Genomic DNA, 57,671 nt, shown 5'->3' with positions numbered 1-57,671 from the left:
ACTAAACCCCATTCCAGACTGATAGAGCTTACTGGTATGCTGGCTCTGGAAAGTCCCCCCAAACAATGCCTCTAATTTTCCCTTTGCTGTGGTTTTAGTCCAATTGATTTGTGGCTCTATGATCCAAGATGAACGCTCTGTATTATTGAAAACTATTAGCGAATTGGCCGTACTCGGATTAAAGGCGGGATTATTAATGGTGGACGGCGTAACTCTCGAATCACGGGTTCGCAAATCTGTTATGCCAAAAGTACTTTTAATATCAAGGCCAGGTAAGAGCTGATAGGAAAGTGTAGTATTAACAATCAGGGTTTTAGTCTTAGATTCAAATTTACCATTTAGGTTTCTCAAGGGATTTTGCCAAGTATTGTTTTCCCAATTTAAGTTACCTTGTGCATCGTAAAGTGCTGGGGCATTTGGAGCCAAACCGCGGGCCTCATTAATAAAATCAAGAGAAGGTTGATTATTTTTTTGCAGATTATAATTTAAAGAAAAGTCAGCCCTAAATTTTTGATCCTCTGAACGGTGATTAAAATTAGCTAATGCACCGCCTCTTTGAAAAAGAGAATTACCTTTTGCAACAGTGGACTCAGCATTATAATTTCCGCTAATTAAATATCGGCTATTTTGATTTCCTCCAGAAATGCTGCCAGTTATGAGATTATTTTTTGCTGTTCCACCTACGAGTTCCTCCAGCCAATCTGTATATCTGTTTTGATCCCAGACGCCGTTAATATCATAAGCGGTCGCGGGATAATTGCTAATACCATCATTGGTGTAGGCTTGCTTTCGCATGGCAAGATATTCCTCGGTATTCATCATTTCGATAAATCTAGTTGGTGTGGCAATTCCTGAGGAAACATTCAAATTGACTTTTGCCTTTCCAGCTACACCTTTTTTTGTTGTGATCAACACTACTCCATTTGCTCCTCTGGTACCATATATCGCCGTAGCATCAGCATCTTTTAAAACTTCAATGCTTTCCAGATTATCTGGAGAAATACTGTTTATGGGACTAGAGAGCACAGGAAATGTGCCTGAACCAGTTTGAAAAGCACCAATCGCATCAGCAGCATAAGGTACACCATCAACAATATATAATGGAATATTTCCATCCGTACGAATACTGTTTTGTCCACGAATTTTGATATCAAAACCGCCGCCTGGCGTTCCTGTTGTCTGCGTTACACTCACTCCAGCCATCCTACCTTGCATTGTGGCTAACACATTGCTCACGGGTTGTGTCTCGATATCCTTTGCAGTAATCCTAGCGATACTACCTGTAAGTTCACGCTCTTTCACTTTATAATACCCCGCATTCACAGTAACCTCATCTAACTTGCCGATTGCCAATTCCAATCGTATGCTACCTAAATCCTTACGCACTTTGACATCTCTAGCTTGAAAGCCTAAAAAAGAAATTTCTAGAACTGCATTCTCTTCAACATTCTTTAGGATAAAACTTCCTTGTTCGTTAGATATAGTTGTTATAGAAGTCCCTTTAATCCTTATAGTGGCTCCCGCAATTGGCTGTCCATTCTCATCTACAACTTTACCTGTAACATCAATATTTTGAAACCTTTCAATAATACGCTCAAGGAGTGATTGGTCCTTCACTTTAATTGTAATCACTTTTTTATTGAAAACATACTCCAGATCAGTGCCTTCAATCAGTTTGTTTAACACTAATTTGACGGGAACATTATTAAAAGAAACATCAATTCTTTTAAAGGTATTAAGTCTATCACTCTTTACCAGAACATCATAACCAGTCTGTTTACGGATTTCAAAAAGAATTTTAGAGATAGACACATTATCCTCCCTTAACGTTAAGTTCTGCCCGAAGGTAGCGGCACTAACCTGCATCAGCGCCATTAATATTATGACGCACGTGAGTTTCATAATCAATAGCAGTTTGGATATGTAGCCCTCGGGCATACACAAAAAATCAGTATAAATTTTATACATTTGAAATAAGTCTGTTAATGGTGTCGTGTCGCTTTTCGAAGAGACTGGCACTTCACCTGGTCAAAAAAATTGTTAAATCAATGTTTGAGATGCAGATTCAAAGGGCTTCGACTGGTATCGAAGTCCTTTTATTTTGTATCTCTTAAAATTACACCATCAGGGCCCGTTTCTCGTTTTTTGTTTTTTCATTACAGTTTGTTTAGTTTTTTCGATTTAGTTTATTGTTTTTTAAACGTTCTCAAGAGGGCTAAAGCCGTTGTTGATGAATTGTCGTTTAAAATACGGATGGTTAAGACCCGTTATTTTTTCTTGCTTATTGTCAGTATTCCATTACTTAATTTGAATTTTGCCAGGTCACTTTGCTCTAAAGCCTGAAGCACAGATGAAATATTGTTAAATTTGCTGACTGTTCCAGAGGCTTTCTCTTTCTTAAGGACCGCGTCTTCATATACTACCTTTACATTGTACCAGCGAGACACCCTATTCATGATACTTTCCAAAGTCTCATTATCGAACATGAAAAAGCCTTCCTTCCAATCGACAAAGAACTGCGCTTCCACATTATCCACTTTAATGTCCTTGCCCAAAACCGTAGATTGTTGATTAGGCTTCAAAATCTTTGAAACACTATTCGCATTCGTTACCTTAACCGATCCTTCTATCAGGGTAGTCTTAATGGCGTGTTCATCACTGTAACTATTGATATTGAACTGGGTACCCAACACTTCCACCTCCTGTGCACCTGTCTTCACAATAAATGGATGTTGCTTGTCCTTGCTTACATTAAAAAATCCCTCCCCCTCCAAAGAAACCATACGCTTGTCACTTTTTGTAAAGCTGGTCGGATACCTCAGCGTTGATTCTGAATTAAGGTATACAAGGGTGCCATCAGGCAAGCGCAGCTGTGTTTGTTCCCCCCGTGTAGTTGTAAGTGTATTATAGGCAAGTGTTCCATGCCCGGCACCGGTCACTTCATAGATAATCTGACCATCGGCAGTCTTGGAAATTTTCACCCCAGACTCCGAGGCTATATTTCCGGTCAGCGCGTCGTTAATCAATATCTTTTGCCCGTTGGCCAGCGTAAGCGTTGCCCCATTTTTGCCTGGCCCAATATCACTTACAAACTGGCCTGAGTTGTTTAATTCCGGTTTATTGCCAAAATACCATACCCCTGCCCCAAACACTACTGCAGCAATTGCAGCAGCTGCTACAATACGGGGCCATAGCTTAATTTGCTTTTTAGCATGCGTATGGTTCCGTATCGAAGATAAGATTCGGCTCCTGTGCTCTTCTTCAGAATACACAAAACCCTTGGGTATCTCAATTTCTTTATCCAGGTTTTGGCTATACCAATTGTTAAGTTCAATCTGCTCCTCAGGAGTGATTGTCCTATTCATTAGCTTGTTTGCCAAAAGTTCGGCACGGGTAATTTTGTCGGTCATTAACTAAAGTGTTTCCTATAGGTGCACTTTTAGTACCCTTTCCCTTAGTCCAATAGCAAATAAATTTTACAAGGTGATAAAAAAGCTCCTCAAGCCGGTTTTTAGAGATTTCAGGGCCTTTCCCAAATGAGCTTCAACAGTTTTCTCTGAAATATTCAGTTCTTCTGCAATCTGTTTTTGGGAATAACCTTTATCTCGGCTCAATTGATAAACAAGTTTACATTTTTCCGGTAATTCTGCAACAAGTTGCTCCAGTCTTTTCCTTATTTCCTGGAATTCCAGCCACTGCCGGGTAGAGTCATCAGAAATTTCCAGAACGGCGTTTGCCGCTTTTTCATCCTTAAAGTGTTTTTGCCTAAAGCTGCAATCCAGGCTTTTAAATACGTGATACTTAACCGAAACAGCCAGGTATGAAGCCAGCGAGGATTTAATTTCGATGACCGAACGCCTGTCCCAAATGGTAATGAAAATTTTCTGGACTATATCTTCAGCCTCGTTGAAATCAGGTACTTTATTTGCAGCCGCTGTAAAAAGTTTTTTCCAATAACGGTTATAGATTTCGGTAAAGGCAGCCTCGTCCTGCTGCTTTAGCAAGCCGATTAAGTCCAAGTCCGATAATTTAGCATATTTATCCATTACCTAGTCAAATTCGAGTTTTAAAGCGCGTTAACAGCAATTCCCTCTCCTAAATTTAAGAAAATCTAACCACAATATTAACTAATTCCCCTTAGAAACCGAATTATATTGTATGCCAGGAGCTACCTTAACCCATGGCAGGGTTTAATATTTTCATTAAGGATTGCGGATAGCGATCGATTTAAAAAGCACCATAAATTGCTCAACCAAATTTTCTTTGGAACAGCTAACTGCAATCACAGCCAAAACAAATTCCGTTTTCTTTTATCCCCCCATTTCCGGACAGTTTCCTGTTTTACACAGAGTTCTTCCAAATTAAAAAACACCACTGTAGGTTTGCTGCATCAAAACTAATCCAAAAGATGCCAGATATAAACAGCCGTAAACAAGGTAGCCGATACGACAAAATTTTGAGGGAAAATATGCCTTTGATTTTACCAGGTATTATGAAAAATGTGCTGAACCTTAACGTTAAGGACAGTTTGCCATTTAAGGATAAACTGCTAATCACCAGGCAAAAAGAAGTAGATTCATTAAACCTGGTAACAGATGCACATGGTAAATCCTTTCTGGTACAAATTGAGTTTGAATCGGCTGTTAAGAAAAAAATGAATTTTAGAATGGCTGAATATCGGGCAATGCTGCATCAAATTTATCCATATCCAGTAAAGCAATATGTAATATATATGGGAAGAGGCAAATCCAGCGTTCCTAATAAAATCAACCTGCCAAATTTTAAATATGAATACAGTTTAATCAACTTTAAAGAACTGCCTTGCGAATTGTTTTTGTCTTCAAACGAACCCGAAGAGCAGATACTTGCCGTTTTGGCGAACAAAGGCAGCAAAACCTCAGCAGAAATTGTTAAAGCAATATTACAAAAAATAACTGCTGCCAGCCCCAACGATACAACCGACAATAAATACTATCAACAATTGCGTGTAATTATGCAATTGCGTAAATTTGACAACGAAACCCAAGAAGCTATGCTAGACGTAAACTCATTTTGGAAATTAGAACGCGACCCTTTGTATAAAAGAGGAAGGCAAGAAGGCGAATCAAAAAGCCGTTATGAAATGGCCCGTGGAATGAAAAAGGAAGGTGTACATATTGATGTAATTGTCAAGGTTTCTAAGCTCTCAAAAAAAGAAATAGAAGCCCTTTAACCACCCTACCCAGCAGCTAAGCACAATACCCTGCCACTTCCGATATATAAGTTACGATTTTTTATTGAGATTAACCCTGAAAGGCTTAGTGACTAACCCAATTCGCTAAGCAACATTCTGTATAAAATCTCAACAAATTGAAATATTATTAATTAATTTGAGAATAAAATTTTCTATAAAGTTAATTTTAATTTGTAATTGTAAATTATGATCTTATATTTGCCTTCCGAAGTGATCTAGGCACATTAATGAAAGAAACAAGGAACTTCCGGTTCCTTTACCCAAACCGCAGGCCTGGTAAACAATGAGTTTGATGAAACTGCCATTTCCTATTTAAAAGAAAACGATACGCTAGCTGTAAAACTGTATCAGGTAGTGTGCAAAGCCAGGTAACAGCTTCACAAAATGTTCTGTGCACTTTTTGAACTCCTATAGGATGTCAGTATGCTCATTGCCGGGAGGTTAGCAACATCTGCGGCAAAAGCCAAATCAATTAACGTCCCGCATAAATAGAAGATCCCTTAGCTATAGCTAAATTTGAGTCATTAGCCTGTTCAACATCATTTAAAAATGTAATGTGAAACTTCTTAGATATGGGGTCACTAACATAATCTATTCGTGGGTCATTTAACGGGATGTTAAATAATCTTTCACCTATCATTATTACAATCTTTGTCTTTAGCATTAAATTAAAGGTAGAAGTCGGAGCTGTACGTGTTTGATTGATCAAAGTACAGGACAAGCTCCATTGGTTATTGTTGTTGATCAAATGGCCATCACTAAATGCATCCCAAATACCTATAAAATAATCTTGAGCTTTGGCTCGTATAGATATTTTACCTCCAAAAACAACAGGGGTATCAATTGTAATGATCCATGCAATATTTATCTGTTCTCATAACGTTAATTTATTCTCAAATAAAACTCTTGATTATTCCCTGAATTCAATATACAATAAAAATGTAAAACAACAATTGTAAAACATTAATTTTCAAGTTAAAATGCACTTTCTGTTGAGGTACATCAGATTGAATGAATGAACTCTCTTTACAAGGCCAGCAATTTTCTTTGTTTTACCCAGGCACAAACACCCCCATCAAATCTTTTCGAACTCATCCAAAAATTTGTAAAAACTCTCAAAATTCTACATAAACAAACACTAAATTAATTATATAGAAATATTTGGTTGTTGTAGTTATTTTAACCAACTTTGTTTGTAGTGATAACAATGAAAAACGGGTACTTGTAAAGGAAGCACAGCGTAAATTAAAAACATGGATATAAATAGTTCAAATAAAACTTACTCAGGTCTTGTGTCTCAGATTTCTGAGACCTACAAGTCTGGACAGAAGAAAGCGCTTCAGGTAGTAAACACTACTTTAGTAGAAACCTATTGGAAAATTGGACAGCACATTGTAGAGTTCGAGTTAAAAGGAGCAGATAGGGCTACCTACGGAAACAAATTGATTGAAACACTTGCTAAAGATCTTTTTCTTGAACATGGTAAGGGGTTTAGTCGTTCCAATTTAAACTATATGAGGCTAATATATACCTATTATCCAATTTACCAGACAGTGTCTGGCAAATTGGGCTGGTCGCATTATGTTGAGTTACTGAGCATTGACAATCCCGTAGAACGCCTCTTTTACGAAAAGAAATGCATCCAGGAAAACTGGAGCATTCGTGAACTAAAACGCCAAAAGAGTGCCTCTTTATACCTTCGCCTGGCTATGTCAAAGGATAAAGAAGCGATGTTAAAATCAATAGAACAAGAAAAAAGGGCCTTTCGTCCTGAAGACATAGTAAGAGATTCCTATGTGCTGGATTTTTTAAAAATTCCGGAACCCAATCAGTATACAGAAACAGAATTAGAACAACGCATTATTGATAATCTGCAGCAATTTCTTTTGGAGTTGGGCAAAGGGTTCGCATTTGTAGGACGGCAATACCGCATAAGCATAGGCAACAGACATTTTTATGTTGACCTGGTATTTTATCATAGAATACTTAAATGCTTTGTGCTGATAGATTTAAAAAAGGAACAGGCCGGGCATCAGGATATTGGCCAGATGAATATGTACCTGGGGTATTTTGAACTTGAAGAAAATACCGAAGGCGACAACCCTCCTATCGGAATTGTACTGGCAAAGGATAAAGATGATCTGTTGATCAAATACGCTACCCACAATATATCATCACAGCTTTTTGTAAGCAAATATCAATTATACTTACCAGATGAAGGGGAACTACGTTCCGTTGTTGAAGCACAATTAAATTTAATATGAACTATGAGCATCTAAAAAATGATTTTATCTTTTACGGCGGAACTAAAAATGCCAATGATGAAATCACTATGGAGCTGTACGCTTGCAACAAAACATACGACTCTGTGTTTGTAATGAAAAATAATCCCTAATTTTTTAATATGAGAACCAAGAAAATACAATCTGGTAAACTGATTAAAATCTCGGAAACGGCCTTATTATCTTTAATAGCAAATCGTTTACATGACCGCATGCTATTTCCGGAAAAAGTAGAAGAGGCCAAGCGATATATTAGATCGATCAAAGTAAGTACAATTTAGGTGTAAACCAACGTAGGTAACCACGGCACCAATCGATAAAATCAAATCTGCCACCGGCGTTTCAGCCTAACGATAGAAACCGGGCAGCCATCCAACTGCCCGGTATTAAACCTAAAGCCTTACTTCACCCCCATCAAAAAGGTAATTCCGCTTACTGTAAAACAGTGTGGTTTTACGTATGCCCAAAAAAGCGCAAAGGTCCTTTTCTCCTAACCTGTTCTTCAACACCGAAAACAGTTTGCGATAGCAGGCATACCTATCTCCTTCTTTTTTCATCAGCAACTGCAGCTGCAGGTTGCGGCTTTCCATTTGTGCGGCCCTTATCTTATCAATAGCGGCCATCATTTCAGGGTGCAATACACAAATTGAATCCAGCTGCGTTTTGCCCATGCTCAAAAACTCGCAGTCTTCCATGGCTACTATATGTACCAGGGTATTGCGCTGTATGGCAAAAAAATGTTCCCAAAGGGCCACCAGGTTGTCTTCCGGCCATAACTGAAATATCTGCTCTTCATTGTTTTCATCCAGCCAAAAGGCTTTACACATCCCCTTGGCCAGGTAGTGCATTTCCTCTACCTCCATTTTGGGCAGCAAAAGGCTGCTTCCTTTTTTAAGGCTGTGGTGCCTTAATACGCTGTTATTTTCAAGCACCATCTCCAACGTTTTGTTTATGGGGCAATAGCCACGTATATAGGTGCTAAACTTATACTTTATCATATAGCAATCAGAAATTTCTTATAGTAACCGTATGGCACGCAGCCTACCTTGTGCCACCAGTACTTCATTAAATTTAGGCGAATACTCATTCATGTATTCCATTAAAAAGGCCGCAGTGGCAATGGTAAAATTAATCCGGAAGCGGCTTCATTTCAGTTTTAGCCTGTAAGTAACCAGATACCTGTCGTACAGGGTAATCAGCAAATTGCCCCTAACGGCAAAGTCTGTCAACTGCATCTTCGGATGCCTGGGCACGTAAAGGCTATAGCTATACTGGCCAGTATCCAACCTGTATACATCAAATACCTCGTGCCGGTTAAAATCATCCTGGCTTTCGTTATCAGCAGCCAGTGCAGCATGGTTGTAAAAATAACCTCCATCTACATAGCCCTTTTTATTAACCACTAAAGCCGGTTTGGCCATGGTAAGTATGGTCTTGTTACTCCCAGCTTTATAGGCGCCCAGCTCTATTTTAGCAACACTATTGGTGTCAATCAACCTGCGGGTACTTAATACGTTAAAGCCGGTATCCAGGTATACAAAAGCATTACGGTAATAATAGGTGTAAACCATACGGCCGGTGCTTTCATCCAGGTTCACAAAACCGTCAGTCTTAAAAACATCTTCGCCCGGGTTCAGCTTTCGTATAATCTGCGCTTTCAGGGCATCCAGCCTAAGCCTGCTTCCATCCCTAAAGCTTAGCCTGCCATACAGGGTATCCTGCAAACTGTAGCTGCAGCTAAACAGCGCCAGCAAAGCTTTGTAATTGCTTAAATAAATACGGTTTTCGCCTTGCCAGGTGATGTACCAGCCGCCAAAGTTCAGTTCCAATGCGTCCAGCTTTTGCACAGCATACCTATGCCCGCGCTTAAAGCCGTTCTTTTGCGGCTTTGGTTGTATATAGTACAGTGTAATCACAGCTGCAATGCTGAGGGTTATCACCAGAGATAGGGTAATGTAAAGATTCTTCATAGCGTTCTTATATAGTGTGTTGAGCGTTTGGCTTTGTAAAATCAGGGGGCAGGCCTGAGCTGCCCCCTGAAAAATGATTACTGTGGCCTTTTGCCCAGCACATTAGCTACTTCGTGGCCACTTAAGCAGCTTGGCGAATCGTAAACGGTTATGCCGTCATACTCCACTGAACACGCAGTGCCATTGAACTCCGTATCACAAGTTACCGGCGTATTGCACTCGTCTTCCAGGTAATACGTGTAAGTTGTAGCTGTTTTTTTAGCCTCTACTGTTTGATTTTGGAATGCAAAGGCTCCCCCCGCCACGGTTAATAAAGCCATAGCAGCAAAAATTGATTTTTTCATGTTATAAAATTTAAAGATTATTGCCTACTCTCTTTTATACCGGGTTTTCAGCATCGCCCGGATTCATGCGCATTGAATATTGTTATACCACTGCCGGTGTTGGTTAAGAGCAAAATTGCCTTCTTCGAGCAGGCATAGGATTAACTCGTAGTTTTTATTGTTTTTGGTCTCGTTGCTCTCGTAAACTCGGGTCATTTGCTTTTTTCCGACAGGGAAAAAGTAATTTATTCCAGCCTGTGAGGAGAATGGCTGTTTTGCCTCTTACAAACCAACACAATCCCTACCGCTGCCATAACCAAAAACACTGTATTAAACACAAAGTGCCAAAACCATCCAAGTGCCTCAATTGCAGCGCCACACCCACATAATTCCTTTTCCATTACAAACAGCACTATAAAAATATAAGTGGTAAACATCGTCATCAGGCTTAAAGAACCATACAAACCAGCCAGCCTAAAACGGGAAAACATCAGCATCATGCCCAATAAAATCTCAACAACCGGCACCGCCCAGGCCAAAAAACCTGCATAAGGCGTCAACATCCCGCTTTGCCCCATAGTAACCACAAACTTGTCGTACTCAAAAAGCTTCGCAAAAGCCGCATAGGCAAACAACACAAAATAAGCCCAGCAAATTATTTCAAGGGTTATCTTGTAGATGCCCTTAGATCCCTCAGGGGCTAGGGATGACAAAACCTGTTTATTCAAAACCTTCATATAATGTTTCTAAAATTTCAATTAAAGCAGCCAGTACCATCAGCTCTTCTATATACCTATGGTTCTTATAACTGCCCAGCAAGCCAGCTTCCAATTCCTTGCAGCGCAAAATCAAAGCCTTGCACCATCCTTTATAACACCTGCCTGCACCCGCGCGCTTAATTTTTCTGGCCATAGCTTGCAGTTCATCCGTATTTACCGGCGTACAGATATCATAAGCACCCTGGTAAATCAGCTCTATTATGGCCTCGTAGTAGCGTAATTCAAACATGTTTCTTGTATAATTTTTTAAGCCGCACTTGCAAACCCTTCATTACCTGGCTGCTGTCTTTTTTCCCAGCGCTTGCGCTTTTTACCACCATCCTGCCAAACAAGTTCAATTAGGTAGGCAATGGTGTCTTTCACTTCCAGGTAATCGGCTTGCTTATTGATGTCTATTCCGCAAACCGTACTCTTGTTGTACTTTGCATGCAGCACCAGGTAATAAATACCACCAAGCAGCAAAGCCATTACCGCCCTAAAACTTACACCGCTACCCTTAAAATGTCCGTCTGCTATGGCCAGCAGTTCGGCACCCTGCCGTTCCCTTGCTTCCGATATTTCGCGCAGCACCTCACTTTCTACACTAATTTGCCCTAAAATGGCGTGCTGCATATCCTCGCTCATAAAAAACGAGTCGAAAAAGGCTTGCATCATTTGTATAAACATCATCATCTTTTTCCAGGCCTTGGCATAAGCGGGCAGTTTAAACTTTTCAAAAAACGGGGGCCAGCAGTCGCTTTCCTTAATGGTTTCTTTTACCACACCGGCAAGGCCGCCAATGGCCAGCCGGGTTATGGTGCTCAGGCTTACCCCAAGCAGGTCGGCAAGTACCGTGGCCGTAAGTTTTTTATACCCATGTGCTGCTACATATTCCCTTAAGGCGCGCTTTGCGCGTACGGCAGTCAGTTCCCGTTCAGTGTACAGTTTCTTTTTTCTTCCCATGTATTATTTTTTTACAATAGATTTTACTTTTTTGATTACCGCTGCCCAGGCATTCAATATCCTGTCCAGGTGTTCGCGGGTATGGCTGGCGGTAATGGCCATACGTATGCGCGCATAATTCATGCTTACGGCCGGGTAACCAATCTGGTTGGCATATATGCCCTCTAGCAGTAATAACCTGCATACTTCGGCATTAAGGCCGGCATCTTTGGTTATCACCGGTATAATGGCACTGGTAGTGTTGCCGGTATCCAGCCCCATGCCCTTTAGCCCGCTGTTCAGGTAATTCAGGTTTTCCCATAGCCTGTGCATGTGCTGGGGCTCGCGGTCTACCAGGGCTATGCTTTCCAAAACGCAGGCAATGGTGGGCGGCAGTGCTACCGAAAAGGTATGGTGGGCAGCATGAAACTGCAGGTACTCCACAATTTCTGGTTTGGCTACTACAAAGCCGCCCTGGTGGCCAAAGGTTTTGCTAAAGGTGCCGGTAATAAGGTCTACATCGTCCCAGGCATCATAATGCTCTATCACCCCCCGGCCTGTTTTGCCAATTACGCCTACGCCATGCGCATCATCAACCACTAAAAAAGCACCATACTTTTTACATAGCCATATAATATCCCGCAAGGGGGCAATATCACCCGGCTGGCTGTACACCCCATCAACTACCACGGCCACACTGCGGTACTTTCCGGCAATCAGTTTAAGCATGTTTTCCAGGTGTTCCATATCATTGTGGTTAAAGGTTTTTACCTGCGTGGTATACTTAATGCCCTCTCTCATGCTGGCGTGTATGCTGTCATCGGCCAGTACAAAATCTTCTTTTTTAAACAGGGCCTGCATGGCCGATACATTGGCCGCATAACCGCTGGGAAACAGGATGGCGCTTTGCTGCCGGTAAAAAGCGGCTATCTTTTGTTCTACCGCCTGGTGATAATCCATCTGCCCGCCAATGGCCGGGCTGGCCGTAGCACCCGCGCCGTATCGATCTATTGCAGTAATGGCGGCTGCTTTTACGTCGGGGTGCTGGCTCAGGCCCAGGTAGTCATTGCTCACTACACTTATCAATGTTTTGTTCGGGTTGCCTGGTAGCAGCAGCTCCACTTCGGGCAAGGCACCGCTAAGGCATACCTGCCTGTAGTTAAAATGCCCCTGGCTGGCCCAGGCTTTTTTATATTTGCCATAATAAGCTGCTTTTTCATACATATTCATCCCCTTGGGGTTTTCCGAATTTTTAGAGCTGTGTTTCAGGAAGTCTTCGTTGTTATCTTCGTTCATGTTATATTTTGGTTTTGTTGGTGATGCCAAGGTATGGCGGGTATTGTATTTTTCGGCTTGCGTTTATGCACCCTTATGGAATTTAATTAGTTGTATATCAACAGAATTGATGATGAAATCCGAACCAAAAGGACATAGGGGCCCCATCAAATTACAGCCATTATTTATCTGCGCTGGCGCGCAATCAGGGGCCATAAAATTGTAGGGGCTAGAGGCGTAAAAAAGAGAGGGAAGCGTTATGTCATTGTGTTATTTAGATTTTTTTAAGGGTTTATATTCGGTTTATTGGTTATTGTATGAATATTGGTTTTCGTTTTTTCGCAAAAAATGGAAAAGCCTGAGTTCAATTCTTCCTGTTTTGCCCAAAGCCGGGAATTTTATGGTTCAACTGGCATGGCCTTTAAAGCCGGCTGTTTTGGTAGCTGCAGTTTGCATATAAATTGCAGGCTGCGCTGCAGCAAACCACAGCATTGCAATTTGCAGTAATACCTGTTGGCATTGTAACCTGGCATATTTGGCAGGTGTATATAGCAGAGTGTTTTGATCCAGGCCTCATGACGCAAAAGACCATTCTTTACCCTATCCCCATCATAAGGCCTGCCCTGTTCTAATATCTGCAATACGGCTTCATGATACCTCAGTACAGTCATTATTCTTTAAACAGGTTATAACTAGCCTTGCCGCTCATCAATAATCTCATCAGCATATCCAGTTCTATTTCCAGCAGGTCTTCCAAAAGCTGTATCTCCATTTCGGCTATAAAGGCATCCAGGCTAAACTCTGCCTTAAGCTGCAGCGTATAAGGGTAATCCCCCACATTGCGAAATAAGACAGAAAGCACCACCAGCTCATCATTGTGCAGGTCTATTTCAATCCCATCAGCTGTTACCAGGTGATTGGCGTTAGCCCAGAAATGGGCCAGTATCATATTCTTGTCTATCATAGTTTGTGTTGATTATCTATTTATATTTCTGTATTAATTTGAAAAATTTTGATGGCCTGAGGCTTTAAAAAAACGGAGGAACTACACCAGGGTCCCTCCGTTAACTTCACTTATTAGAATCACTTTGAGCGCGCCAATATCTTGTCAGTCTTCGCCTGTGGCAATCACCTCATTATATGTCATCCCATAAAACTTACCCAGCCTGGTAATCTGGTTGTCATTAGGGTAAATAAAATCATCTTCGTGCTTCCTATACGTTTCAACATTCATTTTCAGGTAAGCAGCAAGCTCTGCTTCTGTTTTACCTGCTTGTTTCCTTAAAATTTCAAACTTCTGGCCTATAGTAGTTCTCATATCATTTCGAATTTATTTCCATCAACAAATCCCCGTAAAATGTATACAGCTCCATCATCCCCATTTCTACAAACACCATCTTATCAGCTTGCAAAGGCGTAAGCTGTACACCGTAAGGTCGGGTCAATATCCCAAACAGCAGCAGCTTGCCCTCCATCAGGTATTCCGCAGCAATTTCAGGGTACAGCAAAACATGGATCTGCGCATTCTGTTTCATGGCGCTAACCATTTCACAGAACAGGTACCCGGTCAATTCAGAATATAGCCCTACTTCAATACTGGCCACAATCTCGCGGAACACTTTGCAATCCTGTCCCAATTGCGCTATTACTTCTGCAACACTTGTCAGGTTATCGGAACTGCTCTTCGGTAGTTCGGGCATTTCAGGTTTTGATTTTTGTTTCATTTAAGATTGCGTTTTGATGGCGTTATTCCTGTTCTCTTTTATCACCTTATTGATGGCCTCTACTATTGCTTTTAGCTTTTTTGCCGGCATATGCCCGTAAATGCTCAGTACAGTTTGTTTATCCGGAAAGCCAACCTGCGCAAACAGGGGTTCTTTGGGTTTGTGTTTCATATTTGAGTTATGTTAATTTTCATTTCAGTTTTAAAGAAGCCGAAGCAGCACGCTCTTAAACTGCCTCGGACTTCTTTGATTTAACCAAACGATCTGAGAGCGGTATTGTCATTTTGTTGATGCGGGAGGCTGTAACTAACCCTGCCTCCCGATCAACAGATTTGGATGATGGAGCACTAATTAATAGGGTACTTGTTATTCCTTACAATGATTTAGTATATACCCAAATTGTGTTTCCATTAGAATCCGTAATCGGCGAACCATTCATTGGAAAAGAAGCATTCATAATATAATAATCATAAAGAATCCATCTTGCATCCGCAGGTGTAAGGTTCATATTTTCAAAACATATCGCACATAGCTTAGATCCACCAAAACAATAAGGGAATGGATTTCCAATTAAAGAATTCCAATTATTTTGCTCTAAAATATCAGTAGGAAATACTGGATTTTGAGGTCCGTTATACTTTATACATTCTTGAAAAACAGCATGCTTGCGGTAACTATCACTAGACAAAGCAAACACAGTAAGTGTACCTACTAGTAGGAGCACAAAAACCATTAAAAATTTAACTCTTTTCATAATTTAATCTTTTTATTTTCTTTTTCCGGTATTCAACACAGGTTACCGGTTCAACCTATCCACGCGCATGAATATCATTAGGCAAAAGCGCTATACCCGTTCCTGCCAATAATGTAAAACCAATTGTAAACCATAAATGCCCATTCCAAGACAAGCCAGGCACTACACCCGTACAAAAACAAGGTACATGATCAGCATAATGCAACATTACATACAGATATGTATCTAATGCGACAAGCAAGAAAAAAGTAGCATACAATCCCGTTAGCCTTAGCCTGCGGAACAGCAAACAGCCCGCTAACGCCAGTTGCATAACTATCAAGCCCCAAAACAACAGCTGATGATAATCTTTAACAAACGGAAAGAAATCAAAACCGGTTTTTGAATGCACATAACCCCAAAGTTTGAGGCCCGCCGTATAAACAAAGGTTAAAGCCAAAAGCAGGGATATGATAAAAGTTATCTTGGGTCTATTCATTTCGGTTTAATTATACTTTTAAAGCCCTTTGTATTTGGTCAAGGCAATCCAGCAAATGACACCTACTCATTTTGTCTTTAACTAAAGGAACACCAGTTTTAATTTCCTGTTGTAGTTGTCGCAATTGTATTTTAGCTAAACCCACTGCATCTTTGGGGAACCCTACTGCCATAAATCCTGAAGGAAGCGCAAGAGCAGGGCCAACTATCCTTCCCAAACCGGCCATCGTAATCAAATTGCTGATATGATTTTTCTGTAAATTGCGCCTATATACATTGACTGCAGTGCCAGATTTCAATTCCTTCCAAACAGCATGTTTAATGTCAGCCAGCAATTCAGCGGCCGTATAGGCAGATGCACCATCTTTGGCTTGAGCATTACACAGGTTCAAAAACACTACTGGCGAAAATAGCCTGCTCAAGGCAGATCCCTGAATCTTTTCCATAAGTCCAATAGGTTCAATTCCCGTTTTATTCAGTACATCTTTATCCATTAGCCAAACTGGTGTTGTAAACACATACCTATCCAGGTAGGTCATTGCACTTTTCTGCTTGGCTTTAGGTACGTTTACCACTACAACTCCTTTTTCCTCTACACTTTTTGGCGTAGTCATTATCCCGCCAATGTTTTTCAGCACATGGCCGGTATAACGGTTGAACTGACCGGCTACTTCGTCGAACATCATTTTCAGATTTGTATACCCTTCATTCTTTTCTCGAGTCCATTCCATCAGATGAGGAACAATTCTTTGCAGGTTTCTAACGCCATAAGCACCAGCCTTCATGGCATCATCACCAAGATCTTCATTTTGGCTCCTTGGATCGTTTTGATCTGTTTCTGTACCAAACCACAACCGCTTATTAGCAGAAGTTCTGGCAATAATCCAGTGGTTCAGTTTGCTTTCCTCTTCTTCTCTTGGCAATGCCGGCCACCATCGGTAACCCCACTCAATAGCCCATTTGTCGTAATCGCCAATCCTCGGAAAGATACCTTTTTCGGAAATCCCGTCTTCCGGCTGGGCAACATAGTTAAACCGCGCATAATCCATAATGCTTGGGGTATGCCCGTTGGCTTCTAACCATGCTTTGTCCCGCAGTTTCTCAACCGGAACTGTTGATGAAGACCCGAAATTGTGGCGCAGCCCCAAAGTATGCCCAACCTCATGACTGGAAACAAAGCGGATAAGTTGCCCCATCAATTCATCATCAAACTTCATTTTACGGGCTTTCGGGTCTACGGCACTAGCCTGCACAAAATACCAGTTGCGCAACAACTGCATTACATTATGGTACCAGTTTACGTGGGTTTCCAGTATTTCACCGGTGCGCGGGTCATGTACATGGGGGCCGCTGGCGTTTGCAATGGCCGATGGCTTGTAAACAATTACATTGTGCCTGGCACTTTCTACACTCCAGGTGCTATCCTGGGCATTTGTTGGCGCAGGTTTAGCTATGACGGCATTTTTAAAACCTGCAGCATCAAAAGCAACATTCCAATCGTTTACGCCTTGTATCAGGTAAGGCACCCATTTTTTAGGGGTACTTGGGTCGATATAAAATACAATCGGTTGCTTAGGCTCTACCAGTTCGCCTCTCAAATACCTAGCTTCGTCTTCCTTTTTTGGCTCCAGCCTCCAGCGCGTTATCAGCGCGTTAAATCCAACACCTTGAGGGTTACGATCAAAATCTACATATCCCGTTGCAAAATAACCAACCCTGTCATCATATGCTCTTGATGCCATCAAACGTTTGGGCAACCAGATAATAGAACTGTTCAATTCATAGGTAGCGTTTCCCCCCGCTGAAGGTGGAAGACCGGACATTGCTGCTCCACCGGTCCTGCCGTAAGTTTTAACAGTTCTGATTTCTACGTTTTCCGGATAAGCTTTTACAGCTTCAATATAACTTTTATCGGCTTGCAAGCCACCCAGCTTCAAGGCACTTTTAGCTCCGGAATTAAAAAACAGGATTTCATTATCTGCGTTCAGGTAATCCGTCACATCTATTACAACCGCAGCTGAATCTTTGCTTACGGCTTTGATATCAAAGGCAGCAACAATAGGTTGCAAACTTGAATTACGAACAGAACGGTACATGCCATTGTCACTGCTATCTGCAGAGCGTTCCGTATAAGACATGTTTTTAATGAACAGTCTGTAATGAGGCCCTTTAGCAAAACGTACTACATTTTCATTGATCTGATCACCACTATAGCCGCTCATAGCCTGGCTTGCACCGGTAGCTCCCTTCGCTATCCGGTTCACAATCAACAGGTCTGTTTCTAACAACGAGTCTGGTACTTCAAAGAAATACCTGTCTTCCACCTGGTGTACTTTAAACAAACCTGAGCTGGTAGCAGCCTTTTTTGTGATTACCTGGTCATAAGGTTTCAGTTTAGAAAACACTGCTTTCTTAGCCGTGTCAACTACATTTTTTGTAATCGGGCTGGCTAAAATCGCGTTTTTTTTTTGTTGCTTTTTAAAAACGCTGCAGGAAAACAGGGCAAGGGCTGCGCCATACAAAATGATAAATTTTGAATATTTCATTGGTGTTGTTATGTATTTTATAGATTTAGAAGCGATTCATTTGGCTTTGGTGTCACTAATCAGCAATAGATCTACTTCGGTGTTTCTTTTTATAATATCAAGTCCAAAAGGTTTTAAAGCTTGTTTAATGTTGACAATAGTAGCTTTGACAGGTAATTCAATATTAATTTTGGCTTTACCATCGATACCTGTTTCATTGATCAGTGGTGTCCTATCATTAAGTAAATGGATTTGCAAAACACCCCCGAGTGCCCCCTCAAAACTAATTCCTCTGTGCTGAACCCATTTTTGACCATTTTTTATAATCTCCTTTGAATACGGTTTAGTTTTCGAAAAGAGTCTTCTGCTTTTATTCCCTGAAGTTTTTACAATTACAAATGCAGGAACTATCCTTTTTTCCACTCTACCATATGTTCCATATAACTTTCCAAAATAGGCATTTAAATCCTCAGCCATCATATGTTGACTTTGTTCAATAGAAATGCTTTCAGGAACTATTTGCTCATAACAAAACATGCTTTTTGTGAATGTTGTGTCCACTGGGAATTGGCTATATCGATACGAATATCTTAAAGAATCCTTTACTTCGTCAAGTAAAGAAGAATCATACGGGTTAATAAAAATTTTCCTATTTAATGGATTTTGATACATTGATTCAAATGCATACCTATATAACTCCTCAATAGTCCAGTTTACAAATGTACTGCGTCTAGCATTATTCGTAGAGTCTATCTTATTCACTACAGAACTTCCAAGAGTACTACCTTTGGGGGCGTACTCATTATTAAAGAAAGTAAAAAATGAATTGTATGAAGTAGCTTTCGGTTTTATTCCAAGTAATTTTGCATACGATATTTCTTTATTAAAACTAGGTTTAGTGCATTCATCTTGCCAGGAAGAAATTTTCCTGCCCTTAACAAGGGCATCTATTTTTTTCTCATAGGTATTAAAATTTGAGCCTAACACTACAACTTCTCCTTTTTGATCAATCCAAACATGATAAGGCACCCATCTCATTGGGAAATACGGAAAAAGATATGTTGCCCCGAAGACTAATGGTAAATCAGGCATTTTCGTAATATTTTTACCGATTCGCGCTTTAACTTGTTCTTCTGTCTCGAAAGGGTTTACAAGAACAATTTGTATCTTATCACCAAACCTTTCTTGCAAGTGCTTCATCTTTGGAAATGATTCAATGCAACTACTGCAGAAGGTACTCCAGAAGTCTAAAATCAAAATTTTATTTCTGAAGTCTGAAAATCTTAATTTCCTAACGACTCCTTTTATACTCATTTTCAGCTCCAAATCCGGCACTGCATTACCAACTTTTAGAATCTTGCCCATCCAATCCTTTCCAAACAGTGAATCCGCATTTACATTGCGTGCATATTCCTTTCTCCAATCATTGACATAGAACAACGAATCGTAAATAGACTTAGGAGTTGGATTTAAGGATACATGAATTGCTCGATTCGACTCCTGTGCAAATAATAGTGTAGAGCTTAGGAAGTATAAACCCACTAGCAACAATAATTTCATAATTATTTTTTTATAATGATATAATTAGTACGGATTTTGTGTGATTCCAGAAATAGCAATTTCTTCTCGAGGAATAGGTACTACCCACCGAGCATCATTCGGAGGAAGGGTATAGATTTGGTCATTTAATTTTCTTTTTAAGGTAATATTGGCTCCTTCTAAATTAAATCGACGCAGATCAGTCCATCGTTGTCCTCTAAAAATTAATTCCTTCCTTCTTTCAGTTAGAATGGTATTTAATGCTTCAGTCGGAGTGCCAGCAGAAAAATCAATAAAGGCATTTCTTTTGTAACGCTTTTTTAATAGTGCATTTAAAGTTTTCATGGCTTCTATTGTGTTTCCTTTTCTAGCAAGGCATTCTGCTTTAATAAGATATAATTCACCTGTAGTTAACCCATTAAAGACACTAGAAATGGTAGAGGCTGTACGTACATAATAACTTCCTCTGAATCTATAAGTTCCAGCATTTGCTCCAGTATTTTGTATAAAAAAAACATTCTTCCTTATATCATCAGCGCCATAAGAACGATATAAGTTTGTGTCAATCTTTGCTGTATTTAAACTCGTAAGAATAGATGAGTTTAAGCTACTAAAAAAAATAATTTCTTCATTGTTAACGGACAACGGTAAAATTAATGAACTCCCAACGGGCAGATCATTGAAGTCTATTAGTTTATTATTTAATTCCAAAGCTAAATCAGCAAATTTCTGCGCATTCTCATATTCTCTCATACTTAAATGGACTCTTGCTAGCATAGCATAAGCAGCAACCTTACTAGGCCTAGTTCTATATTCGCTATATTCTGGCAGTAATTGTAGTGATCTATTTAAATCTGTTACAATTTTATGGTAGGTTTCAGCTAATGTGGATCGTATGGATTTTGCCTCTAAATCTACTGTTTCGCGTAATACAATGCCTAAATCTGCTCCAGCAGTTTCAGAATACGGTTTACAATAAACCTGGGCTAATTGATAAAATCCAAATGAGCGCAAAAATAAAGCAGAACCTTCAATTTGTTGACTCAATGAGATATCATTTTTTTTATCAATTTTTTGTAACTGATCTAAAATCACATTGCTACAAGAAATAGCATTTAGATAAGGTTGCTGCCAGTTAAGGAGATCAGATGTCTCCCCCGTCCAAACATAATGATTTCTTTGAACCAATTCGGCACTTTGCCAATTTGAGTAAGTTACATAATAATCGTCTGCCAGTACCTCTATCAAAGAATTACCGTAGCCGAAATTCATGTCAGCAGTATTGTCTATCAATGCTAGCAGTTCAGTGAGTTTAGTAGGAACATACAACGCTTGATTTGGCTTTTCATCTAGAAATTTTTTGCATGCTCCTAATGCCAGTACAAGAACAAGGGCTGCAATTTTAATACGTATTGATTTCATAACTTAAATTCTAAAAATTAGCTGATAATCCAAATGTTAGTGATTTCACAGGAGGAGTTAATAAATTGTTATTACTGCCCGCATAATCAGGATCTAAATTTGATTTATTTTTCCGCCAAACTATTACATTCAGATTGTTAGCATACATAAAGGCGCTCAAATTTTTAAAAACAGAATTATGTTTTAAAAGCGCATCAAAATTATATTGCACACGAATGTCCTGCAGCCTAATATGATCACCTCTCAGCACATTTACCTCTGATTTACTGTAAAACTCATCCCTGCCAGGGTCATTTGATGGATAAGTAAGGGAAGGTACACTAGTATATTTTTCATCTCCTGGCTTCTGCCATCGTTTATAATAATCAGAATGAAGAAAACTTTTAGAGGCTAAATCTAAATAATCAATAGTAGGTTTCCTAAAGTAAAACCCGAACTTATATCCTATATTAAAAGAGATTGAAAGTTTTCTCCATGAAAAATTATTGGTAACAAAACCTGAGTACAAAGGAATACTAGATCCATGAAAAACCTGATTATCTACTGAATCAGACATAATTCCCCAATAATCTTTACTTATTTCGCCATTCAAAACACCTCTAGGATCACCCGTTTCTGGGTCAAGTCCTGCCCACTTGTAACTACCTAGCCCAAAAGCAATTTTTCCGATTGATGGATTGATACCAGAGGAAACAAACTGTATTGCACCATAATTATTAAAGAGATACATTTTCTCTACTTTCATTTTTGCATGACTAAGCCCCACTTGGATTGACCAATGAATATCATTTTGTAAAACTTTCGCATTCAAATTCAAATCTAAACCACCTCCCTTTAGACTTGCTACGTTCATATTATTAAACGTAGCTCCCACTGACGGAGCCAAACCAATTGCAGTAATTAGATCTACCGAAGACTTCCTATAGTACTCTACATTACCGCTGATTCGGTTTTTAAACAATGAGAAATCTACGCCTGAATTAAATATTTTTACTTCCTCCCACCTTAAATTAGGGTTTGGAAGATTACCTCTAATTGCAGACTTTAATCCCGTTAAAAAATTCGGATTCGGCAAAATGGTTATAGTCAAGATACCGGGTATTGTGTTATTAACATTCCCTGAATAACCAAAGCTACTTCTTAACTTTAGTTGATCAATCCAAGATAGGTCAAAGAATTTCTCTTTATCAATCTGCCAAGCGACTCCTACTGACCACAAAGGTTTCCACTTATTGTTAGTACTTACACCAAAAAGATTAGATCCATCTCTTCGTGCACTGCCATAAATTGAATACTTGTTTCGAAACATGTAAGAAACATTTCCCGTTAGAGAAACAAAACGAGATATATTTTCAGCTACTAATTTATTTTCTGTTGGAATTTGATCGGTAGAACCAGTATTGAGAGGATAAACCAAATATCGATTTACATAATCCATGTAAAGACTATAACCCGCAAAATCTGGTTGATACCCATAGTACCGAGAACTATTAGAGCTCCCTCTAGCATCGGATAAATCTCCCGAAATCATTGCAGAAAACTGATGATTATTCCAGTTTTTATTAACAGAAATTCCACCTCGGAAATTATAGGAATTAGACTTAGAGCTATTTTTATCGAGAATTCCCCCAAGAGGTATCGGATATCTTCGCTGTAAATCAGTGAAAGTTAGATTCGTAAACCGGTTGATCAAATTCCGCGTTTCAAAACTTTCAATGCTTTTAAAAACACTGGCGTCAGTATTTTGAAAATTATATTGACCTAGAAATTCAAGAGTTAACCAAGAGACTGCAGCATACGATATTCCCGCATTTAGAATATTGTTTCTCGTAATATTGGATTGGTCAGCAAATTTAAGTTCATCCAATGGTCGAAAATGCCAATCAAGCAACTTACCCTTTCCAACAGTATCTACATAACTTATTCTGTATCTATTTACCACCGGAAGAGCATTTCCATTTTCATCAGCAAGTTGTAGGTATGGGTACATGGAAAAGGCTGGAAGAGCAGCTGTTCGCTGGGTGCCCTGACTTAAATTGATGCCTGTTGAAATATTTACCCTTTTTCCAACCTTAAAAGAAGCAGTTGAATTGATAGTATATTGATCGTTATTTTCACTGTTCTTGATATCAGGTTTTGTATTGTTATAGCCTAAGGAAATGGAGTAATTAATATTATTATTACCACCACCAATGTTTACCGAATGTTGTTGGCTTACTCCATTTTGGTAAACATATCTATTGAGTTGGTCTCGTGTGTCTACATTTCTAAGGTTATTAATTTTGATATTACCTTCACTTTCCGTCAAACTGCCATTCCTTACTTGATTTAGAACATCAACAACAGGAGATACCGGGCCCATTGATGGGTCAGCCAGTATAAAGTCATAGGCTCCTTCTGAAAACAACTCGCGCTCAAAATCTATAAAATCGGAGCTACTTACCTGCGAATTATAGTATAGATCAGGCTTATCTTGAATAGTCAAATTTGAATTCCAGGAAACATGTAAAGGCTGATTAAACTTACCTTTTTTAGTAGTGATCACAATTACACCATTCCCAGCCCTAGAACCCCATATAGAGGTGGCCGCTGCATCTTTCAACACAGTTATATCTTGTATATCATTTGGATTAAGAGTACTTAAGTCGAACGTATAAGGAAAATTATCAACAATAATCAAAGGGTTTTGATTACTTTCCAATGTACTTATCCCTCTGATTTGAATTGGACTAAAATTAGCTACTTGGTCGGGATTATTACCGAATACTTTCTTATTAAACAATACCCCTGTAACAGTTCCATCCAGCCTTTCCAAAATGCCCATGCCAGCCCTTCTATGAAAAGCCGCACTATCCAACTGACTATAGGAGCCAACAAATCTTTCCCTACTAATCTTCTGATATCCCGTATTAATTCCGACTTCTTCCAGTTGCACCAACCTCGCCTTTAAATTCAGGTCAATATTCTTATCATCCTTAACTGTATATTCAAAAGGCTCAATCGCAACCCCAGTAAACACCAGCACATCCCCTTTCTTCACGCCTTTCAGCAAAAACTCCCCTTTTTCATTAGTCCTTGTACCAGCCTTCGCACCCTTCACCATCACCGTAATCCCTTCCAGCGGCTCACCCCTTTCATTGCGCACCACACCACGTATATCAGCAAGGTTGCGGTCATCGTCAGCAAACAGATCCTTCGCTGCGCTCTGGATGACAGAAAGAAAGGAAGGCGTTTTAGGTTTAATGCTAATGTTCTTTTCATCTATAGCATATTCAAAGGCGCTTTTTTCAGCCAACACGTCTAATGCTTCTTTTAATTCTGTATCCTTAAAACTAACATCTATTTTTTTGCGCTTATCTATCTGTTGGTTAGCAAAAAAAATGCTATAGCCTGTTTGGGTTTCAATAGCCTGGAACACTTCGGCCAAAGTAGAGCCCCGCTTACTGTAAGTAAATTTCTGACCAAAGGATGCAGCACTTAGCTGCATTAAGGTTGCTAGTAATATAACGGTGGTTAGTCGCATAATCAGCAATAATTTATGGATAAAGCCACCTGGCCTATCCCATTTCTTCGTATAAATTTTATACATTAGTACTTCAGTTTGGTTATGCAATAGCCTTCGGGGTCCAATCTTAGGGCAATTGCAGTCAGTTGATAACTTGTTTGTTAATGAGAGCCAAACCTAAGCCAGATTCCGGACAAAACCGGGATTTGGCTTTTTTCTTTTCTGTCTATGTTGCTGCTCTGTATGTTCTCATTTTTTGGTTTTTTCGGGTTAGTATATGGTTAGTTCAAGAATGATTCTTTTTTACTCTGTTACAATTATCTTTTGCCCTTCTATTTTAAATTTCACCTTACCGGCAAACTCTATTGATTTCAATATCCGCGATACATTATCGTAACGGGACAGCGAGCCATCAAAAGTTATGTTTTTAAGCGCCTGCTTGTCAAAAATTACCGTTACGTTATACCATCGCGCTACCTTTTTCATTACAGATGCAAGAGGTTCGTTTTCAAAAGCAAACTTGCCGTTTTTCCAGGCAATGGCCTGGGCAGCGTTTACTTCGGTTACGGTTATGTTGTTGTTGGCTATAAGGGATTGTTCGTTAGGTTTTAAAACCACCTCTCTCCCTTCAGGCTTCTCTCCCCCAGAGGCGGAGAGAGATTGCATGGCGCCTACCTTAACACTGCCTTCGACTAGCGTGGTTTTAATGCCTACATCATCAGGGTAAGCGCTTATGTTAAAATGTGTTCCAAGCACTGTTATTTCCTGTCCGGCCGTTTGTACTTTAAACGGCCGTTTGGCATCTTTAGCTACTTCCAGGTAAGCTTCCCCTTTAATCAGTTTTACAATTCTTTGGAGTTTATTCCTATAGTTTGAGAAAAACTCCAATTTACTATCAGCGTTTAACCAAACTTTTGTGCCGTCTTGCAAAATAATGGAATAAGTTCCACCGCGTGGGGTAATCGCAGTTATAGGTCCCTCGTTTCCTCGGGATGACGAACCGTTGTTGTCCTGCTTGTCATCCCGAGTTTCGAGGGATCTATCTTTAGGTCCTTCGCTATCGCTCCGGATGACAAGTGTGTTATCATCATACGTCAATGCATCCCCAACTATTACTCCGCTCTTCTTATCACTCAGATTAATTGTTTTACCATTAGCTAAGGTTAAGGTGGCACGGTTGCCGCCAGGGGCAATGTCGTTCAGGTCCTTCGCATTCGTTCTTGATGACAAAAGGGATGTGTTATTGCTGGGAGCGGTAAAGAAATAAACACCAACAGCAAGGCCTATTACTGCGGCCGCAATACCCACCGCGCGAGGCCAAAGTTTAACTTTTTTAGCTTCTATAAGCGGAAGCCTCGTTTTTAAATGCTCTACGCTTTCTTCAAGCGCCTGGATGGATAGCTGAAACTTGCTTTGTGCAGCTTTCTGGATGTACCAGGTCTCCAGCAGGGCTTTATCTTCCGCGCTGATGGTACCATTTTCATATTTTTTTAACAGCTCTATGGCTTTTTCTGTATTCATAGCAATTGTGAAAAACAAGCCCCTTTAACCTAATGACAGTTGAACATAGCCAAAGTAATAGGCGGGCATAAAATATTTTTAAATTAAATTATTCCAGAAAGAATAAGTAAGGCAGTTAATTTGGATTTAAGGATTTTGGTTGCGTTATAAACCTGTTGTTTTGCGGTTTTATCGCTTATGCCCAGCTTCTCGGCAATCTCTTTATAATTGAGTTCTTCCCTTTTATGCAGCAAAAATACTGCCCTCATCTTTTCGGGCAATGCATTAATCTCATTTTCAATTACCGCAACAAACTCTTTTTCTCTTAGCACATCATCTGCCAGTGAAAACCCATTTTCCATAAACCGGATAATTTCATCTGCATATTTGGCCACATGCTTTAAATGCGCCAGCCGGTTAAATATGCGGTTGCGTATAGCCGTATACAAATAAGAAGAAAGCGAGGTTTTAAATTCCAGCTCTTCCCGCTTTTGCCATAAAGTTAGCATTACATCCTGTACTACATCGTTGGCCTCGTCCCTATCACCAAGCAACCTGTAGGCATGCGAAATAAGCAGGCGGCTGTAACGCGAAAAAATTTCTGTGTAGGCACGCCCATCCCCGCCCTTAATTAAAGCAGCCAGTTCTCCGTCGGTATATCCGCTGTAAGCAGCCATTGTGGTTTAATTATCCGTTAATAAAAATACTGAAATTTCTTTGTAAACTTATACAAGTTGAAGCGAAAAACCACACAACCTTAAATAACAAATATTCCATTTAGTATAAAAACAGGCCTGGATATGGTAAAAAGCTTTTTTTAGAAGAAAAAATTTCAGGTTAACCGGCTATCATATTCAAAGAAAAAGGAGGCCCTTGGCCCCCCTTAACTAAACACTCAACTTATAAAATCTTTGTGGACATTTGTCCTTTCTTTTATTTCAGCTTATTATAAAGGGCTTTTGCAGTTTGTTTTGCGCCGTCTGGCATTATCGACGTTCTTGTAAGCATTAACGTCATTCCGTCCTCGGCCAGCACATAAGTTTCAATTCTGGTAATATCGAAGGGGTCCTGGTCATTCGGTATCACATGAATTTTTGTGTTTACGGTCAATACTTTTTTGTTTTCCGAAAGGGCCAATGTCCTAACGATCTCTTGCCCTTCATCTTTAGATTCCTGTGGTTTTCCATCGAGTGTTAATGTTTGTTTGGTCGGCTCGGCCAAATCAACGAACTTTCTTTCAATTGTAAACGCATCCTTAGTTTGGGTGAGTGCCAAAAAGGTCGGCACATATTGCTTGGGTAAATCGCCAAAATCAGTTTTATCGGCATCAAGCTGCCATTTTGCATTAAAGTCTTTTACCGGCGTTTTTTCCTGCCCTAAAGAGACCTGATACATTACCACAACGGTTACCACCGTCATAAATATTTGATTGATTATTTTCATATGTTGTTTTAAAAATTTATAAACCGCTTAACAATTATTTAAGTACCTCCGCCAGCTTAGTGGCCAGGTCCTTTCCCCTCAAATTAACAGCAATGATCTTACCAGATGGGTCCAGTAACCAGTTTTGTGGTACAGCCTTAACCTGGTACTTCACAGCAATCTGGTTTTCCCATCCTCTAAGGTCGCTAACATGAATCCAAGGTAAACCATCCTTTTCAATCGCCCCAAGCCATGCTTCTTTTTTATTGTCAAGGGAAATCCCGACAATCTCAAAATTTCTGGTATGAAATTGCTCATATGCCCGCTTAACAATAGGGTTTTCTTCTCTGCAGGGGCCGCACCACGATGCCCAGAAATCTACCAGCACGTACTTGCCCCTTAACGATGATAAGCTAAATGACTTGCCATTCTGGTCCGTCTGTGAAAAATCGGGGGCTATCTGGCCCAGGCTAATTGCCGAACGCTGGTCCACCATTTTCTTCAACCGTTTGCCTTCCACGCTATTTTTAACCCTGTCCCCTAAATTATTATACAGTTCCAAAGCAAAGGCCGAGCTGCTTGGTCGGGAAATGTGCATTCTTACCAAAGCCAGGGCAACGTAAGAATTGGGATAGCTTTTAAAAAAATCCCTGTATATCTGGTATTTTTCAAGATAAAGCGCATTACTTTGCTTACGCAGTGCCATTGTTCTGGGCAGTTGCTCAAACGCTTCATCACTCAAAGCACTTTCTGCGTCAGCATGCTCCTTAAAGGTCCTTTCAAAAGCTTTATTTTTTGCTTCGTACGGATCAAATAACTTTTTCAGCAACTCTGCTTCCTGCTGGGTAGCAGAACCACTGATGACAGAAGTAGCCATTGTTTTCCCTTTGATGTTTATTTCTCCCTTGTCCAGGTAAAATTTCGCGCCATCCGGCCACAGAACTGAAAACTCGGATGTTTTAGGTTCCAGGTCTTCTTCATCTGTTTGTTTTATCAGGTAAGCTACGCAGCTTACCGGTTCAGTCACATTATTTGCATACCTGAATTTCCCCTTAACTACAACAACCGTATCGCTAACTTCAGTATACTTGCCGTTTTTCAGGGTTTTGTAGGCAAAAACAACAGAAGCAGGCAGCCCTACATCATCGATGCTGCCGTTCACCACAAATGAAATTGTATGATTGAGGGATTGATTTTGCACCACCTGTGATGCCCCTGCAGATCGAGCGGCCACCACTTGTGCCCTCAATAGCAATGGAGTGAGCAGCGAGGCCAAAACATAGCATATTACTTTCATCATCTTACAGTTAATTTGTTTTCATCATTACCTTACCTGCAAACAGCTTGGCCAGCAATTCATCCAATGGCCCATTTGGATTGGAGGGGTCAAAGCCTTTTTCTTTCAATAATATTTTTCCGTTCGGATCTACCAGGTAGGTAGTGGGTACGCCGTCTACCAGGAAATGGCTCTTATTAACACCCTTGGTGTCCAGCATATGTAACCATGGGAGCTGCTGCTTTTTCAGTTCTTCCAGCCAGGCATTCTTATCTTTATCAATAGAAATACTAAGTATCTCAAAATTTTTGTCCTTGTATTTGCTATATATCTCTTTGATGTGAGGAAAGGACGCTTTACATGGCGCGCACCAGCTGGCCCAGAAGTCAATCAGCACGTATTTGCCCTTAAGCTTATTAAAGCCCAGTTCTGTTCCTGAAGGGGTATTTAAGGTAAAGTTCTGTACTGTCTTACCAATTCCAGAGTTCTCTATACCCTGCAGAAAAGTTAATACAGCTTTACCCTCTTCGCTTTCCTGTCTTGCTTTACTCAGCTTTCCATACAACCTTTTGATGTCTTCAGGCTCCATAAAATTTGAAGCAAAACTCACAAGGGCGTTAGCGCTGGTGTAGGAATCAGGATGGGCAGGTATAAAATCCTCAAACACGCCTTTAAAATTTTTGTTCATGATGGCCCGCGCATCCCTCTGATAAGCTTCGTAGTTCTCGTCGCCCATTTCTAAACTTCCACCGTATTTTATTTTTAACTCTCTTTGTGTTTTGTGGTGTGCTTTAGCAAACATCCCATGAAACTCCTGCCATTCTGTAGCAATGGGCATGCCTGTAATTTTGGCTCCCGATATGCCCTGGGCGATGGGCAGTTCGAGGTTCATCTCACCTGCATGGTCATACGGTACTCCAGCGCTTGCCTGCACACCGCCCCCTCCCAGCTTTGCCATTTCACTTTCATACTCCGTATAGAGGCTAAAAAAATTTACACCTCCGGTATAGGGAATCCTGATCTGAAATTTTCCATCTACAATGGTGGTCTCTTTTGGCTTTCCGCTCCCCAATTCACCATACAAAACCGTAACTTTGTTAAAACCTTTGGTATCGCCTGTTACAATACCATTGATAATAAGCTCGTCCTGAGCATAGCTAACATTGGTAAAAAACGGGCATACCAACACCACTGCCAGCAAAATCCTGCTGAACTTTTTCATTTTTGTATTCATCTTTATTATTAGTTTATATTTAAATCACTCCATTAATAGCCTGTGTTTTGCTCTATCAATCCACCTGTAATTACAATTTCTTTGTAAGGTACCGGCAAAGCGTATTTATACCGGGGCAATACGGGGTTTACATTACGACCGGTACGCATCCTATCAAACCTATCCTGCCCTTCTCCGGCCAGTTCCCAGCTTCTTTCTCTCAAAATGGCATCAATCAATGCCTGTTTACTTCCAAAACTTCCCATTGTGTAAGGCACCGGACGTTGTGAAGCAACAAAAGACCGCTGATGGATCAGGTTGAGCAAGTCTACAGACTGCTGGTTAAGGCCATTGATATTGGCCAAAGCTTCTGCCTTTGTGAGCACCAGCTCTGCCCTTCTAAATGCAACCAGGTTGTCAGTCTGGTTCGGATCACTGAACTTTCGGGAAATTTTTACAGGTGGTAATGAAAAAAAGCTTACGTTTATAAATAGCTGGTTAGCCCTTATGTCATTGCTTTCATAGCTGCTTAAAAAGGCCGGGTTAAAAAATATTCCTCCAAATATGTAATCTATGCCATGGTTAACGGAAGAACCCGAGTTTAACCCTGCATTATTGTGGCTTACCGGAAAAGCAAAAATAAGCTCAGGTATGGCCATGTTCAGTTTGGTTTGTTTGCCAATTTCGTTCCCACTGTTATCGGCAAATACGTCCAGGATACTTGCAGCATCAACATAGTTGGCATTCATCAGCACCTCATTGCTGTACTTTAAAGCCAGTTCATAATTTTGCATATATAGGGCAACGCGGGCGCCCAAAGCATTTGCGCTGCCCTTTACCGCCCTCGACCTGGTCGAAACCTCATTACCAAATGCAACCACCAGTTCCGGAATGGCCTCATCAATGTCCTTTAATATCTGCTCATAAACTTTTTTGTTACTGCTTCTTGGAATGTTTTTAGAGGCATCGTAACCGTCATATGCCTCCAGCCGCAAAGGAACACCCAGACCTTCCATTCTGCCCTCCAGGGCACCGTCGCCAAAATACTTCAGCAGGTTGAAATAGGAAAAAGCACGTATAAATTTTGCTTCTGCAACATATTGCTGCATCAGCTGCCTGTTAAACTGTCCATAAGCCGGCAGTTTATTGATCACCACATTGGCCAGATTAATTGTCTTATAGTTATTTGCCCAGAAATTAATCGGCATACTTTCATCTTCGTTGGTACGTGGACCGTATAACCCTTCGTACCACCTGTTGTGCTGAAGATATGGTTGGAATTCCATCATTTCTGTAGATTGATCGCCCATAGTGTAAGCTTGTTCCCGGCAGGCCTCAAAAAGTTTGGTATAAGCATCCCCAAGTATCCCCTCGGCACTGGCTTGCTTTTCAAGTGCCTGCCGTTCAGTAAGGGTATCTTCGGGTACAATATCAAGCTTCTTGTTACAAGCTGTTAATAGCAACATTATTATTGCCATTACAAGTATATTTTGTTTTTTCATGCTGTTTCTTTTAAAGTCCAACCTTTAATCCTATCCTGAAAGTCCTTACCCCTGGTAAGGTCAGCTCATCATATCCGGCCTTTAAGCCTGATGAGCCATAGGCGCTTACTTCAGGATCAATGCCGCTATACCGGGTAATGGTAAACAGGTTCTCTGTCTGGAAAAATATCTTACTGTTATTTAACCTCAGCGCACGCAATATTCTTGATGAAGGGCTTAAGTTGTAAGCTAAAACCAGGTTCTTGAGTTTAACAAATGAACCGTCTTCAAGAAACCGGCTATTCTGACGTGTAACATTATAATCTCTGAACTGGTCGTTTGATTTATTGAGTATAGCCGGAATGTCGGTAACATGACCTGGATATTTCCAATAATTCAGCATATCCGGAGAGAGGTTAAATACATTATCGTTTGTAAAGCTTCCGCCCTTACCTATATAGGTGTACAGGTTAGCTTTAGAGCCGTTAAAAATTTTATGCCCAAAAGCATAACCAAATGTAAAATCAAGCTCTAAACCCTTGTACCTGATATTATTTGTCAATCCACCTGTTACTTTGGGCATAGCGTCGCCCATGGGTTTTCTATGCACTTGCCCGCCAACCTGCGACATCAGGGGCTCATCTGTCAGATGGCCATCTTTGTCTTTCCAAAGGGGGTTACCTGTATTTGGGTCAACTCCGGCCCACTCATACATAAAGAACTCAGTTGATGAATAACCGGGAAGCCAGAAATTATTTTCGAATTCCCCTGCTTTGAGCTGATATTCAATATCCTGTGCGGTATTTCGAGGATCAGCAGTTTTAATGGATAATATTTTATTTCTGTTTCTCGCAATGTTAAACGAGGTTGTCCACCTCAAGTCCTTCTTCTGCAGGTTTGTTGTCGTGATGTCTAATTCCCATCCTTTGTTGCTGATAACGCCAAGGTTCTGGTCCTGAGAAGTAAAGCCCATAAACTCAGGCACTGCCACCGTCAATACAGCATCTTTGGTCAATTTATTATAATAGTCAACTGCAATACTCACTTTACTATTGAACAAGGCAAGGTCTAATCCCACATCCATAGTCCTGGTCCTTTCCCACTTTAAATTGGGGTTATTGGGCTGGCTCACGCTAATAGTACGGATATCACCATAGGTAACATCCCCGGCCCCGCCCCTTGCATAAGTATACTGCCCCTGATTACCGTAGTAACCCGCGCTTCGGTCTGTACCCGAATATCCGGTACTGGCACGGAGTTTTAACAAACTAAGCCATTTCACTTCCTCCATAAAAGGCTCTTCGTTCACTATCCAGCCAACCGAAAAAGATGGAAAACCTATGTAACGATGATTTTTTGAAAATCTGGACGAACCGTCGACACGATAGGTAGCACCCAGTAAATAACGGTTCATAAACTGATAGTCCAGTCTTCCAAAAACTGAAAACAGGGCTGTAGCTCTTTGGATGGCATTGTTTACTAATTTATTGCTAGCCGCAAATGGACTGAGGATTTCGTCGTTGCCAAACCCGTCGGCAAAAATAACAACATTGTTTTCAACTGAAGACTCGAAACTTTGACCGGCAACCAGGTTTATTTTGTGATAGCTTCCAAACCTTTTGGAAGCCGTCAGCAGGTTATTGATTACCCATTTTTTATTCTGTATCATGGTTTCTGTTAAGTTTCCAGCCGGTAACCTGGGCCGGCTTTTGTTCCTGGCATAAGAGCGGCTGTTTACCCAATCCGTACCAAGTTCAGTCCTGAGCGTTAACCAGGGCCTAACCTTCGCCTCTGCAAATACATTCCCAAAAATTCTGCTGTCATCTGAATAATTAATGTTGCGCATGGCTTTGCCCACAGGATTTAGATCTTCCACTATCGAGCCTGTCGGATTTGGTTCATATCCCCAGTTGTAACTGCCATCTGGCATATAAACATTCAGGTTAGGCGCCTTTTGAATTGCCTCAAGAAATAAAAGCTGGCTGGAAAGCGCGCTGTTTTTTATACTGCTCATGGTTACATTTGCCCCTACCTTAAAGGTTTTCCCGATCTGCTGGTCAACATTGATCCTTCCCTGGTATCTTTTGTAATCATTTTTTATGATGTACGAGGGTTGATCATCATAGCCCATACTAATATAATAGGTGCTTTTGTCGTTCCCCCCGCTGATGTTTACATCTGCATTCATGCCCACCGGCCTTCTGGTGATCTCTTTAAGCCAATCCGTATTAACATCTCCCTTAAAATTTCTGGTGTCGGCCGGGTCAAAAGCCTTTAAATAGGCATTATAGAATTCTGCATATTGCTGGCCATTCATCACTTTGTGTTTCCCTAATGGTTCAGACACTGAGGTATTTATCTGGGCATTCACTTTTGTAGTACCAGCCCAACCTCTTTTAGTGGTAATGAGTATAACACCGGCAGCCCCCCTTGACCCGTAAATCGCTGTAGCATAAGCATCCTTAAGTACTTCTATGGAAGCAATATCATCAGGGTTGATACTGGCAAGCGGGTTTTTCTCAAAGGTGGATTGTGGGGTATAGGTTCGTGGCGCAGTGCCGGGCGCTCCTCCCGAAGATGCGGATTGTGCAGGTGCAGATCCATTGAACCTAACTTTATTTGCATCTTCGCCCATACCATAAACCGGAATTCCATCTATAACAATCAATGGCGAGTTCCCATCTTTGCTTAAAGTACTGAGTCCGCGGATCACAATAGAGGTAGCACTTCCGGGCGCCCCTCCTGAAGGTGTAATGTGTACACCTGCCATGCGGCTTGCCATGATCTGGTCTATGCTCAGGGGAGCTGCACCGGCAACGTTGGGCGTCAATTTTGCAACTGAGCTTGTGAGTGACTTTTTGTCTGTCGAGCCATAACCTACAATAATGGTTTCCTCTAGTGTTGCCGCTATAGACTGCATGGAGGTAACTCCTGTATTTGCAGGCTCACCAGCTTTAATATCTAACAATTTGCTTACTTTCTGAAAACCGACACTTGAAATTTCAATACTGCATTTTCCTTCGGGAACATCCGGAAAAAAATACTCGCCATTTGCATTCGTCACTGTTACAAGGCTGGTACCTATCACCTTTACCGTTACTCCTGCCATAGGCTTGCCATTATCATCTACAATCCGTCCTCTTAAAGGGGTTTTAAGTTTCAGAGCAGGGGGAGCCGCAATTTTGGCACGGATAAGTATCGATTTGTCCTCAATAGTGAAATCCAGTTTCCTGGGGCCCAGGATCAGCTCAAGTACCGCTCTTAATTCCAGATCCTTCACGTGTACAGAAATATTCTTTATATCTTTAACTTTAATGCTTTCGTAAAAAAAATCATAACCGGTTTGCACACGTATCCGGTTCAGAACGGTAGTCAGGCCGACATTGCGTTCAGACAAAGATATCTTCTGTGCAAAACCAGATGCACTGACTTGCAAAATACCTGTAATCAGTATAAGGGTGGTCAGCCTCATAATCAGCAATAGTTTAACTATGTTGCGTGGATGCGCCCATAGTTTTTGGTGTAAAACTTTGTACATTTGTTTAGTTGGTTGGTTAGTGTAATACCCGGTACTTAACAGGACAGCAGTATTACACAGGTTCATATAATAATATTTACTGAGCGACCATCATAAGGCCATTCGGGTTGCCCCCCGTCTGGCCTTCTTTATGCCTCAATTTAAATAAGGTAGATTATTGATCCGGAGCGATCACCCTCCTTCCTTCGATTTTAAATTTAATGCCAGTCGTTTTCTCAATCATATCCAGTACACGACTAATGTTTCTGCTACGCGAAATCTTACCGGTGAATTCCCTGTCTGCAATCTGCTCATTAACAACAATATCTACGTCGTACCAGCGCTCCAGCTTTTTCATAATAACAGACATTTTCTCGTCGTTGAATTCAAAATCCCCAGCTTTCCAGGCAACGGCTTCTTCAACGTTAACAGTTTGCACCGTTATACTGTTGCTGGCCGTTAACACGGCTTGCTGGCCTGGTTTAAGTATCCTGCCTGCTTCTGGGCCTGCAGTTGCCCTCTTTGCTTTAGGGGCAGCGAAAAGCGAGGCCACATGTACCGAACCTTCCAATAATGTGGTCTTTACCCCCTCACCTTTGTAGGCACTGATGTTAAAGTGCGTACCAAGCACCGTTGTTTGCTGCCCGTTGCTTTCCACTATAAAGGGTCTTCTGCGGTCTTTAGCTACTTCGAAATATCCTTCACCCGTAAGCTTTACAATTCTTTGGAGTTTATTCCTGTAATTTGATAAAAACTCCAATTTACTATCAGCGTTTAACCAAACTTTTGTGCCGTCTTGCAAAATAATGGAGTAAGTTCCGCCGCGTGGGGTAATCGCAGTTATAGGTCCCTCGTTTCCTCGGGATGACGAACCGTTGTTGTCCTGCTTGTCATCCAGAGCATCGCGAAGGATCTCAGACCCATCATCATACGTCAATGCATCCCCAACTATCACTCCGCTCTTTTTTTGGCTCAGGTGTATGGTATTACCATTTGCCATAGTTAAGGTGGCACGGTTGCTGCCTGGGGCAATGTCGTTACTATAATTATCTCTCCTATCGTCGAGATGACGGGGAGCAGTGAAGAACCAGATGCCGAAGGCTATTGCCGCTACCGCGGCGGCGGCGCCAATATAGCGTTTCCACAGTTTGGCAGTTTGAGCAGCAGGTTGCTGCTCTGGTTGTTGCCCCAGCCTGCTTTTTACATTGGCCAGTGCCAACTCAGTATTAATCTGCTGCATTTCTATTAAAGCAGCAGCTAAAGTTTCATGTACAACAATCCGGTTAAAAATAGCAGCATGTTTTTCATCGGCTTTTATCCAGGCATCAAGCTGCTGCTCTTCAGCAGCATTCAATGCATTGGTAAGATGCTTGGCTATAAGCCTGCCTATTCCGAATGTGCTGTTAATGCTGTCCATAACCTTTTCTTAATGTTGGTTTAATATAGAAACGGCACCGAAAAGGAAATCTCTAAAGGAGAGTGAAAAAAAATTAAACCTACACCATATGTACTATGTCACAGACCATTTCACCTCTTTTCTTGGTTTACCGCAACGCTTCCATACGTTGGTGGTTCTCTCTTTTAACCAGTAAAACCGTTTCCCGGTTAATCACCAGGTAGCCCATTTCATAACAGAAATAATAATAACTACGATCCCCCGTTTTCAGAATGCTGGTAAAATAGCTGAAATCAAAACCAAGTGCTTTCATATCCTTATAAAGTACTTTGGCTTTGCCTGCTGGGTTCATCTCTAACAAAATGTGCCGATTTTTAGCCAGCACGGCATTCACATTTTTAACATATGCCGTACCCGCCATTTTCTGATCACGGTTATAAATGCTCCTGCATTGGTCATCGCAAAATTTCTTATCGGCCCTGCCCTGCATAGCATGGCCACATTGCAAACAGTGTTTTTCTTGAATCATAAAGTTTGTCTTTTGGTGAACTTATGGGGTTCTGAGGTAAAAACCACAGAATTGAGTTCTTTTTTCTCCACAGTATAGCGATCCGTTTCAAAAGTATGATCCGGATATATCCGGTTATGTTCCGGCTAGCGGGTTTGATACATAGCAGATTTGTGGTATAAAACAATCCTATGCAAGAAGATCGCTATTCCTACAATAAAGCAGATTCGCTTTCTTATACATTTATTAGTAACGGCCCAAATGGTAACATCAAAAAAATCGTAGTATTAGAAGCAATATCAGATGACAAATGCTTGTATAATCTGGCTTTTGGGGATCTTAATAAAGATACAGGAGAAATTGATGATTTAGCAAAATCAAACAACTCTGATACACAAAAGATTTTATCTACCGTTGCGGCAATTGCTGCAGATTTTTTAACCAGAAACCCGAATGTTCAATTACTTGCAACTGGAAGTACTGCTTCACGTACCAGATTGTATAGAATTGGGATTACAAGATTTTGGAATGAAATTAATACCCTCTTTGAGGTCAAGGGGTATATTAACGCTCATTGGGAATCATTTCAAAAAGGCAAAACTTATAATGCTTTTTTGGTTACCCGCAAGAAATAGAATAAATTTACAGAACTCAAACATAAGAATTATGGGTACTTCAAAAAATAAAAACAGCAAATACTTTACTGAGATATCGGATAAAGAGCTTATTGCAGCCTATAGAGCATCACCAACCTTTAAAAAGAAAAATGACGATGCCAGAGCGTTCATAAAAAAACACCCAATTCCGAAAGATCTTTTTCAAAAGTAAATAAAGCCACAATCAAAGTCATATCTACAAAATCGTTAAAAGAAGAAGCGGCTCGTTTTGCTGCCTCCATTACATAAAAGAAATCACATTCATCAATCCGTTATTTCACCACCAATAATAAACCTGAGCTTCCTGTTTGTTATTGCGCCGGATAGGCTTCTGCGGCATAAACTACATTATTTGCGATATGGTGCAGCACCAAACTTTACAACCAGATGCTTATCTTACAACTTTTTGAACATATATGGAATATTAATACCAAATGCATCATTAATATGTCTTACCAGACTCTAACAAACTATGACCAGACCTAAACTGATAATTGTTCTCATTCTGTTGCTGGCATCAGCAAAAACGTTCGCCTGCTCCTGTGCCCCCAGCCTGTTAACTGATAACTTTCAGCGCTCGCAATTTGTGGCGAAGGCCAAAATCCTCAAAGTAACCCCGGATCCCACAAACGAAAATTATCATGATGCCGAGATTGAACTGCTTACGTTATATAAGGGCGAGCGCCTTAAAAAAATCAAAATACATAGTGTTATGAACACTTCCTGCGCTTTTTTGCCGTCAGAAAAGTCAACATGGATCATATTCGCTTCTGTATGGGAAGGTAAACTAAGTTTTGGGGCCTGCTCTGGCAGCCTGGAGCTCGGCAGAACGTTCGACGCTGTTGCTTACCCAAATGCCAATAAGAACTACAGCAGATCTATTGAATTAAAGCAACAAGTAATAGCGTATTTACAAAAGCATAACATATTAAATCCCAATCCTTTTGGCTTTCATGTATACAACGAACAACTAAAATTGCTTAAGGGATATAAAAACAAAAACAGGTTTGCAGTATTTCAGCTCGAAGTCAATAAAGATCTGTCAATTACAGACCTTAAGCTGCTCCAAGGATTTCAAAACAGGGCGCTAAATAAAGCCGTAGTCAGCAACGTGAAGGAAAATCTTAAGTTACGAAATACGAGCGGCAAACCAGTACTTAAGCCCGTCCGGATGGTTGTATTTTGTTACTTTTATGAACAGGAAGATACCCATCAAAGCTTTTTAAGTTTTTTTGATATATAGACGTTAGAATCCTGGTAATACTACTCAAACATACCCCTGGCCTTCTGGTTATTTACCGTAATTTGCATGGCCTCGGCAATTTGTTTGCCGCTCATGCCCTGCTCAATGTCCAGGCCAAACACATCAGACATCGAATCATTATTATTAAAAGCGTTTTCTTCATAGAATCAATTACAATACAGAAAGCGTAATCGATTCATCAGGATTTAGCTTTACAAAAAACTTAACGCGATATCTTACGTCTCGGTTCTGCCATGCAGGCTGCCAGTTGATAGCTTCCTTCTGAATAAATTCCAAGATTCGATTTGAAAACTGCGATGGCTCACCAATTTCCAGTGCGAGTTTTCCTAAGGTGCCATTCTCAGATACTACGCCATAAATTAAAAGGGCAGAATCCACAACCTTAACAGACTTCCATTGTTTAAAGTTTTGTTCCAGTTTTTTTTGAAGCGGACCAACACCTCCTTTTAACCTCGCACGATGAAGATCCTGACCAGAGGAAGGCAAATTGCTGCCAGTAGATGTGAAAAAACTGAAATGATGGATAATAGAATCACGGCGAAGCGTTATTGAAGCATCATAACCGGGATTGCGCTGAGACAACTTTTCCAGACCAGCCAAATATTCCATTGTCAATTTACCCGGTTTTGGGAAAAGTAAGGTTTGGTATTTTTTATCAATAAGGTATCTATCACCTTCAAAAGTCAGATCAAATAATTCGTGGCTATACTTGCCAGCCCCTTGCTTATATAGAAAATCCATGCCAACAGCCTTATCATTTTTATATTTTATTACAATACAATCCATCTCGGGATGTAGCACAAAAAAACCTTTAGCAGACTGGTCTGGAAACCCTATTTGAAATCCGGCCTTAGGCTCTCTTTGAGCTTGGGTATTCAACAATACCCCCATTGTAATGATCATTGTAAATAAAGTCTTTTTCATAACTTATATGTTTATAATCCATAGTGATCATCGCTGGTTGGTCTTTAATGGTAGAAAAAACACAAATTTGCAATTCGTTCAATTCCGTGCCTGTAAGGCCGGTTATATTATTCAAACATCTTTGAGTTGACAATGATCATCAGGGTAGCCATTCCTTTATAGCTCAGTATTTTTCTGAGCAGCAGTATGCCCCTGGCCTTCTGGTTATTTACGGTGCTTACGGTGATTTGCATGGCTTCGGCAATTTGTTTGCCGCTCATCCCCTGCTCATAACTCATTTTCATGATGTTGCGGCATTGATCTGGCAGCATGGCAATGGCCTGACTTATTTCCATCAGCACTTCAGTTTGGATAATGTATTCTTCTACATCGGCTTCCAGTTGTTCCTGCTGCTGGTACCAGTTGTTGTCGCGATTCAGTTTGCGTTTTTCACTTATAGCACTGTCCAGGCATCCGTTTTTTATGCTGATGTACAAGAAGGCTTTTAAAGAATTAAAACTCTCAAAGTCGACATGCCGCTGCCACAGCTTAACCATCACATCCTGAACCACCTCTTCGGCCAGTTCCTGTGCTGGCACATATCGCTTTGCAAAGTAGCATAGCGCCGGATAGAATTTTCGGAACAGTTGGTCAAAAGCGCGTTCATCCCCGCTTTGCAGCAACGTAACCAGCTCCTGATCGGTATGTGTGCTATAAACAGCCATAGTGTATGCCCTTGTTATAAATTTACTGATTTTTTTATGTAAACTTATATAAGTTCAGGTTAAAAACCACACAGGTGTATTATTGACACTTAAGTAACAAGGCAAAATAAGGCCCTAAAAAGCATCACTAAGCGGCAAATTATTCTCTTTTTATAAGAAAAAATATTTTAATATATTTTTTGACGTCAAAAAAAATGCTACTTGTTACTGGCAGGTAACAAGTAGCATTAGTTGAATATTTTCTTATTTTTATAGGGTACAACAGGTGAATTATACGAAATGGGCTGATTTCGTCCAGCTTATTGTCCCCTCGAATAATGGAACTATGATATGATGCTTACGCTACACTGATATGCCTCCTATTTGCCAGTAGTTCTGCCTGGTATTTTTGACATGGCTCCTTAATACTCTATCCGTGGTTGGTTCGTCATTTTTCGAATCAACCCCCTGTCAACCCCGAAGGAAATACGCAGCAACTTACCACGCATTTACCTGCTAGTATAAAAGCAGTTACTTGTTTTATACTGGTATACCAAAGGTATGCTAGAATGTACGACTTTGTTTCGTTGGAAAAACCACCGACATATCCGGGTGGAATGAAAATACCGTAAATGGTGTAGTTACTATTGAGATTGATAAGAAATATGCCGGAAAAGAGTATAAGCGGCGTAGGGATGGTTTGGTTAGGTTTTGATTTTCAGTAGTGCCTGAATTAACTAGTAATTTTAGCGTCAGGCTGGATCAGTCAGCATAAATGCCTTGTATCAAACAACCACCAATTCCTTCGGAATTATTTTAAAACTCTAACTTCAATTGCTCCTCAATAAATGTATAATTTTCATTGTCAAAGCAAACGAAAGTCACTGTTTCAATCGCTTCATTCTGATTTAGAAAGGTCTTTACCGCATTCACGGCAATTTCAGCAGCCTTTGCCTTGGGGTAACCATAAATTCCTGTACTGATATTTGGGAAAGCAATAGTTTTGCAACCGTTCTCTGCTGCAAGGGCTAAAGAGTTCCGGTAACAGGACCTGAGCAGCTCTGCAACGTCGCCTTTGCCACCATTATAAACAGGGCCAACAGTATGTATAACATATTTTGCAGGAAGCTTCCCTCCTGTTGTAATTACCGCCTGGCCGGTTTTACAACCACCTTGCCGGGCCACAATTTTACGGCAGTCATCCAGAATAGCCGGGCCACCTACCCGGTGTATGGCTCCATCTACCCCGCCACCGCCCATGAGTGAGGTGTTGGCAGCGTTTACGATTGCATCGGCCTTTATTTTTGTGATGTCACCCTTGATGACCTGGATTTTGGGGTTCATATAGCTGTTTATGTTTTCCAAGATAAAAAAAATGTGGTCAACTCCACAATTTAGGCCCGTATAACCTAAGCTAATATGTTCAAGGGAAGCGCTCAAACAAATCCCGAAATAGTTTATCAATTCTTATAATGCTCTGCCTTCCCTTTCTGCCCGGGCATTTCTCTTCATAAAAATGCGGGGCATAAAAGGAAAGCGTTTTAATTTCTTTCGCTGTAATCAGATAAAGGTTTACACTACCGCCGTCTTCTATTTCAACCCTATTTTTATTTGGTGGACACCTTGTTCCATCCACCTTATCATCCGGAATTTGCCAGGGTTCCTCTTTCATGAGTATATCCCAAATTTTTCCTTTGTATTTTGCAGGTGTCGGAACCGGCCTAAAAAATTGGTTTATCTCTATTTTACGGCTTGGATTGAAACCATTCGACCTGTAAATCGCGCTTCTAATGGACTTTGGCATCAGGACATTGTACTTCGGCGGTAAATCATAGATGTAAGCAGTTGTAGTATCGCCCTTTTTACTAACTAACCAATACTGTGGCGGCAAAAGCCAACCGCTTTGATATTCAAGTATAAATGTGGTATCGGCGTTCAGCTGCATAAATTTATGCAGATCGGTTATGCCATATGATTGTCCATGAGTATCATGGAATGAGAACAAGGCTAATGCCAGGGCAAAAATGTAATAGTTGAGAATTTTCATTTTTTAAATTTCTTATTTAAGATGGATTTATCGGATGTATTCCATAATATTTGCTTTTTTTGCCTTGGGGCCAAAAGGTGCGCTTTTAAAAAGTTATTTTTTCTTCCTATGAAAAGAAAGTTTATGGCGATGTTTTATGCTTATATGATTGATACGGCTGATTGGACATCAAAGCATCTTTTCCTTTTTTTTAAAGGAACATTTAATTGAGAATGCTTCCTGATTTTTCGAATTCCATATTTTCTGATAAAAACTGCAAGTTTGTCCAATTTTAAAGAAATCAGATCCTTAATAACAAGAAAATATCCCTTCTGGCAGCACAATGCACTATATTGAGCAATAGCTTTCTCAACTGTATAGTGATCAGCTAACTGCTCTGGAAAAAAGGGCAAGCCAGTCAAAGATTTGATTATGGTGAAACCTTCTTTTGCAATAAAATTAGCTAAAGTCTGGTACCCCAGTCCATACAATTCCTTTCTGGTCAGAAATCTATTATTTTCGATACTCAAATTTTTATATTCTTTAATTGCCTTTTCAAGGTTATAGAACTGATAGATAAGCCTGATTTGAGTGAACTCTAAGCCAGATCGCTTTCTTAAATTATAAATCCCACCAGATTTAGAGATAACGTTGGCCAGACCGTGATGCCCCATTTTGTGTAAATCTGAAGCTGTTAAATATCGTTGTTCCTGGATACACAGAGCCTTGTACATTTCCAGGGTTTTTGCTTCATTATAAAATCCCTTCGGTTTAGAAAGGACATTTATGTTAAGTTTTTGTCCCAGTTCGTAAAGGTTTCCATGATATTTGTATATACCACCTATCAGACTTGACTTCCTTTCCTTTCTCAATTCTGCCTCTTTTGGCATTCGTCCGTATTTATTAACTAATGGGAGTAGTTCTTTTTTTATATTATCAATATCGGCCCAATAGGTGATCGGAAAGATATCTCTTGTTGCAAGCTCCTTATCAATTGGAGTTTCCATTATTCTACTACTATCGTAATTTAATAAATCAATAGGCATGTTATGGTATCTGAATTGTGGCGGCGAAATGTCAGATTGCGTTCTTTGAGGTAAATCTTTGTCTACGGCCAATAGAGAACGTGTTTCTGAGTTTTGTTTAAGCTCCAGTTCCTTTAGTACAGCTAATATTTTGTTCTCCGCCAGATTTACACTTTTGATAAAAATTGCTTTGGGAATAATCCGATAAGGCAATTTCATCTCATTGTACAATTTTATCTTCAATTCAAGGTTTTGAAAATAACCGGGATTAGATTTTTGACTATATCCTACAATTTCTATATAAGTATCATATACATAAAAATCAGCTGTATATTTATGACCCTTGCATATCTGAACCTGAGTTTTGTGCGGAATTTGATACTTAAACAAGATATTGTGAAAGATGCACTCATACGAGCTATGCGTCCAAACACCTGCATTTGATAAATAATATTGAGAAGAATTAACATTTAACAAGCGGCAGAACTTTTTATATCCACCTCGTTTAGCCATTGCACTGGCCAGATCTCCTTTCCCTAAAAACATCATCATAACACGACTAGGAATAAATTTATAGATCTTAATAAGCTCTTTTAGTTCTTCTATAATTCTCTCATCTGACCAGTAATGGTTTCTACCTATCGGAATTCCAATTTTTTCCCTGAACAATTTGAACGATCCATGCGCCATCATAGCTCCTAGAAGATCATTACGGTCCAATTTTCTTAAGTTCTTTTGTGTAAGGGAATAACCTAAATCCTTAAGTTTCAACAACTCAGTAATTATTTCACTTTCGGTCCAGCAAGGTCTCTTGGTTTTTAGCTCAAGATTTAACTCGTCATTTAATTTTCTGATCCCACCATACATACAAATTGCATGATCAAGATCTGAACGTTTATTTTTTAAAATGGCATTAGAAAGGGAAGTTTTTTGTATCAAGTCCCAGTTTTGTTCACAAAAAAGCAGTGTTTCTTTAATAGTATTTTCCTTTGTCCAATACTTTTTTGGCTTTCTTTTCGGTTCATAACCTATAATTTTATAAAAGTTACGAAATCCGCCATATCTGCTTTTAATGATGGCTTCTAAATTCCCATGGCCCAAACAATTGAGTTGCCTGGCAGATGGATAATACCCCAATTGTTGCCGCAATTCATGATACTTATGAAGTATCTGCTCATTTGTCCAGCTTCTTCTGAGAAGTTTTAACCCCAACTTTTCCTTAAATGAACTCAAAGTTCCGTATTTTCTGATGGAGTTTAGAATATCTGATCTCCTTAATATTAAAAGTTGTTTTTGCGTTAATGGGTATCCTTCCCCATGTATCCGGAGCAATTCATCAAGTATTTTCTGTTCAGTCATTCTCATGCTACACCATCAATTTTGTTGATAGCAAATTATTAGGAATGTTAGAATAAATGAACAAATAGAACAATATTTATTTGCATAATTATTTAACTTTAAGCTCTAACCAAATATATAATACGCTCTATGCCTGAACTAATTAATAGGTTTGAAGTGCACAAACGGCTCATTAATATGATTGATGAAGCCAAGTCTCAACTGATTTTCATATCTCCTTATATAAAACTACATGACGCCTATAAAAATGTGCTCCAAAAAAGGGTTAATGATGATGAATTAGAAGTAATAGTTGTTTTTGGCAAAAATGAAGAGGATAAACATAAAAGTCTTTCCAATGAAGATTTTGCTTTCTTTAAGCAGTTCCAGAACGTAACTATTAAATATTGTAAGCGTTTACATGCGAAAATATATGCCAACGATTCTCACTCGCTATTTGCGTCGATGAACCTCCACTCCTTTTCAGCTGATAACAATATCGAGGCAGGGATCTTATGTAAGTTCAGATTACTCAAAAGTATCGTCGGACTGGGCAGCATTATAACGGAGCTGACCGGCGCCTCACTCGATCAACAAGTTTATCACTTCAGCTATGAAATAATTGACAAATACAGTAAAACCGTATTCGAAAAGAAGCCCGTCTATAAAGAAATATTCTTTACCAAAGAATTTCTAAGATCTGATGTTATTATTGATTGTAACGACGACTATGAAATTGGGGATTTGAAGTTTGGGTACTGCATAAGAACCGGAACAAAGATCCCTTTTAATGTCAAGAAGCCCTATTGTGCAGAGGCTTATAAAAGTTGGTCGAAATATGGCAATGTAAATTACATGGAAAAATTCTGCCACTATAGTGGTGAACCTTCAAATGGAGAAACCGGTCTTATCCGTCTATAGCTTTACAGTTGGTCTGATACGGGTTTCCCTTTACAGTTCCAGTAAAATTGCTTTGCTCCAGGTCACCTTCCCAAGGAGTTGGTTCGACAAATGACGACTAGACTTCGAGTGAAGCATGGCTGATGTACGTCGCACCTGAGGTGCACGTAAAGTACTAAACTGGAACAGGAATGGAACAGATCTGGAGCTACTGGCAGTTATCTGTAATCTATCCTTTCAGCGTTGGTCTCAAATGAAAAATAGCTTTTATGCACCAGAAGACTTAGGACAAAAACGGCAGCAAGAACAACCCAGGCAGTTAAATCAGATTTTGTAACACTGCTGGCAAATATATATCCCAAAAAGCCCCAACCCAGCGAGAAAAGAATTGAATATATATATCTGAATATCCTGATGTTGAAAAACAGGAATGCCGTTAGCAAGAAACTCGCAATAAAGATGACCACCCCTAATAACCAATCAAACTCATACTTTTTAAAAAGCCAATAGGCTAGAAAACCACTTGAAAAAAGTGTTTCTATAACCACTAACGGGGCCTTGCTTCTTCTATGCAGGATGACTTTTTGTACCATAACAATTAACAGATGTAACTAAAGTTAATCATTATGGATTTAAAGGGCAAGGGGAAATAGATTGAGATAAATGTATACGAACTACATTGACCGTAATAGCTAGAGTTACAAAATCAGAAAAGTTTAAGTATTAGAAACAAATTACAAAATATGTGCGGAACCTTTTAGTTCGAGGATATGTGAAGCGTACCATAGTTGTTGCATAGTCGGCAATTGCCCCTTATTTAACGCCTCTCCAATCTGTACAAATACGGAATAATATTTGATGCCCTTGTGCTTAGCCATTTCTTCTATTTTCTTGAACTCAACACTTACTTCTGCATTGTTCTCGAGAGCATTATTATACACTTTGAGGATAAACTCAAAGCTATTCTTCCAGATCAGGTCCTCTTCCACAGGCCTGTACTCAAACACCTCAGGATGCTCGTTCCCAATGGTTCGTGTAAGCTCCTGTTCAAAATTTATGTGTTTTTGTGAAAGGTCTTCCCGTTTGGCAATAGCTGATTTAATAGCACTAAGTTTTACCAGGTCAACTGTACTCAGATTGTCATTCATTGCGACCAGAATACGATCATAGAAAGCAATACCATTGGTAAAGATTGAAACATTGTCGGATAGGTACTTGAAATCTACGATCTTTTTGTTGCGCTTTGAAAGCTTTTTCCTCTCTTCAGTGGATATTGTATATTTTCCAAGTATATGTATACTGGTCTTTTTGGACATAAACATCTGTATTTCGGTACTTGAACATACGCGGTCCCATAGCTCTTTCTTTTTGGAGTTTTCCCCAACATCATCGCTATCCGCGTATTTCTTAATAAGCTCATTAGTCAGCCGCATTAGTTCCTCCATGAAATCCGCGAGGTCTTCCTCAAGTCCCTCTGACTTCCATATCCTGGAAAGATCAAAATACAAATCAGATTTTCCTCCATCGGTATGGGCATATAATATAGAAATTGCATATGGAACAACAGCAGAGCGAAGCTGACCGATGGCCCTCTTTCCTATTCCATGGATCTTATTTAAACGGTCAAAAAGAATGATCTTGGCGATAAGCTCCTCGTAGAACGTTCTATCGATATCAACTGGCTTTCGCTTTTCGCCATCACCACATAAAGCAGTAATAAAGAACTTGAAGACCTTTATTCCACCCTTTTTGACCATATATGGCTGAGCGCCCCATGCAGTATAATATTTTCCCAAGTCCTCCTTCGAAAAGCGCCTGTCCTCAAATTCCTTCTCCAATCTGTTTCGGTTACCCGATTTTTTTAGCATAGTGCTATACTCTCCCCTGGCGCGGTCGAAGAACCACTTTTTACCACTTGGGGTGACTACACTCATGGTCATAGCCTTCAACTTTATAAGCTGAGGGTTTTGAGAGTCCAAGTCTACGGTGGTTACTTTATTTTGGGTATTGGAATAGAGACTGATCTCCTTGATAAAGGCATTCAGCTCCTGTTCGGCTACTTCCTTTACTACGTTAATTTTTGCAGTGATGAATACCTTGCTAATATCAACATTGGCCTTTTTGCCAAAGTAGATGGAAGCCGTGGTCTGTCCACCGTTAACGATCTGGAAATCTGTTAGCGAATGAATTAGAGTAATGCCACTCTGTTGGCTCGTATCAGAGGCGGTAGCGGTAATTGTCAAACCGTTGTTAAAGGCAATAAATTTCGAGGGGTCTTTTTTCATCGTCGCCAGCATTCCCCTATTGGCGTCATTCTTATAATCAAGGAATGATCTTACATTCTTTTCCAGCAGGCGCGTACTATGAAGTCGATAGAGTTCGGCAAGGTTGGTAGCAGGTATCACACAAAGATAGGATTCAAAATTGGCTTCACTCGCCGCCTTGATTGCAGAAAGGGGGGCACCAAATACATTTCCGAACTCAATGGTCAATATCTCCCTATTACCTTGAGAGATCATGACGTCCAGGAGAAAATTCAGGTCGATAAGCCGTCTGATAATCAGCATCTTTTTTTTCAGCTGTTCCCGACCTTGGGCGTAGGACACGGAGAATTCTTCGTTTTCAAAGTCGAATTTCTTAGGCTTGGGATCATTCCCCCGCATCTCCATAGTGGCCGTCGCCGATACCAAAAATATCTCCACTACATCAAATTGGTTGAGAATATCGCCCGAGGAAAGCTGATTGATGAGTACGTTAGCCGGGCTTGAATCCTGAGTATCCTCCAGGTTACGGTTAATAGCTCTTTTAACAAACTTCACTGCTCTTGAAAAATGATTCTCATAATAGCTCTTTTGGCTAATCGCCATATCGTTTTCTGTGGCAGCAAGGTTGACCGAATCTTCGTTGAGGATAAAGAGCTGTAGCCTTTCCCCGGATTCGTTGACCATATAACCGTTGATCTTGATCTTTTCTGCTGCAAAGCTGTAGTAGGTCTCCTGCCAATCTTCAGAGTCAATCAATTTAGCATCCGCCATCAGTGGAAGTACAGATATCCCGATAAAAGATGCCTCGGAGGTAAAACCCTCCTGGTCCCGCGACTCCCGAAGAAGTTCCTTTCGATAGTCGAGATATTGTTTTAGTTCCATTAATAAAGAATTTGTCTAATGATGAATTGATCCAGGCCAGTGGTCCTGATATTATAACACAAATTGTTGATCGCTGATGGTATACTGTTCCGGTTCAGCTTTGGGAAGTCCCCATGCATACAGTCATAAACAGTTTCGCTTACAGCCAGATATTTGCCAGGGTAACTTTCAATATTGCGCATATTGAGTCCTTTTTGTGCAAGTGCCTTCAACAGGATTGAACTATCTCCCGATCTTATTTGTATGGATTCCCGGATATCCTCGACAAGTTCCAACAAGCTTTGTCCTAATATCGTATCTACGAGAACGTTCAGCACTAGTAGCTCAAGGTTCTTTCCAAATTCAGGTTCGAGTTGATATTCGCTTGATATACTGATGTCGATCCTCGATGCATCGCGGGTCTTGACCTCTATATTCTTGTCAGTAAGCACGAAGTCGTGACCTCTATCATATGGGCCTTGCCAAGCCCCAAGCGTTTCGTCTACCAATGAAGATTCGGAGTCATTCAATAACGAGCGGAGTATAAAAAGTTCTCCCCAAAGGCCCTTTACGTCATCAACCGATAACAGTCGACCACTTTGATCGGTAAGGAACTCACTCCATTTATTAAATGAGGCCACCAGTTCCATCGAACATTCCTCTACGTCCTCAATTCCCTGGATACGCTGATATAGCGAAACGATAAGGTCGCAGAAAAGATCGTTGAAGAACTGGTCCAGCAGTTCAATTACAATATAACCCTGTTCGCGAAGATGGTAGATCGAAAGGTTTTGCCTTTCCCGATTGAAGAATACCAGATTGGTATCCTTTGGCAGCTCCAATATCAGGCAACGCTCCACCCTATGGTTCAACCCAATATTGATACCCAATTTGCTTTCGGGACTGATCCGTTGAATCCGGTAACCCCTAATATCTTCTTTGCTAATGGAGTTCCATTTTTCCTCCAGATATGATGTATTAATTATGCTCATTATCCCTCCAATAATTCCTCCGGAAATTCATCTTCTTCCTCTTCACCTTCTTCTGGGGTAATAGGATCTGGCTGTTTTACGCGTACATAATTACCACCGAAGTCACCCTTGATTTCAGGAAATCCCAGGGCGTATCCAAATAATGGGATGGTGGTATCAATCCCGAGTTCTACCGCTCTTGCTTCGAGTTCCTTGTCCGCACCGTCTGGTGAGGTAAAAACGTGCTTAGTATCGATCAGGTAGATCATTAGCGTACCCTCCTGGTCGTTCATAGCCAGACGATAGTCTTTGTCTGGGATGTTGGTAGCACTCCCCGCCTCCCGCCTAGCAAGAAACTTCTTTTTCACCTCAACCATCTGGTCATCATTAAGGGTTAGGCCGAAATCGCTTCCCGAGGTGATGATCTGGGCAGACTTGTCTGATACCCGAAAGATATTGTTTTCCAGAAAGTCATATCGACCACTAGCCTGTTCGCGCGGCCCTCTCCTGATTGTCAGATTGATGTTACCCGGAAGCCCAGATTTAGAACTGGCGAGTAGCACCACTTCTCTCGCACCGCTATTCTTGCGGATGCCAATCTTCCAGCTGACAAGCTTACCGTTGGCGTTACAGAGTTCAATGTATTCCCGCACGCCAGGCAGATCAAAATCATAAAATGTATTCTGTAATTCCAGAAATGCAAATAGTCCGGCGGCGTCCGTAGAATGAAAAAAGACGTCCTTTGTCTTATCCTCTTCCCACTTTAGGCGTTTAATGTGCTCTACAAATCCAGTCCAGGCAGTCTCTATTGCATTCTTGTTGATCCAGAATTTAGTAGACTGTTCCATCCCCATGCTATAGTTCACGTTGATGGACTCCGCATTCTTGAGGATGGAGTTCCGTGTTAACTTGATGACCTTTGGGTTATCGCGGACCCGGATCTCAAAATCCTTAGGGCGACCATCCTTTTTGTTGATCTCCTTAAAGGTCTCCTCAAGTTCTTCGACCGTCACCGAGACGGTATCGAACTTATGGATATTGGCAGAGGTAGTGAAGAGCTTGCAGCAATCCAGGTATCCTGGTCGATAGCCAAACCACCGTCCCATTTGGAGCAGGGTATCGGCGAAATCGGTATTACGGATGAAATAGTTGATCGTAAGGCCTTCCAAAGTAAATCCACGGGATAGTTTGTTTCCACCGATTGCAATATATTTCTTCTCGGACTTCTTGTTATAAACAAGCGCATCACTTGTATTATCACTGTTAATCGCCACCACCTGGATGCCGGTGATAGCTGTTAGCAGATTTGACCGGATGTCCTTGTGATAATCCTTTGGTGTGAGAAAGTCATCCTCATAGTCATCAGGTAAATAGCTTTTGATATTCTGGACAATATGGGCATAGTGCCTGATCCAGGTCAACTCCAGTTCGGCATATACAGACTCCTTTCCATCTGGAAGCTCTGTATTAAGCCTAGTAGTAAGTTCCTCTACGAAGGTTTTAACAAGCTCCTTTGTTCTATTCTGCCAAAGGGTGAATCTGGAGATATGTATCAGCATGGAGTTGTGTGGCTGGTATAGCTTGGAGCTGACCATCTCCGGACGGCGGCTCAAACGCAATGCCGTGGAAATCACAAAGCATCTGATTGCATCTTTCAGTGATTCCGGAAGAAACCGGGGAAATATATCTGTTTTTTTCGATGCACGTGTATCCTTCTCTCCTGGTTTAGCCGCTTGCTCGGTATCCTTAAATACTCTACTTGGAAAGCTGTTGTGGTAATCATTTACCGGTGGGGAAATGAGTGGCTCGATCTTATTGATCTCGCTCAATCTCGTTTCAAAGAAATGCTTGGCGCCCACATATATTGATGGTGGAAATAGTAGTTCAACGAAATCATCAGGGGCCAGATTGTCAACGAGGTCAAATCTCTTTTCCCTGGTTACGCCCGCCTCCTTATAGCTGATTGGCCATTTGGTAAGGGGTGTTTCGTTACGATCCTGAAGCACATTAGCAAAAGGGGTGGCAGTATATCCAAGGTAGGTCTTCCGTTTAAAGAGGCCGAGCAAGGCTCTGATATTCCCATTGATGGTCGTTGCATATTCTTTTCCCTTATGACCCATATTATTCAGTGAGGCATTATCGGCCTCGTCGTCGATCAGTAAAAAGGGAATGTCGTGTTTGTTTTGTCCCTCCGCCAGCTGATCGCTGAGCCAAAGAACCAGGTTCGCTAACACCCGACTGTTCTTTTTACAGACCAATACGTTCTTATGGTTGATGGCAAACTCTGTACGCTTGATGTTGATATTGAAGTCGGCGTGCTGTGAGGTCGGAATCATGATCTGTTTGATCGCATTGTCCCCCAATTCCCCAAACTTTTTGATCTCACCTACGCCTTTAAATCCAAAGTTTCCCTTTTCTACATCGATGACCCCATAACCGACTACCTCATCCTCGACGCGAAGCTGGGTCTGTACACGAAGGTCCTCCATAATTCCTGAGAGAACAATGATGAGAGGGTAGCCAAGGTCTATCGCGCCATTGATCACAGCATTGAAGTTCGTGGTCTTTCCCGACTGCACGCTTCCGAAGACCATACCCTTGATGTAAAAGGCATTATCAGCCTCCGGATCCCCAATCTTTTTAAGTACCTCCAAGGATGAGCGCCTGGCTTCGGCAATGATCTTCTGCGATCGGCCCAGACTTTTGAGATATCTGAAATAACGTTCCGAGTAATGCCAGTCGATCTGTGCTGCCCTCTCCTCACTCAACCAGGTCTTGTTCTTTGATTTGGTCAGAGAGATACTTGGGAGGATATCCGTGGCATTGTTGCCCTTGAATTCATTTAGGGCAAGGATATAATACTCTCTAAAATGTTCATCACTGGGAACGGCATGCTTGAAAATACTTGCAATAGCTTTAACCTGATTTTTTATCTGTTCCTGGATTTCAGGATTATCAAAAAAAGCTCTGGTCAATGGTTCGTTCCTGGCCCGAAGCTCCTGAAGTTCATTATCAAGGAGCTCTATAATCTTATCAGTATAAAATCTTTGGTTCATATGAGCATTAATTTTTGTTTTATTTGAATAGGTCTTCTATCACCGGATTGTTGCCTGTTGCACTAAATCCTAGCTCTGGCAGTATCGTGTCCCTGATATATGCATCTGGAACTCCGGCCGCTTGCAGGTGACGGACAGATGTCGCAATATCGGCGTGGCTAAGATTCTTATCTTCCTCAATTGTGCTCATCGGCCTCTGATCCTGTACTCTACGAGTATTGTTGATGGTCGTGGTAGCGATCTTGAGCATAAAGTTCAGTTTGGCGTTCTGTTCTGCTGTCAGTTCAGCTCTGAGACTGCTCAAAAGAGGGAATTCGGAATTGATTTCAATCAGCAGGCCCTTGTCTGTTGCATTTTTTTCAAAGAGTGAGTAATAGTTGCCCTTTCCTTTTTTCGCAAATCGCCTTATGCCCCGGTTATTATACTCCCTTTCCGCTTCCACCTTAAGTTCTGCCACATAGCGGATAAATGCAGTTCGGATGTCAAAGGGAACAATAATCTTTGATTTAGCCACATTGAGATGAAAAAGGTTATCTACCTTGTTGCCTACCTCAACCCTCAAACGCGCAAGCCTTAACGTTGGCGTCTTTCTTGTAATATCGTTCCAGCCTCCAAATACGATAATCCGGTCAGCGCGGTAAACGTAAATGCCTTCAAGATCCATAAGGCCCTTTGAGGGGGTAGTCCATACTGAACTGTATTCCTTACTTTCATCGATACTCCTGGAGGGGAGTACAAAACCCTCAAGCTTAACCACATCATTACGAAGTCCTGTCTGCTTATTATCAATTGACCGGAAATCAGACTCATCTGTGGGGAATGGATTGAAGGGGGTGATTGCACGATTGTTAACTCTAATTGTAAGAGGGTCGTTTTTTCTCTCAAGAAACCTATGAAAAACAATAGATAAGTGTTCTGAAGTTATAGCACTGATCTGGTCCTTAAGACTGGATCTTTTCACTTCACTGGTATTTAAAAATTCCTCAAATTTATATAGTCCCTGCCATATAATTATCGTGTTAGCAGAAAAATTTTCAAAGCTATTATTAAACCTCCTACTCAAAAGACTATATGAATTAAGAAGGGTCTTTATTTCGCTTTCATTATTTACAATTATTTTCCAGGCACCGCATTTTTGTAGATAATTTACATCCCAGGTTCTACCACAATAATTTCTGTCACCTTTCTTTCTTGATAAAACGGTAAATCTTCGAGTCTGTGAAAACGAAGCGGTTTTTAATCCAAGCCCAAATCTTCCCAAATCATTTTTATTCCTGTCCTCCTCCAGAGACGAGCTTGGAAATTGCATACTTTTTTTTAACTCTTTTTCGTTCATCCCATCTCCATTGTCAGCAATAAAAAGTGTAAACGGCTCCTGATCCGGATCTACCAGAACTTCTATGTGATCAGCATTTGCTGATATTGAGTTATCCATTAGGTCAGCAATGGCAGTCTCCAGGCTGTAGCCCTGTTCGGCTATGGATTTGATTAAAAATTCTGGTGAAGGGATTGCCTCTTCAAAATTTATCTCGTGTATTTCATTTGACATAATGAACACATTTTAGATAATTATTCAAATACTTATTAACCAGCATATCTAATCCGACGGCTTTCAATATTCTTCCAACAACAGTCGTGATTTGTTTAACAGGAGTTACAAGTGGAGATAAGACTATTCTTTCTGGCATTGCAATATTTAAAAACGTTATATTGCTAAAGTTATTAAATATTTGAAATTTTTAATAGAATTTTGATTAATCTGATAATCTTATACTTAAAATTTAAATTATTCCGTAGCAGTTAAGCCCGCCTTACTTACTGTTTCAGCACTTACAGCTTCAGCTGTTTCTACCTGAAGCAGTTCATATACAACTTTTGCTATTTTATATGCCAGGTACGGTGGAACTGCGTTTCCAACCTGATGGAATTGTTCAGTGCGACCTCCACAAAACCAGTAATTATCTGGAAAAGTCTGAATTCTCGCAGCTTCCCGAACGGTTAAACTTCGACATTGAATATGGTCGTAATGAATGAAATAATGTCCATCCTTACTGATATGGCTGGTTACCGTTGTCGCAGGGCGGTCTGGAACCTGTACCCTGAATCTATCCGTAAAATTTCCGGAGTCCGCGCTGTCATGGTCAGGAAGCAGTTCTTCATCAAACAGCTTATAATCCTTCATTTTCGGAAATTTGTTGAATTTTACCGTAAATAATGCAGCGAAGAGATATCTTTTCAAATCCTGAGTTAAATGTCCTCTTGATTCATGCTGGGTGACACCAGTCATTTTAGAATCTGAGTACCAACTTGCAAGAGGGTGGCCCGGATTAATCAATTGTTGATTGCATGGCAGATAAGCAGATCCTATGTTTAAAGGAATTACTGCCGGATCAACATCAGCCTCAACATTAAGCAACTTTCCAATCTCGGTACGGATATTTGACGTAAGTTCCGCCCAATTCCCGGGAGAATCTTCTGCTTTAGTATAAAACCGCTTCTTTTTTAATCCTCCATCTTCTTTTGGAACAAGAACGCTGTGGGTAAAGGTCCTGTTCATCCCGCTTCTTATTTTAGGTAGCATACCGATAATCGATCTTAAACCCACTTCATCTGTCGGAGTCAGTATACCTGGCCTGGTAAGAATGTTTTCTCTCACTCCCAATAGTATAACACGATGCCTTTTTTGTGGAACACCATAGTCCTCCGCTTTAATCAGATAGTCTACATCATTTTGTACATCATCGGTAACAAGTGAATAAATTCTATATCCTGGTGAATTGTGATCGCCAAAAACAGAAGCAGGATCCCTTAAATCCCGCAGTATCCATCCAAAAATTTTCTCACCATCCAGTTTTGCTGAGAGCAGGCCTTCGACATTTTCCATCACAAAAACGGCAGGATGATGCCGGGCGATAATACGCAGGTATTCCTTATAAAGGTAAACACGATGATCATCTTTGTGGATACCACCGACCCTCGATCTTCCGGCGCTAGAATATGCCTGACAAGGAGGACCTCCTATAAGTACCCAGTGTTCTTCATTTCCAACTAAATTAGTTATGCGTTGGTCTATCTCTGTCTCAGGCGTTTGTCCCAAAGTGGCAAGCCAGGCCTCGTTAGAGGCTTCATGATATTCTTCAGGGAACTTCTTGTATAGGCTATCTATTTCAATCTTCCCCTCTAAAAAATCATAATATTCACCTGGCAATTCCCCCAAAGGAAATTGTCTTACGAAGGAACGGAGTGTAAGGGTCTGATGAGCATAATAATCTTTCTCAATTGACAATTTAATCTTGAAAACACGCTCTCTGTCAGCATCTGTCAATGAGCTGAAACCCTCGGCCAGTCCACCAGGACCTGCAAATAAATCAATAATTGGGAAAGACATGAATTTTAACTGAGGATCGAAGATATAAATATTAAAGTTCTTAGCAATATGAAAATATTGAAATTACACTATATTAACAACGATAACAAACTTGTCAATGTCGAATCAATTGTTGCTTTTTTAAGATCACATTCCCAGATCTCTATTACTTTCCACCCACTAATTATAAGGGACTGCCTGGATTTAAGATCCTTAGCAATATTCCCATTGATTTTTTTGAGCCACCAGTCAGTTCTTGTTTTGGGTATCACATAATATCTGCACCCTTCATGACCATGCCAGAAGCAGCCATGAACGAAAATCACAGTTTTGTATTTTGGTAAAACAATATCCGGTTTACCAGGAAGATCCTTTACATGAATACGATAGCGGAATCCTTTTTTATGAAGAAATTTACGTACCAAAAGTTCAGGTTTAGTGTCCTTCCCTTTTATTTTGCTCATGTTATATGAACGGGTTTCTTTGGAGTGCACGTCAGTCATAAAATTTATTAACGTAATATGAAATGACTTTGTTTTCTAGATAAAGGTATATCCAGTAAAATCGAAGTTCGAGCTTTTCGATTTTTACTACCTGTTATTACAGGTATTGTTGAACTTGCCTTTTTAGCTCGAATTCATTTTTATTTACCTAATATAATTCAGAAACAACAATATAAATCTGAAGATTGTTCTATCGGTGATAATGGCAATACTTCCGGTAAGTCAATTTTTCACAGGGTTTGCCATAAATTGATTTGGTTTGACAAGGTGCTCCACATTTATGGCTTAAGTATTTAAGGAAGTTTGAGTAAAGCTTTAAACGCTGTTTAATTTCATTTTCTGGAAATAGTTCCTCAAGTTGACCATTTTCTCCATCAACCGATTTTACGATCAGAATACCATCTTTACCAAGAAACATATATGAACTTGATTCTTGAACAAAATGTCGTTTCAGAATTATACTCCGCCAAATATTTATTGTCTCTATTATTTATCGCGTTTATCAATATTTCTTCGATTCCAATGAAGAATTTAATTTTTCCTACCTTATTAGTAAGTACATCAAATGCATCTGCTTCATTTGCTACAGAATCAACATTTTCCTTAATTAACCTATAATCAAACATTCTCCGTAATAGAGATTGCCATTAAATGAATATTTTGTAAAAAACTTTTTGTTATTAATTCGAACGCTTCGAAGCCGATTCTTAGCTAAAGGCTTTACGTACCTGTTGTAATATTTTGAATCTAAAATATAACTAAGAAATGACGCGTATGCCCATAGTTGTGTT

The 57,671-nt window shown here is 40.4% G+C and carries 48 protein-coding genes (2 of these 48 cut by a window edge); 6 read left to right on the top strand and 42 right to left on the bottom strand.

Annotated features, from left to right (window positions below):
• The 3 genes from B9A91_RS16105 to B9A91_RS16095 form a co-directional block, all read right to left on the bottom strand.
• A protein-coding gene (locus B9A91_RS16105) for a SusC/RagA family TonB-linked outer membrane protein (RefSeq protein WP_159451723.1) crosses the window boundary here: on the bottom strand, window positions 1-1,875 show its 5' portion. The gene continues 1,329 nt to the left of window position 1, outside the view; the window shows 1,875 of its 3,204 coding nt (coding positions 1-1,875); its start codon is at window positions 1,873-1,875; its stop codon lies off the left edge, out of view.
• Between the two features lie 392 nt (window positions 1,876-2,267).
• Entirely contained in the window at window positions 2,268-3,410 is a 1,143-nt protein-coding gene (locus B9A91_RS16100) for a FecR family protein (protein ID WP_084240032.1), read from the bottom strand.
• Window positions 3,411-3,476: 66 nt separating this feature from the next.
• Window positions 3,477-4,046, bottom strand: coding sequence for an RNA polymerase sigma-70 factor (locus B9A91_RS16095; RefSeq protein ID WP_084240031.1), 570 nt, complete (start codon window positions 4,044-4,046; stop codon window positions 3,477-3,479).
• 362 nt (window positions 4,047-4,408) lie between these two features.
• On the opposite strand from B9A91_RS16095, the gene B9A91_RS16090 reads away from it, so the two are divergent.
• Both B9A91_RS16090 and B9A91_RS16080 read left to right on the top strand, forming a co-directional pair.
• Window positions 4,409-5,212 (top strand): RpnC/YadD family protein, encoded by an 804-nt coding sequence (locus tag B9A91_RS16090; RefSeq protein ID WP_084240030.1) that lies wholly within the window; start codon window positions 4,409-4,411, stop codon window positions 5,210-5,212.
• A 1,274-nt stretch (window positions 5,213-6,486) separates the two neighbouring features.
• Window positions 6,487-7,497 (top strand): PDDEXK nuclease domain-containing protein, encoded by a 1,011-nt coding sequence (locus B9A91_RS16080; protein WP_084240028.1) that lies wholly within the window; start codon window positions 6,487-6,489, stop codon window positions 7,495-7,497.
• 410 nt (window positions 7,498-7,907) lie between these two features.
• Here B9A91_RS16080 and B9A91_RS16075 read toward each other — a convergent pair whose 3' ends face one another.
• From B9A91_RS16075 to B9A91_RS15945, 27 genes are all read right to left on the bottom strand, one after another.
• Window positions 7,908-8,513 (bottom strand): Crp/Fnr family transcriptional regulator, encoded by a 606-nt coding sequence (locus tag B9A91_RS16075; RefSeq protein ID WP_159451722.1) that lies wholly within the window; start codon window positions 8,511-8,513, stop codon window positions 7,908-7,910.
• A gap of 147 nt (window positions 8,514-8,660) precedes the next feature.
• A complete protein-coding gene (locus B9A91_RS16070) occupies window positions 8,661-9,485 on the bottom strand; it encodes a hypothetical protein (RefSeq protein ID WP_144008963.1) in 825 nt (274 codons plus the stop codon).
• A 77-nt stretch (window positions 9,486-9,562) separates the two neighbouring features.
• Window positions 9,563-9,829: a DUF6520 family protein gene (locus tag B9A91_RS16065; protein ID WP_084240025.1), complete on the bottom strand. Its 267-nt coding sequence runs from the start codon at window positions 9,827-9,829 to the stop codon at window positions 9,563-9,565.
• A gap of 224 nt (window positions 9,830-10,053) precedes the next feature.
• The gene (locus tag B9A91_RS16060; protein WP_084240024.1) at window positions 10,054-10,545 is read right to left on the bottom strand and encodes a MauE/DoxX family redox-associated membrane protein; all 492 of its coding nucleotides are present in this window, start codon (window positions 10,543-10,545) and stop codon (window positions 10,054-10,056) included.
• The gene (locus B9A91_RS16055) at window positions 10,529-10,816 is read right to left on the bottom strand and encodes a hypothetical protein (RefSeq protein WP_084240023.1); all 288 of its coding nucleotides are present in this window, start codon (window positions 10,814-10,816) and stop codon (window positions 10,529-10,531) included. Before B9A91_RS16055 ends, B9A91_RS16060 begins: the two co-directional genes overlap by 17 nt.
• A gap of 17 nt (window positions 10,817-10,833) precedes the next feature.
• Window positions 10,834-11,529: a hypothetical protein gene (locus B9A91_RS16050; RefSeq protein WP_084240022.1), complete on the bottom strand. Its 696-nt coding sequence runs from the start codon at window positions 11,527-11,529 to the stop codon at window positions 10,834-10,836.
• Between the two features lie 3 nt (window positions 11,530-11,532).
• Window positions 11,533-12,804, bottom strand: a complete 1,272-nt coding sequence (locus B9A91_RS16045; RefSeq protein ID WP_084240021.1) for an aminotransferase class I/II-fold pyridoxal phosphate-dependent enzyme — start codon at window positions 12,802-12,804, stop codon at window positions 11,533-11,535.
• Between the two features lie 377 nt (window positions 12,805-13,181).
• Window positions 13,182-13,454 carry a hypothetical protein gene (locus B9A91_RS16035; RefSeq protein WP_084240019.1) on the bottom strand — a complete coding sequence of 91 codons (273 nt, stop codon included), beginning with the start codon at window positions 13,452-13,454 and terminating at the stop codon, window positions 13,182-13,184.
• Complete coding sequence (locus tag B9A91_RS16030; RefSeq protein WP_084240018.1) at window positions 13,454-13,747, bottom strand: hypothetical protein; 294 nt, start codon at window positions 13,745-13,747, stop codon at window positions 13,454-13,456. The genes B9A91_RS16035 and B9A91_RS16030 overlap by 1 nt, the downstream gene beginning before the upstream one ends.
• A 144-nt stretch (window positions 13,748-13,891) precedes the next feature.
• A complete protein-coding gene (locus B9A91_RS16025; protein ID WP_084240017.1) occupies window positions 13,892-14,101 on the bottom strand; it encodes a helix-turn-helix domain-containing protein in 210 nt (69 codons plus the stop codon).
• A gap of 1 nt (window position 14,102) precedes the next feature.
• A complete protein-coding gene (locus tag B9A91_RS16020; protein ID WP_084240016.1) occupies window positions 14,103-14,507 on the bottom strand; it encodes a hypothetical protein in 405 nt (134 codons plus the stop codon).
• Window positions 14,508-14,678 carry a hypothetical protein gene (locus B9A91_RS24165; RefSeq protein ID WP_159451721.1) on the bottom strand — a complete coding sequence of 57 codons (171 nt, stop codon included), beginning with the start codon at window positions 14,676-14,678 and terminating at the stop codon, window positions 14,508-14,510.
• Between the two features lie 202 nt (window positions 14,679-14,880).
• Window positions 14,881-15,261 carry a hypothetical protein gene (locus B9A91_RS16015; RefSeq protein ID WP_144008961.1) on the bottom strand — a complete coding sequence of 127 codons (381 nt, stop codon included), beginning with the start codon at window positions 15,259-15,261 and terminating at the stop codon, window positions 14,881-14,883.
• 55 nt (window positions 15,262-15,316) lie between these two features.
• Window positions 15,317-15,739, bottom strand: a complete 423-nt coding sequence (locus tag B9A91_RS16010; RefSeq protein ID WP_084240014.1) for a MauE/DoxX family redox-associated membrane protein — start codon at window positions 15,737-15,739, stop codon at window positions 15,317-15,319.
• Window positions 15,740-15,749: 10 nt separating this feature from the next.
• Window positions 15,750-18,284: a zinc-dependent metalloprotease gene (locus B9A91_RS16005; RefSeq protein ID WP_084240013.1), complete on the bottom strand. Its 2,535-nt coding sequence runs from the start codon at window positions 18,282-18,284 to the stop codon at window positions 15,750-15,752.
• A gap of 36 nt (window positions 18,285-18,320) precedes the next feature.
• Complete coding sequence (locus B9A91_RS16000) at window positions 18,321-19,823, bottom strand: TlpA family protein disulfide reductase (RefSeq protein ID WP_084240012.1); 1,503 nt, start codon at window positions 19,821-19,823, stop codon at window positions 18,321-18,323.
• Window positions 19,824-19,847: 24 nt separating this feature from the next.
• Window positions 19,848-21,224: a RagB/SusD family nutrient uptake outer membrane protein gene (locus B9A91_RS15995; protein WP_084240011.1), complete on the bottom strand. Its 1,377-nt coding sequence runs from the start codon at window positions 21,222-21,224 to the stop codon at window positions 19,848-19,850.
• Window positions 21,225-21,234: 10 nt separating this feature from the next.
• Entirely contained in the window at window positions 21,235-24,813 is a 3,579-nt protein-coding gene (locus B9A91_RS15990) for a SusC/RagA family TonB-linked outer membrane protein (RefSeq protein ID WP_084240010.1), read from the bottom strand.
• A 219-nt stretch (window positions 24,814-25,032) separates the two neighbouring features.
• Complete coding sequence (locus tag B9A91_RS15985; protein ID WP_084240009.1) at window positions 25,033-26,250, bottom strand: FecR family protein; 1,218 nt, start codon at window positions 26,248-26,250, stop codon at window positions 25,033-25,035.
• 83 nt (window positions 26,251-26,333) lie between these two features.
• A complete protein-coding gene (locus tag B9A91_RS15980; RefSeq protein WP_084240008.1) occupies window positions 26,334-26,906 on the bottom strand; it encodes an RNA polymerase sigma factor in 573 nt (190 codons plus the stop codon).
• A gap of 256 nt (window positions 26,907-27,162) precedes the next feature.
• Window positions 27,163-27,672, bottom strand: coding sequence for a hypothetical protein (locus tag B9A91_RS15975; protein WP_144008960.1), 510 nt, complete (start codon window positions 27,670-27,672; stop codon window positions 27,163-27,165).
• 34 nt (window positions 27,673-27,706) lie between these two features.
• Window positions 27,707-28,951, bottom strand: a complete 1,245-nt coding sequence (locus B9A91_RS15970; protein ID WP_084240006.1) for a TlpA disulfide reductase family protein — start codon at window positions 28,949-28,951, stop codon at window positions 27,707-27,709.
• A 7-nt stretch (window positions 28,952-28,958) separates the two neighbouring features.
• Window positions 28,959-30,161, bottom strand: a complete 1,203-nt coding sequence (locus B9A91_RS15965; protein WP_084240005.1) for a TlpA family protein disulfide reductase — start codon at window positions 30,159-30,161, stop codon at window positions 28,959-28,961.
• A 32-nt stretch (window positions 30,162-30,193) separates the two neighbouring features.
• Window positions 30,194-31,618: a RagB/SusD family nutrient uptake outer membrane protein gene (locus tag B9A91_RS15960; protein WP_159451720.1), complete on the bottom strand. Its 1,425-nt coding sequence runs from the start codon at window positions 31,616-31,618 to the stop codon at window positions 30,194-30,196.
• Between the two features lie 34 nt (window positions 31,619-31,652).
• Complete coding sequence (locus B9A91_RS15955) at window positions 31,653-35,159, bottom strand: SusC/RagA family TonB-linked outer membrane protein (RefSeq protein ID WP_159451719.1); 3,507 nt, start codon at window positions 35,157-35,159, stop codon at window positions 31,653-31,655.
• Between the two features lie 154 nt (window positions 35,160-35,313).
• Window positions 35,314-36,555: a FecR family protein gene (locus tag B9A91_RS15950; protein WP_084240002.1), complete on the bottom strand. Its 1,242-nt coding sequence runs from the start codon at window positions 36,553-36,555 to the stop codon at window positions 35,314-35,316.
• A gap of 127 nt (window positions 36,556-36,682) precedes the next feature.
• Window positions 36,683-37,063 carry a DUF2116 family Zn-ribbon domain-containing protein gene (locus B9A91_RS15945; RefSeq protein ID WP_084240001.1) on the bottom strand — a complete coding sequence of 127 codons (381 nt, stop codon included), beginning with the start codon at window positions 37,061-37,063 and terminating at the stop codon, window positions 36,683-36,685.
• Window positions 37,064-37,233: 170 nt separating this feature from the next.
• Here B9A91_RS15945 and B9A91_RS15940 point away from each other — a divergent pair, with 170 nt between their 5' ends.
• The 3 genes from B9A91_RS15940 (at window position 37,234) to B9A91_RS15935 (ending at window position 38,941) form a co-directional block, all read left to right on the top strand.
• Complete coding sequence (locus B9A91_RS15940) at window positions 37,234-37,677, top strand: DUF6934 family protein (protein ID WP_084240000.1); 444 nt, start codon at window positions 37,234-37,236, stop codon at window positions 37,675-37,677.
• Between the two features lie 31 nt (window positions 37,678-37,708).
• Window positions 37,709-37,870, top strand: a complete 162-nt coding sequence (locus B9A91_RS24160) for a hypothetical protein (RefSeq protein WP_159451718.1) — start codon at window positions 37,709-37,711, stop codon at window positions 37,868-37,870.
• 300 nt (window positions 37,871-38,170) lie between these two features.
• Window positions 38,171-38,941, top strand: a complete 771-nt coding sequence (locus B9A91_RS15935; RefSeq protein ID WP_084239999.1) for a hypothetical protein — start codon at window positions 38,171-38,173, stop codon at window positions 38,939-38,941.
• Between the two features lie 171 nt (window positions 38,942-39,112).
• Here the strand turns inward: B9A91_RS15935 and B9A91_RS15930 are convergent, their stop codons facing one another.
• The 5 genes from B9A91_RS15930 to B9A91_RS15910 form a co-directional block, all read right to left on the bottom strand.
• On the bottom strand, window positions 39,113-39,886 hold the full coding sequence (locus B9A91_RS15930) for a hypothetical protein (RefSeq protein WP_144008959.1): 774 nt from the start codon (window positions 39,884-39,886) through the stop codon (window positions 39,113-39,115).
• A gap of 107 nt (window positions 39,887-39,993) precedes the next feature.
• Complete coding sequence (locus B9A91_RS15925) at window positions 39,994-40,590, bottom strand: RNA polymerase sigma-70 factor (RefSeq protein WP_084239997.1); 597 nt, start codon at window positions 40,588-40,590, stop codon at window positions 39,994-39,996.
• A 795-nt stretch (window positions 40,591-41,385) separates the two neighbouring features.
• Window positions 41,386-41,913 (bottom strand): O-acetyl-ADP-ribose deacetylase, encoded by a 528-nt coding sequence (locus tag B9A91_RS15920; protein ID WP_084239996.1) that lies wholly within the window; start codon window positions 41,911-41,913, stop codon window positions 41,386-41,388.
• Window positions 41,914-41,992: 79 nt separating this feature from the next.
• Entirely contained in the window at window positions 41,993-42,616 is a 624-nt protein-coding gene (locus B9A91_RS15915; protein ID WP_084239995.1) for a hypothetical protein, read from the bottom strand.
• 140 nt (window positions 42,617-42,756) lie between these two features.
• Complete coding sequence (locus B9A91_RS15910; RefSeq protein ID WP_084239994.1) at window positions 42,757-44,985, bottom strand: hypothetical protein; 2,229 nt, start codon at window positions 44,983-44,985, stop codon at window positions 42,757-42,759.
• A gap of 123 nt (window positions 44,986-45,108) precedes the next feature.
• Between B9A91_RS15910 and B9A91_RS15905 the strand changes: the two genes are divergently transcribed.
• Window positions 45,109-45,879: a phospholipase D family protein gene (locus B9A91_RS15905; RefSeq protein ID WP_084239993.1), complete on the top strand. Its 771-nt coding sequence runs from the start codon at window positions 45,109-45,111 to the stop codon at window positions 45,877-45,879.
• A 713-nt stretch (window positions 45,880-46,592) separates the two neighbouring features.
• On the opposite strand, the gene B9A91_RS15895 is transcribed toward B9A91_RS15905, so the two are convergent.
• The 7 genes from B9A91_RS15895 to B9A91_RS24265 all read right to left on the bottom strand — a co-directional run.
• A complete protein-coding gene (locus B9A91_RS15895) occupies window positions 46,593-48,878 on the bottom strand; it encodes an AIPR family protein (RefSeq protein WP_200815676.1) in 2,286 nt (761 codons plus the stop codon).
• 125 nt (window positions 48,879-49,003) lie between these two features.
• Window positions 49,004-49,975 carry a PD-(D/E)XK motif protein gene (locus B9A91_RS15890; RefSeq protein ID WP_084239991.1) on the bottom strand — a complete coding sequence of 324 codons (972 nt, stop codon included), beginning with the start codon at window positions 49,973-49,975 and terminating at the stop codon, window positions 49,004-49,006.
• Window positions 49,975-53,010: a Z1 domain-containing protein gene (locus B9A91_RS15885; RefSeq protein WP_084239990.1), complete on the bottom strand. Its 3,036-nt coding sequence runs from the start codon at window positions 53,008-53,010 to the stop codon at window positions 49,975-49,977. The genes B9A91_RS15890 and B9A91_RS15885 overlap by 1 nt, the downstream gene beginning before the upstream one ends.
• A gap of 19 nt (window positions 53,011-53,029) precedes the next feature.
• Window positions 53,030-54,559 (bottom strand): ATP-binding protein, encoded by a 1,530-nt coding sequence (locus B9A91_RS15880; RefSeq protein ID WP_200815675.1) that lies wholly within the window; start codon window positions 54,557-54,559, stop codon window positions 53,030-53,032.
• A 237-nt stretch (window positions 54,560-54,796) separates the two neighbouring features.
• On the bottom strand, window positions 54,797-56,398 hold the full coding sequence (locus tag B9A91_RS15875; protein ID WP_084239989.1) for a DNA cytosine methyltransferase: 1,602 nt from the start codon (window positions 56,396-56,398) through the stop codon (window positions 54,797-54,799).
• Window positions 56,399-56,466: 68 nt separating this feature from the next.
• A complete protein-coding gene (locus B9A91_RS15870) occupies window positions 56,467-56,880 on the bottom strand; it encodes a very short patch repair endonuclease (protein WP_084239988.1) in 414 nt (137 codons plus the stop codon).
• Between the two features lie 607 nt (window positions 56,881-57,487).
• Window positions 57,488-57,671, bottom strand: partial view of a hypothetical protein gene (locus B9A91_RS24265; protein ID WP_084239985.1) — the end only. 629 nt of this gene lie beyond the right edge of the window; only the last 184 of its 813 coding nucleotides appear in the window; its start codon lies beyond the right edge, outside the window — the gene reads right to left on this strand; it ends in the stop codon at window positions 57,488-57,490.

The sequence above is a fragment of the Pedobacter africanus genome (genome assembly GCF_900176535.1).
GTDB lineage: Bacteria > Bacteroidota > Bacteroidia > Sphingobacteriales > Sphingobacteriaceae > Pedobacter > Pedobacter africanus.
The sequence above is the reverse complement of the archived record's forward strand: the minus strand, read 5'-3'. Positions and strand labels throughout refer to the sequence as shown.

What these genes read in the sequence shown, in the direction of transcription:
- B9A91_RS16100 (WP_084240032.1), bottom strand. Translation starts at nt 3,410, where the DNA reads ATGACCGACAAAATTACCCGTGCCGAACTTTTGGCAAACAAGCTAATG.
- B9A91_RS16095 (WP_084240031.1), bottom strand. Translation starts at nt 4,046, where the DNA reads ATGGATAAATATGCTAAATTATCGGACTTGGACTTAATCGGCTTGCTA.
- B9A91_RS16090 (WP_084240030.1), top strand. Translation starts at nt 4,409, where the DNA reads ATGCCAGATATAAACAGCCGTAAACAAGGTAGCCGATACGACAAAATT.
- B9A91_RS16080 (WP_084240028.1), top strand. Translation starts at nt 6,487, where the DNA reads ATGGATATAAATAGTTCAAATAAAACTTACTCAGGTCTTGTGTCTCAG.
- B9A91_RS16075 (WP_159451722.1), bottom strand. Translation starts at nt 8,513, where the DNA reads ATGATAAAGTATAAGTTTAGCACCTATATACGTGGCTATTGCCCCATA.
- B9A91_RS16070 (WP_144008963.1), bottom strand. Translation starts at nt 9,485, where the DNA reads ATGAAGAATCTTTACATTACCCTATCTCTGGTGATAACCCTCAGCATT.
- B9A91_RS16065 (WP_084240025.1), bottom strand. Translation starts at nt 9,829, where the DNA reads ATGAAAAAATCAATTTTTGCTGCTATGGCTTTATTAACCGTGGCGGGG.
- B9A91_RS16060 (WP_084240024.1), bottom strand. Translation starts at nt 10,545, where the DNA reads ATGAAGGTTTTGAATAAACAGGTTTTGTCATCCCTAGCCCCTGAGGGA.
- B9A91_RS16055 (WP_084240023.1), bottom strand. Translation starts at nt 10,816, where the DNA reads ATGTTTGAATTACGCTACTACGAGGCCATAATAGAGCTGATTTACCAG.
- B9A91_RS16050 (WP_084240022.1), bottom strand. Translation starts at nt 11,529, where the DNA reads ATGGGAAGAAAAAAGAAACTGTACACTGAACGGGAACTGACTGCCGTA.
- B9A91_RS16045 (WP_084240021.1), bottom strand. Translation starts at nt 12,804, where the DNA reads ATGAACGAAGATAACAACGAAGACTTCCTGAAACACAGCTCTAAAAAT.
- B9A91_RS16035 (WP_084240019.1), bottom strand. Translation starts at nt 13,454, where the DNA reads ATGACTGTACTGAGGTATCATGAAGCCGTATTGCAGATATTAGAACAG.
- B9A91_RS16030 (WP_084240018.1), bottom strand. Translation starts at nt 13,747, where the DNA reads ATGATAGACAAGAATATGATACTGGCCCATTTCTGGGCTAACGCCAAT.
- B9A91_RS16025 (WP_084240017.1), bottom strand. Translation starts at nt 14,101, where the DNA reads ATGAGAACTACTATAGGCCAGAAGTTTGAAATTTTAAGGAAACAAGCA.
- B9A91_RS16020 (WP_084240016.1), bottom strand. Translation starts at nt 14,507, where the DNA reads ATGAAACAAAAATCAAAACCTGAAATGCCCGAACTACCGAAGAGCAGT.
- B9A91_RS24165 (WP_159451721.1), bottom strand. Translation starts at nt 14,678, where the DNA reads ATGAAACACAAACCCAAAGAACCCCTGTTTGCGCAGGTTGGCTTTCCG.
- B9A91_RS16015 (WP_144008961.1), bottom strand. Translation starts at nt 15,261, where the DNA reads ATGAAAAGAGTTAAATTTTTAATGGTTTTTGTGCTCCTACTAGTAGGT.
- B9A91_RS16010 (WP_084240014.1), bottom strand. Translation starts at nt 15,739, where the DNA reads ATGAATAGACCCAAGATAACTTTTATCATATCCCTGCTTTTGGCTTTA.
- B9A91_RS16005 (WP_084240013.1), bottom strand. Translation starts at nt 18,284, where the DNA reads ATGAAATATTCAAAATTTATCATTTTGTATGGCGCAGCCCTTGCCCTG.
- B9A91_RS16000 (WP_084240012.1), bottom strand. Translation starts at nt 19,823, where the DNA reads ATGAAATTATTGTTGCTAGTGGGTTTATACTTCCTAAGCTCTACACTA.
- B9A91_RS15995 (WP_084240011.1), bottom strand. Translation starts at nt 21,224, where the DNA reads ATGAAATCAATACGTATTAAAATTGCAGCCCTTGTTCTTGTACTGGCA.
- B9A91_RS15990 (WP_084240010.1), bottom strand. Translation starts at nt 24,813, where the DNA reads ATGTATAAAATTTATACGAAGAAATGGGATAGGCCAGGTGGCTTTATC.
- B9A91_RS15985 (WP_084240009.1), bottom strand. Translation starts at nt 26,250, where the DNA reads ATGAATACAGAAAAAGCCATAGAGCTGTTAAAAAAATATGAAAATGGT.
- B9A91_RS15980 (WP_084240008.1), bottom strand. Translation starts at nt 26,906, where the DNA reads ATGGCTGCTTACAGCGGATATACCGACGGAGAACTGGCTGCTTTAATT.
- B9A91_RS15975 (WP_144008960.1), bottom strand. Translation starts at nt 27,672, where the DNA reads ATGAAAATAATCAATCAAATATTTATGACGGTGGTAACCGTTGTGGTA.
- B9A91_RS15970 (WP_084240006.1), bottom strand. Translation starts at nt 28,951, where the DNA reads ATGATGAAAGTAATATGCTATGTTTTGGCCTCGCTGCTCACTCCATTG.
- B9A91_RS15965 (WP_084240005.1), bottom strand. Translation starts at nt 30,161, where the DNA reads ATGAATACAAAAATGAAAAAGTTCAGCAGGATTTTGCTGGCAGTGGTG.
- B9A91_RS15960 (WP_159451720.1), bottom strand. Translation starts at nt 31,618, where the DNA reads ATGGCAATAATAATGTTGCTATTAACAGCTTGTAACAAGAAGCTTGAT.
- B9A91_RS15955 (WP_159451719.1), bottom strand. Translation starts at nt 35,159, where the DNA reads ATGTACAAAGTTTTACACCAAAAACTATGGGCGCATCCACGCAACATA.
- B9A91_RS15950 (WP_084240002.1), bottom strand. Translation starts at nt 36,555, where the DNA reads ATGGACAGCATTAACAGCACATTCGGAATAGGCAGGCTTATAGCCAAG.
- B9A91_RS15945 (WP_084240001.1), bottom strand. Translation starts at nt 37,063, where the DNA reads ATGATTCAAGAAAAACACTGTTTGCAATGTGGCCATGCTATGCAGGGC.
- B9A91_RS15940 (WP_084240000.1), top strand. Translation starts at nt 37,234, where the DNA reads ATGCAAGAAGATCGCTATTCCTACAATAAAGCAGATTCGCTTTCTTAT.
- B9A91_RS24160 (WP_159451718.1), top strand. Translation starts at nt 37,709, where the DNA reads ATGGGTACTTCAAAAAATAAAAACAGCAAATACTTTACTGAGATATCG.
- B9A91_RS15935 (WP_084239999.1), top strand. Translation starts at nt 38,171, where the DNA reads ATGACCAGACCTAAACTGATAATTGTTCTCATTCTGTTGCTGGCATCA.
- B9A91_RS15930 (WP_144008959.1), bottom strand. Translation starts at nt 39,886, where the DNA reads ATGAAAAAGACTTTATTTACAATGATCATTACAATGGGGGTATTGTTG.
- B9A91_RS15925 (WP_084239997.1), bottom strand. Translation starts at nt 40,590, where the DNA reads ATGGCTGTTTATAGCACACATACCGATCAGGAGCTGGTTACGTTGCTG.
- B9A91_RS15920 (WP_084239996.1), bottom strand. Translation starts at nt 41,913, where the DNA reads ATGAACCCCAAAATCCAGGTCATCAAGGGTGACATCACAAAAATAAAG.
- B9A91_RS15915 (WP_084239995.1), bottom strand. Translation starts at nt 42,616, where the DNA reads ATGAAAATTCTCAACTATTACATTTTTGCCCTGGCATTAGCCTTGTTC.
- B9A91_RS15910 (WP_084239994.1), bottom strand. Translation starts at nt 44,985, where the DNA reads ATGAGAATGACTGAACAGAAAATACTTGATGAATTGCTCCGGATACAT.
- B9A91_RS15905 (WP_084239993.1), top strand. Translation starts at nt 45,109, where the DNA reads ATGCCTGAACTAATTAATAGGTTTGAAGTGCACAAACGGCTCATTAAT.
- B9A91_RS15890 (WP_084239991.1), bottom strand. Translation starts at nt 49,975, where the DNA reads ATGAGCATAATTAATACATCATATCTGGAGGAAAAATGGAACTCCATT.
- B9A91_RS15885 (WP_084239990.1), bottom strand. Translation starts at nt 53,010, where the DNA reads ATGAACCAAAGATTTTATACTGATAAGATTATAGAGCTCCTTGATAAT.
- B9A91_RS15880 (WP_200815675.1), bottom strand. Translation starts at nt 54,559, where the DNA reads ATGTCAAATGAAATACACGAGATAAATTTTGAAGAGGCAATCCCTTCA.
- B9A91_RS15875 (WP_084239989.1), bottom strand. Translation starts at nt 56,398, where the DNA reads ATGTCTTTCCCAATTATTGATTTATTTGCAGGTCCTGGTGGACTGGCC.
- B9A91_RS15870 (WP_084239988.1), bottom strand. Translation starts at nt 56,880, where the DNA reads ATGACTGACGTGCACTCCAAAGAAACCCGTTCATATAACATGAGCAAA.